The 57,059-nt window shown below is 64.0% G+C and carries 44 protein-coding genes, 1 tRNA gene and 5 pseudogenes; 24 read left to right on the forward strand and 26 right to left on the reverse strand.

The features are described from left to right. Positions 1-38 precede the first annotated feature (38 nt). The 6 genes from F0Q45_RS02725 to F0Q45_RS02750 form a co-directional block, all read right to left on the reverse strand. Entirely contained in the window at positions 39-479 is a 441-nt protein-coding gene (locus F0Q45_RS02725) for a thioredoxin family protein (RefSeq protein WP_149652442.1), read from the reverse strand. Positions 480-509: 30 nt separating this feature from the next. Continuing rightward, positions 510-1,196 (reverse strand): serine O-acetyltransferase, encoded by a 687-nt coding sequence (gene cysE / locus F0Q45_RS02730; protein WP_149652443.1) that lies wholly within the window; start codon positions 1,194-1,196, stop codon positions 510-512. Positions 1,197-1,198: 2 nt separating this feature from the next. Continuing rightward, positions 1,199-2,131 carry a cysteine synthase A gene (cysK, locus tag F0Q45_RS02735; RefSeq protein WP_149652444.1) on the reverse strand — a complete coding sequence of 311 codons (933 nt, stop codon included), beginning with the start codon at positions 2,129-2,131 and terminating at the stop codon, positions 1,199-1,201. A gap of 368 nt (positions 2,132-2,499) precedes the next feature. Beyond that, on the reverse strand, positions 2,500-4,146 hold the full coding sequence (locus F0Q45_RS02740; RefSeq protein ID WP_149652445.1) for an NAD-dependent malic enzyme: 1,647 nt from the start codon (positions 4,144-4,146) through the stop codon (positions 2,500-2,502). Between the two features lie 63 nt (positions 4,147-4,209). After that, a complete protein-coding gene (locus F0Q45_RS02745; protein ID WP_262490839.1) occupies positions 4,210-4,464 on the reverse strand; it encodes a hypothetical protein in 255 nt (84 codons plus the stop codon). A 123-nt stretch (positions 4,465-4,587) separates the two neighbouring features. Further along, on the reverse strand, positions 4,588-8,691 hold the full coding sequence (locus tag F0Q45_RS02750) for a bifunctional nitrate reductase/sulfite reductase flavoprotein subunit alpha (protein WP_149652480.1): 4,104 nt from the start codon (positions 8,689-8,691) through the stop codon (positions 4,588-4,590). Between the two features lie 403 nt (positions 8,692-9,094). Between F0Q45_RS02750 and F0Q45_RS02755 the strand changes: the two genes are divergently transcribed. Together F0Q45_RS02755 and F0Q45_RS02760 are read left to right on the forward strand one after the other, a co-directional pair. Beyond that, positions 9,095-9,580, forward strand: coding sequence for an LppP/LprE family lipoprotein (locus tag F0Q45_RS02755; RefSeq protein WP_149652481.1), 486 nt, complete (start codon positions 9,095-9,097; stop codon positions 9,578-9,580). A 214-nt stretch (positions 9,581-9,794) separates the two neighbouring features. Further along, positions 9,795-11,312 (forward strand): nitrate/nitrite transporter, encoded by a 1,518-nt coding sequence (locus tag F0Q45_RS02760; RefSeq protein ID WP_149652446.1) that lies wholly within the window; start codon positions 9,795-9,797, stop codon positions 11,310-11,312. Between the two features lie 2 nt (positions 11,313-11,314). On the opposite strand, the pseudogene F0Q45_RS02765 reads toward F0Q45_RS02760, so the two are convergent. Further along, a pseudogene (locus F0Q45_RS02765) lies at positions 11,315-12,105 on the reverse strand (acyl-CoA dehydrogenase family protein); the annotation flags it as partial. A 47-nt stretch (positions 12,106-12,152) separates the two neighbouring features. Here F0Q45_RS02765 and F0Q45_RS02770 point away from each other — a divergent pair. Then, positions 12,153-12,899, forward strand: coding sequence for a VIT1/CCC1 transporter family protein (locus F0Q45_RS02770; protein WP_149652447.1), 747 nt, complete (start codon positions 12,153-12,155; stop codon positions 12,897-12,899). 40 nt (positions 12,900-12,939) lie between these two features. Here the strand turns inward: F0Q45_RS02770 and F0Q45_RS02775 are convergent, their stop codons facing one another. Together F0Q45_RS02775 and F0Q45_RS02780 are read right to left on the reverse strand one after the other, a co-directional pair. Further along, positions 12,940-15,171, reverse strand: coding sequence for an ABC transporter permease (locus F0Q45_RS02775; RefSeq protein ID WP_149652482.1), 2,232 nt, complete (start codon positions 15,169-15,171; stop codon positions 12,940-12,942). 144 nt (positions 15,172-15,315) lie between these two features. Continuing rightward, complete coding sequence (locus tag F0Q45_RS02780; protein WP_149652448.1) at positions 15,316-15,792, reverse strand: MarR family winged helix-turn-helix transcriptional regulator; 477 nt, start codon at positions 15,790-15,792, stop codon at positions 15,316-15,318. A gap of 117 nt (positions 15,793-15,909) precedes the next feature. Here F0Q45_RS02780 and F0Q45_RS02785 point away from each other — a divergent pair, with 117 nt between their 5' ends. The 4 genes from F0Q45_RS02785 (at position 15,910) to F0Q45_RS02800 (ending at position 21,271) form a co-directional block, all read left to right on the forward strand. Next, positions 15,910-17,964 carry an ATP-binding cassette domain-containing protein gene (locus F0Q45_RS02785; protein WP_373424907.1) on the forward strand — a complete coding sequence of 685 codons (2,055 nt, stop codon included), beginning with the start codon at positions 15,910-15,912 and terminating at the stop codon, positions 17,962-17,964. After that, a complete protein-coding gene (locus F0Q45_RS02790) occupies positions 17,964-18,815 on the forward strand; it encodes an energy-coupling factor transporter transmembrane component T family protein (protein WP_149652450.1) in 852 nt (283 codons plus the stop codon). Before F0Q45_RS02785 ends, F0Q45_RS02790 begins: the two co-directional genes overlap by 1 nt. A gap of 117 nt (positions 18,816-18,932) precedes the next feature. Beyond that, positions 18,933-20,402 (forward strand): amino acid permease, encoded by a 1,470-nt coding sequence (locus tag F0Q45_RS02795; protein WP_149652451.1) that lies wholly within the window; start codon positions 18,933-18,935, stop codon positions 20,400-20,402. Next, a complete protein-coding gene (locus tag F0Q45_RS02800; RefSeq protein WP_149652452.1) occupies positions 20,399-21,271 on the forward strand; it encodes a universal stress protein in 873 nt (290 codons plus the stop codon). Before F0Q45_RS02795 ends, F0Q45_RS02800 begins: the two co-directional genes overlap by 4 nt. Positions 21,272-21,911: 640 nt before the next feature. Here F0Q45_RS02800 and F0Q45_RS02805 read toward each other — a convergent pair. The 4 genes from F0Q45_RS02805 to F0Q45_RS02820 form a co-directional block, all read right to left on the reverse strand. After that, positions 21,912-23,519, reverse strand: a complete 1,608-nt coding sequence (locus F0Q45_RS02805) for an adenylate/guanylate cyclase domain-containing protein (protein ID WP_149652483.1) — start codon at positions 23,517-23,519, stop codon at positions 21,912-21,914. A gap of 688 nt (positions 23,520-24,207) precedes the next feature. Then, positions 24,208-25,536: an ABC transporter substrate-binding protein gene (locus tag F0Q45_RS02810; RefSeq protein ID WP_149652453.1), complete on the reverse strand. Its 1,329-nt coding sequence runs from the start codon at positions 25,534-25,536 to the stop codon at positions 24,208-24,210. Positions 25,537-25,615: 79 nt separating this feature from the next. Then, on the reverse strand, positions 25,616-26,437 hold the full coding sequence (locus F0Q45_RS02815) for a carbohydrate ABC transporter permease (protein ID WP_149652454.1): 822 nt from the start codon (positions 26,435-26,437) through the stop codon (positions 25,616-25,618). Beyond that, positions 26,424-27,296 (reverse strand): carbohydrate ABC transporter permease, encoded by an 873-nt coding sequence (locus tag F0Q45_RS02820; protein ID WP_149652455.1) that lies wholly within the window; start codon positions 27,294-27,296, stop codon positions 26,424-26,426. Before F0Q45_RS02820 ends, F0Q45_RS02815 begins: the two co-directional genes overlap by 14 nt. A 34-nt stretch (positions 27,297-27,330) precedes the next feature. Here F0Q45_RS02820 and F0Q45_RS02825 point away from each other — a divergent pair, with 34 nt between their 5' ends. From F0Q45_RS02825 to F0Q45_RS02840, 4 genes are read left to right on the forward strand one after another with little or no spacing between them, the layout of a single operon-like run. Continuing rightward, positions 27,331-28,848, forward strand: a complete 1,518-nt coding sequence (locus tag F0Q45_RS02825) for a TldD/PmbA family protein (RefSeq protein ID WP_149652456.1) — start codon at positions 27,331-27,333, stop codon at positions 28,846-28,848. Next, a complete protein-coding gene (locus F0Q45_RS02830) occupies positions 28,845-30,218 on the forward strand; it encodes a metallopeptidase TldD-related protein (protein WP_149652457.1) in 1,374 nt (457 codons plus the stop codon). The genes F0Q45_RS02825 and F0Q45_RS02830 overlap by 4 nt, the downstream gene beginning before the upstream one ends. A 41-nt stretch (positions 30,219-30,259) precedes the next feature. Continuing rightward, positions 30,260-31,108, forward strand: a complete 849-nt coding sequence (locus F0Q45_RS02835; RefSeq protein WP_149652458.1) for a carboxymuconolactone decarboxylase family protein — start codon at positions 30,260-30,262, stop codon at positions 31,106-31,108. 2 nt (positions 31,109-31,110) lie between these two features. After that, positions 31,111-31,848, forward strand: coding sequence for a hypothetical protein (locus F0Q45_RS02840; RefSeq protein WP_262490840.1), 738 nt, complete (start codon positions 31,111-31,113; stop codon positions 31,846-31,848). Between the two features lie 362 nt (positions 31,849-32,210). Here the strand turns inward: F0Q45_RS02840 and F0Q45_RS02845 are convergent, their stop codons facing one another. Then, on the reverse strand, positions 32,211-34,817 hold the full coding sequence (locus F0Q45_RS02845) for a cation-translocating P-type ATPase (protein ID WP_149652459.1): 2,607 nt from the start codon (positions 34,815-34,817) through the stop codon (positions 32,211-32,213). 358 nt (positions 34,818-35,175) lie between these two features. Here F0Q45_RS02845 and F0Q45_RS02850 point away from each other — a divergent pair, with 358 nt between their 5' ends. The 3 genes and pseudogenes from F0Q45_RS02850 to F0Q45_RS02860 form a co-directional block, all read left to right on the forward strand. Then, positions 35,176-35,481: a hypothetical protein gene (locus F0Q45_RS02850; RefSeq protein ID WP_149652460.1), complete on the forward strand. Its 306-nt coding sequence runs from the start codon at positions 35,176-35,178 to the stop codon at positions 35,479-35,481. A 209-nt stretch (positions 35,482-35,690) separates the two neighbouring features. Then, positions 35,691-36,863, forward strand: coding sequence for a Fic family protein (locus tag F0Q45_RS02855; protein WP_149652461.1), 1,173 nt, complete (start codon positions 35,691-35,693; stop codon positions 36,861-36,863). A 1,156-nt stretch (positions 36,864-38,019) separates the two neighbouring features. Beyond that, positions 38,020-38,279: pseudogene (locus tag F0Q45_RS02860) on the forward strand (tyrosine-type recombinase/integrase); the annotation flags it as partial. Between the two features lie 519 nt (positions 38,280-38,798). Here the strand turns inward: F0Q45_RS02860 and F0Q45_RS02865 are convergent. The 3 genes from F0Q45_RS02865 to F0Q45_RS02875 are packed head-to-tail and all read right to left on the reverse strand — an operon-like array spanning position 38,799 to position 40,122. After that, positions 38,799-39,371 (reverse strand): PIN domain-containing protein, encoded by a 573-nt coding sequence (locus F0Q45_RS02865; protein WP_149652462.1) that lies wholly within the window; start codon positions 39,369-39,371, stop codon positions 38,799-38,801. Between the two features lie 12 nt (positions 39,372-39,383). Further along, entirely contained in the window at positions 39,384-39,920 is a 537-nt protein-coding gene (locus tag F0Q45_RS28960) for a helix-turn-helix domain-containing protein (protein ID WP_262490841.1), read from the reverse strand. Beyond that, complete coding sequence (locus tag F0Q45_RS02875) at positions 39,832-40,122, reverse strand: hypothetical protein (protein ID WP_149652463.1); 291 nt, start codon at positions 40,120-40,122, stop codon at positions 39,832-39,834. Before F0Q45_RS02875 ends, F0Q45_RS28960 begins: the two co-directional genes overlap by 89 nt. A 73-nt stretch (positions 40,123-40,195) precedes the next feature. Between F0Q45_RS02875 and F0Q45_RS02880 the strand changes: the two genes are divergently transcribed. The 7 genes and pseudogenes from F0Q45_RS02880 (at position 40,196) to F0Q45_RS27465 (ending at position 43,572) form a co-directional block, all read left to right on the forward strand. Next, positions 40,196-40,408 (forward strand): helix-turn-helix transcriptional regulator, encoded by a 213-nt coding sequence (locus F0Q45_RS02880; protein WP_262490842.1) that lies wholly within the window; start codon positions 40,196-40,198, stop codon positions 40,406-40,408. Positions 40,409-40,597: 189 nt separating this feature from the next. Then, positions 40,598-40,807, forward strand: coding sequence for a helix-turn-helix transcriptional regulator (locus tag F0Q45_RS02885; RefSeq protein WP_149652464.1), 210 nt, complete (start codon positions 40,598-40,600; stop codon positions 40,805-40,807). Between the two features lie 43 nt (positions 40,808-40,850). Then, complete coding sequence (locus tag F0Q45_RS02890; RefSeq protein ID WP_149652465.1) at positions 40,851-42,077, forward strand: tyrosine-type recombinase/integrase; 1,227 nt, start codon at positions 40,851-40,853, stop codon at positions 42,075-42,077. A gap of 5 nt (positions 42,078-42,082) precedes the next feature. After that, positions 42,083-42,156, forward strand: a tRNA-Ile gene (locus tag F0Q45_RS02895). A 120-nt stretch (positions 42,157-42,276) separates the two neighbouring features. Then, positions 42,277-42,462: pseudogene (locus F0Q45_RS02900) on the forward strand (helix-turn-helix domain-containing protein); the annotation flags it as partial. A gap of 508 nt (positions 42,463-42,970) precedes the next feature. After that, positions 42,971-43,132, forward strand: a pseudogene (locus F0Q45_RS28965) (DUF222 domain-containing protein); the annotation flags it as partial. A 281-nt stretch (positions 43,133-43,413) separates the two neighbouring features. Beyond that, positions 43,414-43,572, forward strand: a complete 159-nt coding sequence (locus tag F0Q45_RS27465; protein WP_188112762.1) for a hypothetical protein — start codon at positions 43,414-43,416, stop codon at positions 43,570-43,572. A 574-nt stretch (positions 43,573-44,146) separates the two neighbouring features. On the opposite strand, the gene F0Q45_RS29870 is transcribed toward F0Q45_RS27465, so the two are convergent. The 3 genes and pseudogenes from F0Q45_RS29870 to F0Q45_RS02920 form a co-directional block, all read right to left on the reverse strand. Continuing rightward, positions 44,147-44,863 carry a GH12 family glycosyl hydrolase domain-containing protein gene (locus F0Q45_RS29870; protein ID WP_306439419.1) on the reverse strand — a complete coding sequence of 239 codons (717 nt, stop codon included), beginning with the start codon at positions 44,861-44,863 and terminating at the stop codon, positions 44,147-44,149. A gap of 39 nt (positions 44,864-44,902) precedes the next feature. Continuing rightward, a pseudogene (locus F0Q45_RS29875) lies at positions 44,903-46,243 on the reverse strand (cellulose binding domain-containing protein); the annotation flags it as partial. A gap of 503 nt (positions 46,244-46,746) precedes the next feature. After that, positions 46,747-47,448, reverse strand: a complete 702-nt coding sequence (locus F0Q45_RS02920; protein ID WP_149652469.1) for a DUF4190 domain-containing protein — start codon at positions 47,446-47,448, stop codon at positions 46,747-46,749. A 116-nt stretch (positions 47,449-47,564) separates the two neighbouring features. On the opposite strand from F0Q45_RS02920, the gene F0Q45_RS02925 reads away from it, so the two are divergent. Beyond that, the gene (locus F0Q45_RS02925; protein ID WP_149652470.1) at positions 47,565-48,578 is read left to right on the forward strand and encodes a TIGR03617 family F420-dependent LLM class oxidoreductase; all 1,014 of its coding nucleotides are present in this window, start codon (positions 47,565-47,567) and stop codon (positions 48,576-48,578) included. A 79-nt stretch (positions 48,579-48,657) separates the two neighbouring features. After that, positions 48,658-50,595 (forward strand): molecular chaperone HtpG, encoded by a 1,938-nt coding sequence (htpG, locus tag F0Q45_RS02930; protein WP_149652471.1) that lies wholly within the window; start codon positions 48,658-48,660, stop codon positions 50,593-50,595. Positions 50,596-50,698: 103 nt separating this feature from the next. Here the strand turns inward: htpG and F0Q45_RS02935 are convergent, their stop codons facing one another. From F0Q45_RS02935 to F0Q45_RS02955, 5 genes are all read right to left on the reverse strand, one after another. Next, entirely contained in the window at positions 50,699-51,670 is a 972-nt protein-coding gene (locus F0Q45_RS02935) for an aldo/keto reductase (protein ID WP_149652472.1), read from the reverse strand. Between the two features lie 27 nt (positions 51,671-51,697). After that, positions 51,698-52,312 carry a TetR/AcrR family transcriptional regulator gene (locus F0Q45_RS02940; RefSeq protein WP_262490843.1) on the reverse strand — a complete coding sequence of 205 codons (615 nt, stop codon included), beginning with the start codon at positions 52,310-52,312 and terminating at the stop codon, positions 51,698-51,700. Positions 52,313-52,484: 172 nt separating this feature from the next. After that, entirely contained in the window at positions 52,485-52,670 is a 186-nt protein-coding gene (locus F0Q45_RS02945) for a rubredoxin (RefSeq protein ID WP_149652474.1), read from the reverse strand. Position 52,671: 1 nt separating this feature from the next. Next, on the reverse strand, positions 52,672-52,839 hold the full coding sequence (locus F0Q45_RS02950) for a rubredoxin (RefSeq protein WP_149652475.1): 168 nt from the start codon (positions 52,837-52,839) through the stop codon (positions 52,672-52,674). After that, positions 52,839-54,068: an alkane 1-monooxygenase gene (locus F0Q45_RS02955; protein ID WP_149652476.1), complete on the reverse strand. Its 1,230-nt coding sequence runs from the start codon at positions 54,066-54,068 to the stop codon at positions 52,839-52,841. Before F0Q45_RS02955 ends, F0Q45_RS02950 begins: the two co-directional genes overlap by 1 nt. Positions 54,069-54,336: 268 nt before the next feature. Between F0Q45_RS02955 and glgX the strand changes: the two genes are divergently transcribed. Further along, positions 54,337-56,508 carry a glycogen debranching protein GlgX gene (gene glgX, locus F0Q45_RS02960; protein ID WP_149652477.1) on the forward strand — a complete coding sequence of 724 codons (2,172 nt, stop codon included), beginning with the start codon at positions 54,337-54,339 and terminating at the stop codon, positions 56,506-56,508. Positions 56,509-56,516: 8 nt separating this feature from the next. Here glgX and F0Q45_RS02965 read toward each other — a convergent pair whose 3' ends face one another. Beyond that, entirely contained in the window at positions 56,517-56,828 is a 312-nt protein-coding gene (locus F0Q45_RS02965) for a hypothetical protein (RefSeq protein WP_149652478.1), read from the reverse strand. Positions 56,829-57,059 lie beyond the last annotated feature (231 nt).

A 57,059-nucleotide genomic window follows, 5' to 3' on the forward strand; every position in this document is an offset into this window, starting at 1 on the left:
CCCCACGGTGGCGAACACCAAGCGATCCAGGGAGCCGGTTATGGTAGATGGGCGAGCAGAGGGGCCAACGCCGCGCGCAGATCGGCCGCTTGGGGCACACCCGCGGTGCGATACCGTTGCCGCCCGTCCGCGTCGAAGATGAGCGTGGTGGGCAGCGAGAGCACCGACATCCGTTTAGCAGCAACCGGACTGGCATCGATGTCGATCTCGACGTGTGCCACATCGGACAGGTCGGCGCACACCTGATCGACGACGCGGCGCACGGTGGCGCACGGACCGCACCATGCGGCGCTGAAGTGCACGACGGTGGGCCCGGTCTTGGATAAGGCAAGCTCCGATGTGTCTTGCAAGACTACTGTGCTGGTTGTCGACTTGGGCACGCGCAATACACCCGATCGGCGATTGATCGCCACGCCGATCACCGACGTACCTGTGATCGCGCCGATGACCGCAGTCGCGGCGAGTACTACCGAGCTCACCAGTGCACCGGGCGTTCCGCGCCGTCTTGCTCAGATGGAGAAGTCTTCGCCATGCCATACACCGGCCTCCGGCGGCCGGATGACGCGTTCCATCGGTGGACGGTCGTCGGATTTGGCCTCCAGCCTGGCCACTCGGGTGAGCAGCGATTGGAGGCTGACGCCCACCAGATCGGGCAGCAGCGAGTCGTCGTCCTTGGACGAACCGTTGCGGCTGATGACTTGCCCGGGCACCCCGACGACCACAGCACCAGACGGAACCTCCTTGACCACGACGGAGTTGGCGCCTACCCGGCTGTCGGCGCCGATCTTGATCGGGCCGAGGATCTTGGCGCCGGCGCCGATCGTCACCCGGTCACCGATGGTGGGGTGGCGTTTGCCAATGTCTGTACCGGTGCCGCCGAGGGTGACGCCGTGGTACAGCGTGACGTCGTCGCCCACCTCAGCGGTTTCACCGATTACCACCCCGGTTGCGTGATCGATGAACAGACCGGAGCCGATTACGGCCCCGGGATGGATGTCGACACCGGTGAGTATGCGGGTGAGCTCGGCTAACGCTCGGGCGACCAGCCGTGCATTACGTAGCCATAACCAGTGGCTGATTCGGTGACCCCACACGGCGTGGACGCCCGGGTAGCTGAAGATGACTTCCAGGACGGTGGGGCGGGCCGGGTCGCGGTGCCGGGCGGCCTGGATGTCGCGTCGTATCTCGGCCAGCATGACTAATCGGCTAGATCGGCAAACAGCGGCGTGCTCAAGTATCGCTCGCCAAAGGAGGGCAGCACCACCACCCCCAGCCTTCCGGTGTTCTCTGGCCGCGTAGCCACCTGCAGCGCGGCCACCACCGCGGCTCCCGAGGAAATACCCACCAATAATCCCTCTTCCCGGGCGAGCCGCCGGGCCATGGTGAACGATTCTTCGTTGCCAACGGTAATGATCTCGTCGACCAAGCCCAGATCCAGCACCGGCGGGACGAAACCGGCGCCGATCCCCTGAATGGGGTGCGGTCCCTTCTGGCCGCCGGACAGCACCGGCGACGCGGCGGGTTCCACGGCGATGAACTGCGCCGACGGCTTGCGTTCCTTGATGACTTGGGCAACCCCGGTGATGGTGCCGCCGGTGCCGACGCCGGAGACGAAGAAATCGATCTTGCCGTCGGTGTCCTTCCATACCTCCTCAGCGGTTGTCACGGCGTGGATCGCAGGATTGGCCGGATTCTCGAATTGCTGAGGTATGAAATACCGCTCATCGGTTTTTGCCAATTCTTCGGCTTTGGCGATAGCGCCCGCCATGCCTTCGGCGCCGGGAGTGAGCACCAGCTCAGCACCGTAAGCGCGCAGCAGCATTCGCCGCTCCATGCTCATGGTTTCTGGCATGGTCAGCACACACTTGTAGCCACGCGCGGCGGCGACCATCGCCAACGCGATTCCGGTGTTCCCGCTCGTGGGCTCGAGGATTATCGTGTCCGGCTTGATCAGGCCCGCCTTCTCGGCCGCGTCGATCATGGCTACCCCGATGCGGTCCTTCACGCTGCCCGCCGGGTTGAAGGATTCCAGCTTGGCGACCAGCTCGGCCCCTGCACCATCGGTGACCCGTCGCAGCCGGACCAGGGGGGTGCCCCCGATCAGTTGTGTGATGTTCTCGGCGATGGTCATTGGCAATCTCCAACGATGTCGGCGGTGTACCCAGTGGCTAGTGGGTAGTTGTCTGCCGCCCAGCTGCGCCGACGGATCGCCTCCGGTGGCGGGGCATTAGTGGACGTGGGCAAGACACTCATAGGGCGGTTTGTCTTCCTGAAGACTTTGGTAGTGCACGTCACGGTGCCGAGAGGCGACTGAGGACGGCGATTACCGGACGGTCAGAAGGCGCCAGGAATCAACAGCAACAACAACAGTCCACGCCGCGGCAGCGGGTAAGGACGAAGCACAGCTTTACAGCCTGTTGCATGGGTCCACTATAGGGCATTAGCGCATATCCCCTGTTCGGCTTGACCGCGATATTGGTCCGCGCCCCCGGCGCTCCCTTAGTCGTACACCGGCAGCCACATGGTGTCGAGGATGGCCTGCTGGACGTCCTCGTGGGTCTTCGTAGCCACCCCGTCTGCTACGGCGGCCTGATAAACGGCCTCGGCCACCGTCGTCGAGATACCACGCAGGTCCTGCACATCGGGCAGCAGCGAATCTCCGGTCTGGGTCGGATTAGCCTTACACGCAAGTGCTTTGGCCGCTGCGCGCAGCATGCCCTGGGTCAGCAGCCGGGCCCCGGACACGATGACGCCCAGTCCGATGCCGGGAAACACCAGCACATTGTTAGCCTGGCCGATGGTGTAGGTGTTTCCGTCGTATTCGACCGGCGGGACCGGGCTGCCGGTGGCGACCAGTGCTTTACGGCTCGACCACGCCAGCACGTCGGCCGGCATCGCTTCCATGCGCGAGGTCGGGTTAGACAGCGGGAAGATCATCGGACGTTCGCAGCACGCCGTCATCGCTTGGACCACTTCTTGGGTGAACGCGCCGGAGACGGTCGAGGCGCCGAGCACGATGGTGGGAGACGCCATCCTGATCGCCTCGACCAGTCCGACCCGCGCCCCGGACTTGACACCTAGCCGCTGACGGTTCTTCGCATACGGCAGCTGAAAATCCCGCAGCCCCTCCATGTCGTCGAAGAGCAGCCCCTGTTTGTCGATGGGCCAGATCTGCGATGTCGCCTGCTCACGGCTGGCGCCGTCGGCGACCATGGCATCCCGGATCTGATCGGCGACACCCATGCCGGCGGTTCCAGCCCCGAAAGCAATCACCACCTGGTCGCGCACCGGGATACCGGTGACGCGACACCCGCCGTCAATCGCTGCGACAACCACCGCGCCGGTTCCCTGTACGTCGTCGTTGAACACGCAGTAATCCGCACTGTACGTCTGCAGAATCATGCGGGCGTTCTCCGGCCCGAAGTCCTCGAAGTGCAGCAGCGCGTGCGGAAACATCCGGTGGGCGGTCTCGATGTAGCGCCGGACGAAGTCGTGGTACTCGGCGCCGCGGCGTCGGGCGTGGCGATTGCCCAAGTAGAACGGGTCCTGCAGCAGCTGTTCGTTGTCGGTGCCGACATCAAGTGACACCGCGAGGCTGCGCCGCGGGTCGATGCCGCCGCCGGCGGTGTACAGCGCCAATTTGCCTACCGCGATCTGGATGCCGCCCACGCCCCAGTCACCAATACCCAAGATCGCCTCGGCGTCGGTGCATACGATCAGGTCGACGTCGTCGGGCTCGAGTCCCAACGTTTCGAAGGCTGCCCCGATCTCGTTGGGCTCGTCGATGCTGAGAAACAATCCGCGTTGCCCACGGTATTCATCCGAGAACCGTTGAATCGCTTCACCGACCGTGGGCGTGTACACCACCGGCATCAGCTCGGGCAAATGGTCGATCAACACCTTGTAGTAGAGCAGTTCGTGGCGGTAGTGCAGCTGCTCCAGCAGCAGATTGCGGCCCAGATCGGTCGCCAGGCTCTGCAACTGATGCCAGACCCGGTCGGCTTGTTGTTCGAGGGTGAGCACCGCCGACGGCAGCCGGCCGGTGAGCCCCAGCCGTCGCCGCTGCTCGTGGGTAAACCCGACCCCGCGGTTGAGGCTCGGGGTGGACAGCGCGGCGGGGAACCTTGGTACGCAGGCGTCACCCATCACGACCTCCGTCCGGGAGTTGGCGTGTCAAGTCACGGTAGCGCGGACCGAGGTGAACGCGAATTAGCGCGTGGACTCAGACGCATTGGCGTCGGGGTCAACGGGTTCGATTTGGCAGACGCACACTTGGGCAAGGCCGCAGTTCCACCGCCGCAACTGGGTCGCACGCTTGCGTATCAGGTGCTGCGAGTAGACCTTGTCGCGCTGCTCCCGGGAGAACGCAAGGTCGAGGTTGACCGGCAACCCCGCCCAATCGACCTGGTCAGGCGGCGCCGCGCCACGCCGAAGCCGGCACTGCAAGGGACATATAGCGGTCACGGCCGACATCCCTCCCTCGAGCGTGCAGTCTCTTGGGTGAATGGTGCGCCGACGATGTTTCGGCCGCGGATGTGCTGTGTTTCCGCTCCATTACCGGCTTTCCCACGGTGTGCGTTCCAGGTCTCAGTAGACGTCGCGGTGGTAGCGCTTGTCGGCGGCGAGCGACCGCACGTAGGCGGCGGCCGCTTCTACATCGAGGTGTCCGTGTTCGGCTGCAATGTTGCATAGCGTGTGGTCCACCTCTTTGGCCATGGGGTCGGCGTTGCCGCACACGTACAGTTGTGCCCCATCCTGCAACCACTGCCACAGCTGCGCCCCGCGCTTGCGCATCAGGTGCTGCACGTAGACCTTATGCCGCTGGTCTCGGGAGAATGCCAGGTCGAGTTCGGTGAGGAACCCGTCGGTATGCATCGCCTGGATCTCGTCGCGGTAGTAGAAGTCGGTGGCCGCGTGCTGTTCACCGAAGAACAGCCAGTTGGGTCCGGTGTGGCTGAGTGCCCGCCGTTCTTGCAGAAAGGCCCGGAAGGGCGCGATGCCCGTTCCGGGACCGATCATGATCATCGCCGTGTGCGGATCGGCCGGAGGCCGGAAATTGCTTGACTTCTTCAGGTAAACCGCGATCTCATCGCTGGGACAGCGGTCGGCGAGATAGGTCGAGCACACGCCGCGACGTGGCACGCCCTGGAAGTTGTAGCGCACCGGCGACACGGTCAGATGCACCTCGTCAGGGTGCTCTTTAGGGCTCGACGAGATCGAATATAGGCGCGGCTGAAGCGGTTTCAGCACTTTCAGCCAGTCGTCGATCGATGCGGTGACCGGTGCCGCAGCGAGCACATCGACCGACTGTCTACCCCATGACCAATTAGCCAGCACCGCTTTGTTTTCCGGCCTCATCAAGTCGGCGAGTTGGTTGGCGCAGTCACGGTTTTCGCTGCGCTGCTGAACGAACCGCAGCAGGTCCGGGCTGATGTGGGCGATCTCGAGGTGCTCGGTCAGCGCCGCGCGCAGCGACATCGATCCGCGGTTGGCGATCTCCACTTCGGTGCGCGGGTCGAGCCTGGTCGCGGTGAGCCATTCGTCGACTAGCTGTTTGCAGTTGCGCGGCCACACCCCCAGAGCGTCGCCGGCCGCATAGCTGACGGTCTGCTCGGGCAGGCTAAACACCAGATGCCGCACGTCTTTTGCTGATCTCGGCTTGCTCAGCGTGGTGTTGCGGACCACGTTGGTGACCAGTGGGTTCTGCTTGGTGTGTGTCCGTGGCGTCCGCGTGGGCAACGATGTGCCGCACAACTTGTGCAGAATCTGGTCAAGCCAGCTGGCGGCGGCGGCTTCGTAATCGGGTTCGCAATCAACGCGGTCGATGATGCGGGTGGCTCCCAGTTCGGCCAGGCGCTGGTCCACAGCGCGCCCATGACCGCAGAAATTATGGTAGTTGGAGTCGCCGAGCGCCAGAACGGCGTAGCGGATATCCGCTAGTCGCGGAGCGGTGTCTGCCGACAGCGCTTGCCAGAAAGCGGCGCCGTTGTCTGGTGGCTCGCCGTCCCCGGTGGTGCTGGTGATGAGTAGCAGCTGGTGAGCTTTCGGCAGCTTGGCCACTGCGAACTCGTCCATGCTGTGCAACGCGACCGGCTGTTGGGCGGCGCGGAGTTGGGTGGCGACGTCGACGGCGAGCTCTTCGGCAGTCCCGGTTTGCGAAGCCCATAGCACCACGATCGGTGCTCGTTCGGCGGTTTCGGGTACCGACTTCGCTTGGGGTGTCTGGGTGCGCGCGAACATCCCGGCGAGTAAGCCGTCCAACCACAGCCGGGTAGGGGTATCGAACGGAGCGCTGACGGGTACCGTGGGCACCCCAGGCATAAGTTGACCGGTTTCCGAACGCAGCCCGGCCATCAAGCCCGCCAGGTACGAGCGGCCGATCGGACCGAACTGCGGCGTGGGTTCGTTTGCCACTCCGAGGAATTCGGCTAGAGCGTCGATCTGACCTACACCGCTGTGCGGTGTATCGGTCCGTGGTTTGGCTTGAGGTGTCGAATTTTTCCGCGACACCGGCTGGGCGACCTTGGTCAAGGTGACCGCGCACGCCTTGTATTCCGGTTGTCGCGATATCGGGTCGACGGCGTCGTTGGTGACCGCGTTGATGGACAGGTATTCGCCGAACGCGTCGTTCCAGTGGAAGGGCGCAAAGCAGTTGCCGGGCCGCACCCGGTCGGTGACTACCGCGGGCAGCACCGCCCGGCCACGGCGAGAAGCGATCTCGACGGGGTCACCGTCACAGATCTGCAGCTCGGTGGCGTCATCGGGGTGGATCTCGACGAACGGACCCGGGTTGAGTTTGTTGAGTGTGGCGATCTTGCCGGTCTTGGTCAGCGTGTGCCAGTGGTGCGGCAAGCGTCCGGTGTTGAGCACGAACGGATAGTCGGCGTCCGGCATCTCGTCAGGCAGCAGATGGGGGCGGGCGAAGAACACCGCACGGCCAGTCGCGGTCGGGAACGCCAACCGCGGCACGGTGCCGTCGTCGCGAACCAATTGTGTCTGGCTGACACCGTCGTTGCGGTAACGGACCGGGCTGCGGCTGCTGGCGCCATCGGGCGGGCACGGCCACTGCAACGGTGTCGTGCGTAGTCTGTCGTAGCTGACACCGCGCAGGTCGTATCCGGTTGCCGGGTTGGAGAATCGTTTGATCTCCTCGAAAACGTCGGCGGCCGACTCATAGCTGAAGTACTCCGAAAAGCCCATCTCGCAAGCGATCCGGGCGATGATCCGCCAGTCTGGCAGGGCCTGCCCGACCGGCTCGACGGCCTGTTGGAACAAGGTCAAGTTGCGCTCGGAGTTGACCATCACCCCCTCGGATTCCGTCCATAGAGCGCCGGGCAACAGCATTGTCGCGTATTCGTTGGTCTCGGTTTCCAGGTACGCGTCTTGGCTGATCACCAATTGGGCCTGCTCCAGGCCAGCCAGCACAGTTTTTCGGTTGGCTACCGTGGCAACGGGATTGGTGCAGATGATCCAACACGCCTTGATGTCGCCGTCAGCCATGCGGGAGAACATGTCGACCACCCCGGCGCTGACTTCGCTACGCAGCGACCCGCGCGGAATACCCCACTGTTCTTCCACAAACTCGCGGTCCTCAGCCGACAGCACCGATCGCTGGCCCGGCAGTCCCGGCCCCATGTAACCCATTTCGCGTCCGCCCATGGCGTTGGGCTGCCCGGTCAGCGAGAACGGCCCGCTGCCAGGTTTGCAGATCGCTCCGGTGGCCAGGTGCAGGTTGCACAGCGCATTGGTGTTCCAAGTACCGTGGGTGCTCTGGTTGAGTCCCATCGTCCAGCAGCTCAGCCAATTGCCGGCTGCGCCGATCCAGCGTGCCGCAGTGCGAATGTCTTCGACAGGCAGGCAGGTGATTTCGCCGACCTTGTCCGGCGGGAACTGCGCGAGGAAGCTCGGCATCACCTCCCAACCCTCGGTGAATTCGGCGATGAAACGCGGATCGGTGTGCCCGTTCTGGATGATCAGGTTCAGCAAACCGTTGAGCAGCGCCAAGTCGGTGCCGGGCGCGATCTGCAGGAAGAGGTCAGCCTTGTCCGCGGTCGCGGTGCGGCGTGGGTCGACGACGATCAACTTGGCTCCGGCTTTGACGCGTTCCATCATGCGTAGGAACAGGATCGGGTGGCAGTCAGCCATGTTGGAGCCGATGACGAAGAAGACGTCGGCATGGTCGAAGTCTTCATAGGAACCAGGAGGTCCGTCCGCTCCCAACGACAGCTTGTAGCCCGAACTGGCACCGGCCATGCACAGCCGGGAGTTCGACTCGATCTGGTTGGTGCCGATAAACCCTTTGGTTAGTTTGTTGGCCAGGTACTGGGCTTCGATGGACATTTGCCCTGACACATACACGGCGACAGCATCGGGGCCGTGCTCGTCAATGATGGCCCGTAACCGCTTGGCGCACTGGGTGATGGCAGTGTCGATGTGGATGGGCTCCAGGGGCTGGCCTCGGGTGGCCCGCAAGTACGCCGACTCCATGCGGCCTGGCGCGGTCAGCAAGTCGGCGGTGGTGGTGCCTTTGGTGCACAACCGCCCAAAGTTGGCCGGATGCGACTTTCGTCCAATTGACTTGGCAATGTGACGCTTTCCCGTATGTGGCTGCGTTGTGAGGTGCAGCACAAGGCCGCAGCCCACGCCGCAATAGGCGCACATAGTGTCCACAGTGTCCTTGTCGGACGCCATGCGCTCCCTAGCCACGCCTACGTCCTTTCCGCACCCACCGTGCAAAGGGGTACGCATTCAATCCTGCGAGAAGGATGTTTCGGGACGGGATGTTCGAGGTTTCGGCCGCTTTACGGTTTCCTCGCGGCAGGTCAGCGCGGCAGTGCGTTGCCGGAAACGCCCCGAAAACGTAGGGCAGGCCAACGAGCTAGTCCTGGGCATCCCAGTCGAGGCCTAGACTACCTGCGAACTGGCCACAATTAGCCCGGATGCCTGCGGCTTCGATCAAATCGGAGGAACATTCACAGTTCTCGCTCAGCTCCGGGCATGGGCCGCGAGCGTTACTTTGTGCACAGCGGGTTACCGGGCGGTTCACAGACCTCGCTAAGCTCGCGACGTGCCTCATCGGACAAATGTGATTCTGATGATGGCGGTGCTGGCCTTGGGATCAGGACTGGACGGTTGCGGCTGGAAGGCGCCGCCTCGGCCACCACTTGCAGCTCAGCCACCGGAGAGCTGCAAGCAGGGTGACGGGCCGACGGCCGATACTGTACAGCAGGCAATTGCCACCGTTCCGATAGCGGTGCCGGGTTCGGCCTGGGTCGAAATTGGTCGGGGACACACCAGGAAGTGCCGCTTGCACTGGGTGCAAATCATCCCCACCATTGCCTCCGAGTCGACTCCTCAGCAGCTGTTGTTCTTTGACCGAAACACTGCGCTTGGCTCGCCAACCCCGAATCCGAGGCCCTATATCACGGTGCTGCCGCCAGGCGATGACACCGTCACAGTGCAGTACCGGTGGCGGGTTGGGAGTGATCCCGAGTGCTGCCCTACCGGTAGCGGCACGGTGGGATTCCAAATCGGGCCCGACGGCAGGCTCATAGCGCTCGGCCCCATACCACGCCAGTAGCGCTATCGGTAGCGTTGGCGCACAATCGTTTCCATTAACCTTTGGCATCGGTTGCGGCGCGACCCGACGCTACCGCCCGGCTAAAGCACTTTTAAGCACTTTTACAGCAGTTACTCAGCGTTTTCAGGCTGCTCACCGCGTGCCGCCCGGGTGGAAGTTTGGCACTCTGAGGTTTCAATTGTGGCTTCGCAGGAGTCCGGGTCTAAGGAGTGTGATGGAACAGCAGATGCTGCTGCAACGCGAGGAGTCGCTGAGCAGGGCCGGCCGCTTAGGAGCTGCATCGCACCTTGATACCGGCGCGTGTGTCCGGCGCCGGGGTGGCTCACGTCATATATCGCATTGGGACGCCGAGGATGTGGCGGCATGGGAAGCCGGCAACAAGATCATCGCCCGACGAAATCTGATCTGGTCGATAGTGACTGTGCACCTGGGTTACTCGGTGTGGACGCTGTGGCCGGTGCTGGTTTTGTTCATGCCGCAGCATGCTTACGGCTTTTCCGCGGGCGACAAGTTTTTGCTGGACATGGTTGCCACCATGGTCGGGGCTTGCCTGCGGATGCCCTATTCGTTGGCCACGATCATTTTCGGCGGTCGCAACTGGGCGATCTTCTCCGCCGCCGTGTTGCTGGTACCCACCATCGGCGCCATGGTCCTACTGGCTCATCCGGGGCTGCCGTTATGGCCGTATCTGGTGTGTGCGGCGTTAACTGGTTTGGGCGGCGGAAATTTCGCTGCTTCAATGAGTAACGCCAATGCCTTCTACCCGCATCGGCTCAAGGGTTCGGCGCTTGGGATCGCCGGCGGTGTAGGCAATCTCGGGGTGCCGATGATCCAGTTGGTAGCACTACTGGTCATTGCCGTGTGGGGTGGGGGCAAGCCGTGTCTGGTTTGCGGATTCTATGCGGTGCTGCTCACGGGCTCCGTAATCGGCGTAACGCTGTCCATGAACAACGTCGAGCAGCATCGGGTGGGGGCGAGTCGACTCAGCCCGATCGTCCGCTCGGTCTTGTCCCTTGGCGACACCTGGATGCTATCGCTGCTCTACCTCGGTACTTTCGGCTCGTTCATCGGCTTTTCGTTTGCCTTTGGGCAAGTGCTGCAGACCGACTTCGTCGCCACCGGACAAAGCACGGCGCGCGCCGCTGTGCATGCTGCCGAGCTCGCTTTTGTTGGACCCTTACTGGCCGCGCTGGCCCGGGTATATGGTGGCCGGCTGGCTGACCGTATCGGCGGGAGCCGTCTCACCCTGATGGTCTTCGTCGCTATGACTGTGGTTGCCGGGGTGCTGATCAGCGCGGGCATGCTGGAACAACGACACAGCGGTCCGATGACAGGTACCACTATGTCGGGCTATTTCGTCTGCTTCATCGCGCTGTTCATCCTGTCCGGGCTGGGCAACGGATCCGTTTACAAGATGATCCCGACGATCTTCGAGTCGGCGAGTCGCTCGTTGGACCTCAACGATGCGGAGCGCCGTGACTGGTCGCGGGCGATCTCCGGGGTTGCTATCGGGTTGGTAGCGTCCATAGGGGCGTTCGGGGGGGTCGGCATCAACCTGGCGCTGCGCGAGTCCTATGTGGCCACCGGCACGGCGACTGACGCGTTCTGGATCTTCATGCTGTTCTACGCTGCTGCGGCGGCTTTGACATGGAAGGTGTACCTGCGCCGCTCGGTCGGGCACATCGCGGCCGTGCCGCCGACACGGGCCGCCGCAGAGATTGTCGGCCACTGAACTTAGTCGGGCAGATTCTCTGGGTGCAGCATCTGTGCGTAGCGCAGGGGCTCGGGGATTCCGAAGCCGTCCACTAACGTCTTGGCGTGCGGCCGCAGCACCCGGCATCGGTCAATAATGGCCCGGGTCACTGCCTTGGACCCGTTCGGTAGACAGGAACCGGTGCGCGACGTAGCAGGCTTTGTCTTCCTCGATCACCGACAACGCATACCGGTCGCACACGGCCTCGAGCAGCTCGCGGGCCGCACGGTCCGGGCAGGACTCGATCCCGGCGACGAAGGCTTCGAGCACCACCCGATCGATGTGCGCCTGCGCCGCGTGCAGGACGTGGTCCTGCACCGCATTGAACGCGTCGAATGCTGACATCTCGTTGGACCTCGCCTGCAGGCGGCGCGCGACCGAGGACAGCAATAGTCCTGTTGAACAGGCTGCCGCCTTCCTCATTGTCCACCCGGGTATCCACGATCGTCTGCAAGATCGTCTCGGCAGCAGTGCGTTTCATCACGCGCTCACCGACGGCGTTGGCGGCGAAGCGCACCCATTCGACCGGGCTCATGCCGCGTATGTCGTCGGCGTAGGCGGTCAACAGCTCCTTGGCTACCAGTTGGGTCAGCACGTGGTTGTCGCCCTCGAACGTGGTGAACACGTCGGTGTCGGCGCGAAGTTCGATCAGCCTGGTCTCGGCCATATAGCCGGCTCCGCCGCAGGCCTCACGCGCTTCCTGGATGGCCCGGCTGGCGTGCCAGGTGTCGGCCGCCTTGAGCCCGGCAGCCCCGGCCTCCAGCTCACGTTGTCGTCCGCGCCTACGTTGCCGGTACCGGGGTGGGTTTAGATAGCGCAATGTCCAAGCGTGAACCTGGGATCGAACACGACAACGTGGGTCCATTTACCGAACCGGCCCCCGACGTGGGGCACTTCCATTCCGACGTCAGCGGCGGCTGGTTGCGCGCAGCTGCCTTCGGCGCCATGGACGGCCTGGTCAGCAATACCGGGCTGATCGCCGGGGTGGCTGCCGCCGAAAGTGTCCACGCCACCATCGTCAGCGGTATCGCCGGGCTACTGGCCGGTGCGTTCTCTATGGCGTTGGGTGAGTACTCGTCGGTGACCACAGCCAACGAGCAGATCGACTCCGAAGTGCATCTCGAACGACGTGCCCTGCGTACCCGTCCGCACGCCGAGCGGGCCGAATTGGTGACAATGCTGCGCGAGCTCGGCATGAGTGAGAAGACCGCGCAGGTTGCCACCGACGAAATCCACCAGGATGAGAACCGCGCGGTCAACTTCCATCTAGTGCGCGAAATCGGTGTGGATCCGGCCGCCAAACCGTCGGCGCGGGTGGCAGCCGGATCGTCATTCGTGATGTTCGCTATTGGCGCGCTGATCCCCTTGATCCCTTACCTGCTCGGCTTTGGATCGTTGCTGGCCGGTCTGGCGTCAGGTGGGGCCGGCCTGCTGGTCGCCGGCGGGCTGACTGCTCGGTTCACCAGCAAGCCAGCGTGGTGGGCAGCGTCTCGGCAGTTGATCTTCGGCGCGGTCGCTGTCGCTGCCACCTATCTGGTGGGGTTGCTGATCGCGGCGGTGCTGTGACGCGTACGCGACGCCCAACCGTGGTCAGCGCTGGGTCTGGTTATTCGCGTGCTGCCGACGGCGATGTGGTGGGCGCGCGCAGTCGGTACCGGGCGAATGCCGCCCACAGCGCGCCCAAGACGATAAGAATGGCCATGTCGAATAGCCACCAACCCGGGTAGTGTGCCCACACCGCGTTATGGGCGGCGAGGGCGTCAACCCTGCGCAGTTCGACGGTGGAAGCCGTTGCCGCAAACCCCCACTGGCCCGGAACAAACCAGGAGATCTGGTCGAAACCCCACGTGCCTGCCAGTGTTACGAGGCCGCCGGCGAACAGGGCCGATGCCAGGATCACCGGCACCACCAGCGGCAGGACCTCTCGTCGATGCCTGCCGAGCGTGGACAGCGCCAGCCCGATGATCGCCGAGACGATGGCCGTGGCTGCCACACCCACATACAGCTCCGCGGTGGGACTGTGGAGCAGCACTGCGCCGTGGGCGGGCCGGCCTTTGGTGGTGACCACGATGGCGGTGAGAATGGCGGCCTGGATGGCTGCAACCAATCCGAACACCATAATCTTGGCGATCAGGTAGGCCGACGCAGACAGTCCGACGGACTGCTCTCGCCGGAAAATCCGGCGCTCGCTGACCAGGTCACCAGCCGTCAGCACGGTGCCCATCAGCACCGCGGCAACGTTGAGCGCAGCGAGGATTGCGATGGCTTCGTGAGGGTTACCGGCCGACCGGTCGGGCCGGTCCAGTCCGGAATCCCCGGGAATCAGCAGGGTGAGGGCGCCCAATGCGAACGGCAGCAGGCTTAGAAACGCCAAGTACGCGCGGTTGGCGGCCAGGAGGCGGACCTGACGGCGAGCCACCAACGCGACCTGCCGCCCGAAAGCGAGCACAGCGGGCGGCCGCTCCGACGCTGTCATCGCTGGCGGTACCGAAACAGATGCCGGCTGCCGGTTCAGAAACGCTTGATGGGCACCGCCGGGATTGGCGCTGACCCGTGCCGAAGCCTCGGACCAATCACTGGTGCCTAGCACCGATTCGATCTGCGCAGGCGGTCCGGCGAAGGCCAAGGTGCCGGCCGGGGTGAGTAGCAGCACCTGGTCGCACAGGTGCACATGCGCAAGTGACATCGTCGCTACCACGACGCATCCGAGGTCTGCCTGTCGGCGCAGCATCGCCATAACGTGGCTCTGCTGAGCCGGATTCGGCCCGGCGGCCGGTTCGTCGACCACCAGCAACGACGGTCTGGTGATGAGTTCGATCGCCACTGACAGGCATCGGCGCAGCTCGGGCGCCAGATTGGCTACCCGGGTCCTACGATGCGGCGTCAATTCGAGTTCGTCGAGAACCTGGTTGACCACCCGGTGGCGATTCTCGGGCGAGGTATCGGGCGGCAACCGCATTTCGGCGGCGTAACCCAAAGCCTGTTCGACGGTAAGCAAGCGGTGTACTCGGTTGTCGCGCGGAACTACACCGATGCGCGATCGCATCAATTCCGGCTCAGCGTCCACGTCGTGGCCATCCACGGTCAGCACGCCGGAACTGAGTGGGCGGGTGCCGGCTAGCAGCCCGATCAATGCGGCGTTGCGGGGTCGAGACGGCCCGATGATTGCGATCAACGAACCCGGGCGTGCCGAGAACGAGATTTCGGAAAGCAGATCGTGCCCAGCGGCGGCGAAGCCCAGTCGAAAGGCCGCGACTCCGATCGTGCGCGCACCGGGTTTTAGTGGGAGTCGGTTGGTTGACGGCAGCCGTTCGGCGGTCGGCTGCTTAGGTGTCACTGCCGCCTGCGCGGATCCAGGCGCCGGTGGCCGGTCCGATGGCGTCAGCCGGATGGGCGTGGTGGTCCGGCCGGAAGCCAGGTGTGAGTGCGCGGGGGCGGAGATTCGACGGCTGGCTGGCTCTGCCGGCACCCGCTGCGTGACTTGTTCGGTCGGGGGCGTGGGGTTGGGTCGATGGCCGGTCGCGGACGGGCACTTCTGGCCGCGAGGCGGATCCGGGCGCCCGCTGGCAGCGGCGATCTGGAAGGTGAGCCGGGGACCGTGCTGGGGATCACCAATCGCTATCGTCTGGCCGTCGAGAATGTCGATTGCCGACAACCGAGCACCGCCAACAAAGATGCCGTTTCCGCTTCCGTCGATGGCGACCCAGTGCGTACCCATGGACCGCAGCACCACATCCGGGGTCGGCTGGTCCGCCGGGCCCGGGTGGCTCAAGTGGATATCGAACTGATTGCTGCGTCCCACCAGCACGTCGCGGCCAGGCGCAAAGACATACCGCATCGATCCGACCCAAACGGCCAGCGGGGATGCGTTCGGGATCAAGATGCGGTCGCCACCTTCCGTCACCTCGTACAGCTGTTACATCGACCGACTTACTACGTACCCGCCGGGGCGGGTCTATTTATCCAGGATGCACCGCACAGGTCACAATGTGTTGCGGCCCGGCGTGGCTGCCGCATTGTCGAGAAGTCGGCGCAACACCTCGACCGCATCCGTCAGCACTTGGCGGTCCGTCGGATCGAGTCGGGCCAGTTGCGGTTCGATCGCGGCGGCACGGTCGGCTCGCACCGCCGTCAGCGTGCGGATGCCCGCAGGCGTGATGCGAATGCGTACCGCGCGGGCGTCGCCTGGATCGACGGTCCGGGTCACCAGTCCGGCCTCTTCGAGTCGTCGCACTTGCGTGGTCATCGTTGGTTGAGAGCAATGGTCGACGGCAGCCAGGTCGCCGATGCGGGCTTCGCCTTGGGCTTCGATTGTTGCCAGCAGCCGGGCCTGGGCCGATGGCAGCGGCATTTGGATGCGCTGGGTCGCCAGCCGGTTGAGCCGTGCAACCACGCTCAGTAACTCCGCGCCGAGGCCGTCAGCGACTTCGGCGCGGTCGGCGGCTGTGGATGAAGTCATGTGCCCATCTTGCATGGGTTTGCTATGCCAGACCAATCGTGCGCAGCGTCAGGGCGAACCAGCTTCGCATGGTGTGCTGCGCCGCCCTAGGTATCTGGACCTGGCAGAATCGGTGAAGTGACCGTGCCGGGCCCTGCGACTTCGCGACATCGAGGTGGGCCGCTGCAACCGGTTGAATTGGCGCAGGCATCGGTGATGGCTGCATTGTGTGCGGTGACCGCAATCGTCTCAGTGGTCGTTCCGTTCGCCGCGGGACTGGCGCTGCTGGGTACGGTGCCCACCGGACTGCTGGCCTACCGCTACCGGATGCGCGTGCTGCTGACCGCGACAGTCGCCGCGGGAGTGATCGCCTTTCTGATTGCCGGAATGGGCGGCTTCATGGGTGTCGCGCACAGCGCCTACATCGGTGGGCTAACCGGGGTCGTCAAACGTAAGGGCCGCGGCACGCCGACGGTGATCGTGTCGTCGCTGATCGCCGGGTTGGTTTTCGGTGGGGCTATGGTCGCCATGTTGGCCGTGCTCACTCGACTGCGGCACCTGATTTTCGACGTGATGACGGCAAACGTGGCCGGACTGGCTTCCTTCCTGGCCCGGATCCATCTGGAAGGCGCTGGGGCGGGTCTCAAACGGATTTTCGCCGAAGGGTTGCACTACTGGCCGTGGGTGCTGCTCGGGTATTTCACTGTCGGAATCCTGGTTGTGTCGCTGATTGGGTGGTGGGCGTTGTCTCGGCTGTTGGAGCGGATGCGCGGTATTCCCGACGTCCACAAGCTGGATGCGCCGGTTGGTCCGATTGACGATGAAGCGGGTCCCATCGGTCCGGTCCCGGTGCGTTTCGACAAGGTGCGTTTCCGCTATCCGGGTGCCGGCCAAGACGCGTTACGCGAGGTCAGCTTGGACATCGAGGTCGGCGAACACGTGGCGATTACTGGCGCCAACGGCTCGGGCAAGACGACATTGATGCTGGTCCTGGCGGGCCGGGAGCCGACGTCAGGAACGGTGCGGCGTCCAGGTGCGGTCGGTCTGGGCAAGCTGGGCGGCACGGCGGTGGTCTTGCAGCACCCGGAAAGCCAAGTCTTGGGCAGCAGAGTTGCCGATGACGTGGTATGGGGTCTGCCTCCGGGCGCCAGCATCGATGTTCCTCGACTGCTCAGCGAGGTCGGCTTGGAGGGACTTGCTGAACGCGATACCGGGAGCTTGTCCGGCGGTGAACTGCAGCGCCTAGCGCTGGCGGCGGCGTTGGCCAGGGAGCCGGCGCTACTGATCGCCGACGAGGTCACCACGATGGTCGACCAGCAGGGCCGCGACACCCTACTGCGCGTATTGTCGGGTCTGACACAACGCCATCGGACCGCGCTGGTGCACATCACCCATTACAACAACGAGGCCGAGTCCGCGGACCGCGCGATCAATCTCAGCGATTCCCCCGACAACGCCGACATGGTCGAGACGGCCGAGGCTCCGGCGCCGGCCGTTGCGGTGGGCCACACCGGCCACCGGCCCGCGCTGGAACTCATCGGAGTCGGACACGAATACGGCGTAGGCACTCCGTGGGCCAAAACCGCGTTGCGAGACATCAACCTGGTGGTGGAGCAGGGCGACGGCATTCTCATCCACGGCGGCAATGGCTCGGGCAAGTCGACGCTGGCGTGGATCATGGCTGGGCTGACGGTTCCCACCACGGGGGTGTGCCTGCTTGATGGTCGACCCACCCATGAACAGGTTGGTGCGGTGGCGTTGTCATTCCAGGCGGCCCGGCTGCAGCTGATGCGCAGCCGCGTCGATCTGGAAGTTGCCTCTGCGGCCGGGTTTTCGCCCAGCGATGCAGATCGGGTGGCAGCAGCGCTGAGCGTGGTCGGCTTGGATCCCGCGCTCGGCAAGCGCAGCATTGATCAGCTCAGCGGTGGCCAGATGCGACGTGTGGTGCTGGCCGGCTTACTCGCCTGCTCGCCGCGTGCGTTGATCCTCGACGAGCCGCTGGCAGGTCTGGATGCGGCCAGCCAGCGCGGGCTGCTGCGACTGCTGGAAGATTTGCGCCGAGAACATGGGCTGACAGTGGCGGTCATCTCTCATGATTTCGTTGGGATGGAAGAGCTGTGCCCAAGCACCCTGCATTTGTGCGGCGGTGCAATGGAGCCGGTGTCGACCACGGTGGCTCGAGGGAGCATGTGATGACTTCCACCGCGACACCGGCAGGCCGGGGGGCTAAGCGCCCCTCCCGGCCGGTCGTGCTGCTGGTTCCCGTGCCGGGAAGTTCGGCCATCCACGAGTTGTGGGCCGGCACGAAACTTTTCGTGGTATTTGGTATTTCGGTGCTGCTGACGTTCTATCCGGGTTGGGTGACCATCGGGCTGATGGCGGCCCTGGTGCTAGCCGCGGCGCGGATTGCGCACATTCCACGGGGTGCGGTGCCGTCAGTACCCCGCTGGCTGTGGATCGTTCTCGCCTTTGGCGGTGTAACGGCCGCGCTGGCCGGCGGCGCTCCGTCGATCTCGATCGGCGCAGTAGAGCTCCAACTGGGCGGAGCGTTGCACTTCCTGCGGATCACCGCGCTGTCCATCGTGCTCCTCGCGCTGGGGGCGATGGTCTCCTGGACCACCAATGTCGCTGAGATAGGGCCTGCGTTGGCCACTTTGGGCCGGCCGCTGCGAGTCTTACGCATCCCGGTCGACGAATGGGCCGTCGCCTTGGCGCTCGCGCTTCGCGCCTTCCCGATGTTGATCGACGAATTTCAGGTGCTCTACGCGGCTCGTCGGCTGCGGCCCAAACCGAGTCCCCGCGGCCGCAAGGCTCGGCGGCAGCGGCGGGCCACCGAGGTGATCGACCTGCTCGCTGCTGCCATTACCGTGACGCTGCGACGCGCAGACGAAATGGGGGATGCGATCACCGCCCGCGGCGGCACCGGTCAGCTCGCCGCGAACCCCGCACGACCCAAATTCGCCGACGCCGTGACGATTGCCATCACCGTTGTGGTTAGCGGCGCAGCGGTAGCAATCGAGACTCTGGTGTTGCACACCGCTTAGGCTCCAGGTGGCACATGTCGCGGGGCGAGCGGGAAATCGACTGGGCTCTTGCGCTGTTCGCTGCGGCATTGCGGGAAGTAGGTTCATAATCAGCCTGATCCCGCACCAGGAGGGCACTTGCCGGCTACTTCGCTCAGCTTGAGACAACAGATGCTGCGGCGCCGTCCGGTCGGTGGCGCTCCTGTTGCACAGGGGGCGTCGGGCAGTCTCAAGCGGAGCTTCGGCACCTTTGAGCTGACGATGTTCGGCGTCGGCTCGACGATCGGCACCGGGATATTCTTCGTGCTGTCCGTGGCAGTGCCCCAAGCCGGGCCCGGCGTGATCGTCTCGTTCGTCATTGCCGGTATCGCCGCCGGTCTTGCGGCGATCTGCTACGCCGAATTGGCCTCGGCCGTACCAGTTTCGGGCTCGTCGTACTCGTATGCCTATGCCACGCTGGGGGAGGGGGTCGCGGTGTGCGTGGCGGCGTGTCTGCTGCTGGAATACGGCGTGGCCACCGCCGCGGTCGCGGTCGGATGGAGCGGTTACGTCAACAAGCTGATGAGCACTGTGTTCGGAGTGGAATTGCCCACCGCGCTGTCGATGTCGCCATGGGATGTACAGCCGGGTCAACCGCAGGGCTACGTGAACCTGCCCGCGGTCGTCCTGATCGGACTGTGCGCGTTGCTGCTGATTCGAGGCGTCAGCGAGTCGGCCAAGGTCAACGCGATAATGGTGCTGATCAAGCTCGGTGTGCTGGGCGTGTTCGCGATCCTGGCGCTGAGCGCCTACAACACCGATCACTTCAGGGACTTCGCCCCCTTCGGTGTTGCTGGTATCGGCGCGGCCGCCGGCACCATCTTCTTCTCGTTCATCGGCCTGGACGCAGTCTCGACTGCCGGTGAGGAGGTCAACAACCCACAACAGAGCGTGCCGCGGGCATTGCTGGCGGCGTTGTTCGTCGTCACCGGCGTTTACGTGCTGGTCGCGTTCGCCGCGCTGGGCACTCAGCCGTGGCAAGCTTTCCAGCGGCAAGAAGAGGCCGGGCTGGCCACGATCCTCGACAACGTCACGCACGGCAGGTGGGCCGGCAGCATTCTCGCGGCGGGCGCGGTAATCTCGATTTTCACCGTCACGCTGGTCACCCTGTACGGGCAGACCCGCATCCTGTTCGCCATGGGCCGCGACGGATTGCTGCCGGCGCGGTTCTCGGTGGTGAATCCGCGTACCCAGACACCGGTGAGCAACACCGTGATCGTCGCGATCGTTGCATCGATTTTGGCCGCTGTGGTACCGCTGAGTCACCTGGCGGACATGGTGTCCATCGGCACGCTGACAGCGTTCATCGTGGTCTCGGTCGGCGTGATCATCCTGAGAGTGCGCGAGCCCGACCTGCCGCGCGGCTTCTGGGTGCCCGGATACCCGGTCACACCGGTGCTATCCGTGCTGGCCTGTGGGTATCTGCTGTACAGCCTGCATTGGTACACCTGGATCGCATTTACCGCCTGGGTTGGCGCCGCCCTGCTGTTCTACCTGCTATGGGGGCGTCATCACAGCGCGCTCAATAACTCAGCACCCGATACCGATCACTGCGCGGAGAAGCGGTGAGTGTCGTCGTAGGCTACCTGGCCGGCCGAGTTGGCTCGGCGGCGTTGCATCTGGCTGTGCGGGCGGCGCGGACACTTCAGACGGCGCTGGCGGTGGCGACCATCGTGCCAAAGCCGTGGCTGACACCATCGCTGTCCGGCGCTGACTACGAGCAGTGGGCGGATCAGCTGGCCGCCGACTCGGCAACGGAGGCGCAGCGTTATCTGCGCAGTGCGGCCGGCGGGATCGAGGTCAACTATCTGCAGCGCAGACACCGCTCGGTATCGGGTGGACTGCTTGAGGTGGTTGAGGAGGTCGACGCCGAAATGCTGGTGCTGGGCTCCTTCCCGAGCGGTCGGCGTGCCCGGGTGCTAATCGGTTCCACCGCTGACTGGCTGTTGCATTCGTCGCCGGTACCGGTGGCGGTAAGCCCGCGCCAGTACGATTGCCGCGACGACCGATTGACCCGGCTGACCTGTGGCTACGCGGCGACGCCGGACTCAGTTGACGTGGTGAGGCGATGCTCGGCGCTGGCCAGCGACTACGGTCTGCCGTTGCGGGTGATCACCTTTGCGGTCCGGGGGCGAACGATGTACCCACCGGAGGTGGGCTTGCATGCCGAGTCATCGGTCTTGGCGGCTTGGGCGGCACAGGCACGAGAAATGTTGGAACACCTCAAGACAGACGGTGTGGTCGGCAAAGATGTTGCGCTGCAGGTGGTTACCGGCAATGGGTGGCAACAGGCGCTGGCACTGACCGACTGGCACGATGGTGAGATCTTGGTATTGGGCACTTCATCGCGTGGCGATATCGCCAGTGTCTTTCTTGGCTCCCGCAGTGGCAAGATCATCCGCCACAGCCCGGTACCGGTGCTCGTGTTGCCCGGTTAGCCCCTAGCCCAACCGTTAGGGCTGGGCATTACAGCGCCAATCGCTGTGGTCGACGTTCGAACGCTGACGGGGGCTCTTAACCTCTGCTGCCAATCAATTCGAGGCTACCAAGACCATCAATCCGGCGGGCGGACAAAGGGAGTCGCTGCCGAGGGCCCGGCAAGTACCATCATCCCAGCGCCGTTTTCAGCGGCGAAGACGGCCATTGGAGAGGTATGCGGCACGAAGCGCCGTGTCTTCCAACTTCAGGTTGACTTCAATACTTTCCCGGTCCATAGCCGACAGGTCGGCGAGACCTGGGGCAACGGTGAGCGGCAACGCAGTCGGCAATGCGGTCGGCAATGCGGGCGTGGTTTCCTCTGCTAAAGGTTCTTATCAGCACCCGAGGGGCAGTAGTTGCCAGCGTTGACGTTGACGCGCAAGTGGTGTCGGCGTCAGCGGCTTGCCGATACCCGGATCGCGGGCTGCGCCAGCGTTGCTCACAGCACTAAGCTATGCGAGACGCTGCAGCCACTGCTGTCGAGGAACCGTACGTTGCGGCGAACGGCGGCCAGACGGAGCAATCGCCCTGGCAGTCAACGCGCGTGGTGATAGCCGCGACGTCGGACCAGCAGTCGAACCGTCCGGCTGGGGGAACACCTCACTGCGGTGGGCTGGCGTGTGCCAAGGGAGACTCGGCCGGCCCATACAGCGCGATCGGGGTGGCCAGTCGGGTTGGCTTGTCGTGCCCCCGAAGGGTCACGGCCTCGCACAGATGCCAATGCGTGCGCTCGTTTTCGGTTGCACCATCGACGGTTTGCGCCGAAGCCAGCAATCTGACATGGCGCGATTTGGCCAGTTCGCAAAGTCGGGCCGCCTCGTTGACCGGCTCGCCTATCACGGTGTATTCGAATCGCTCCTTGGCGCCGACATTGCCGGCAATGACCGGGCCGGCTGACACCCCAATCCCGGCAAGGCACTCGGGCATTTCAGTTGCGAGCCGTTCAGCAATGGCTCGTGCGGCCGCCAGCGCTTCTGCTTCCGGAGGGTCGAGGCGATTCGGGGCGCCGAAGATCGCCAGCGACGCATCACCCTGGAACTTGTTGACTAGACCGCGATGGCGATCGACCTCTTCGACAACTATTGCGAAGAATCGGTTGAGCAATGCAACGACGTCGGCCGGCGCTTCGCTGGTCACCAATTTCGTAGAGCCGACGATGTCGACGAATACGACGCTGACGTGGCGCTCTTCGCCGCCCAGTGTTGGCCGTTCTCGCTCAGCGGCAGCGGCGACTTCTCGCCCGACGTGGCGGCCGAATAGGTCGCGGACGTGTTCACGTTCTCGCAGGCCCTCGACCATTGCGTTGAAGCCGCGCTGCAGTTCACCAAGTTCGGTTCTGTCGAAGACTGCGAGATCGCCCGGCAGATCGCCTTGCTCGACGCGTTTGAGCGCCGCACGCACTACGCGTACCGGGCCTGCAGTCAACCATGCCAGCAGGCACGTCAAGATGAAACCGAAAATCAACGCCTGTATCGATGCAATGAGTACCGCAACCGCTAACTGATTCTCGGTAAGGTCTTGCAGCATCATGTCGAAGACTGCCAGGAGGGTGATGCCGGCGATGGGCAAGCCTGAAGCGAGTAGCCACACCATCATGGTGCGGCCCATGATGGTCGTCGCGATGCCTGGTCGTTCCAGTGACCCTGCCTGAAGTACCTGAGAGGTCGCAGGGCGTAAGGCGAATTCCGTGATCAGATAGGCGCCTGTCGTAACCATAATGCCGCAGAAGCTCACCGAGACCAGGAACCTCGGGATGAAGGAGATGTTCGCCAGACCATACAGAGTTGTCGACAAAGCGGTCCAGCATCCCCACAAGATGAGATGGGCGATCGCGACTCGCGACGGAGCGAGAAGCGTGTTGCGCTCGTCAACCCGGCTCGGTTGCTGCCCATCTATCGCCCAGCGCAGCGCGAGTACCAGCCGCCGCGTAAGCCAAACGGCACCCAACGAAAGCCCGATCAAGATGCCAGCCGGCACGACGCCCGTGGTCACCCACGACGGCGCGTCGGAAAACACGCTTGGGGTTGGAATCGCGACTGTTACCAACAGCATGGCGACGCAGATTCCGGCAAGATTCATGGCCGCGATGGCGAGAGTCAAGATGAGCTGGACGCGAATCCGCTGTCGGCGCTGAGATTCGGCAGCATGTCCAAGCAGCCAGGAACCATACGCGTAGGCCGCAGAGGGACGGTCGCTTTCCTCGATCACTTCAACACCGCCGTTACTCCCGTCTACTTGCCAGCGTCGCGTGGCAGAACCTAGTACCGCCAGTCCGGTTGGTTCAACGACCTCCAAGCCCGCAATCCGCTGACCAGTGGGCGATCTAGCAAGAGAATTGGGGTGAAATACCGTCTGAGCTGTGGCAATGTGGTCGGCTGCGTGACGAATGTCAGAAAACTGTGATTTACCTTGGGATGGTCGCAGCTTCCCGGGTGGTCAATGAAGTTTGTAAGTAGGTTTCCCGCGGTCAGGCTCGCCTGCGATCGCCCGTGCACCGACAATCAGTAAGCCGAGGGCGGAGATCGTTGACCCTGCATATAGTGAGGTCTTCTCAGTATTTTGCGCGGCGGAGGGCGGATTGAACGATTGCTGCGGCGACAATGGCGCATTCGTAGGAGGCACAGTCGGATTCGTTGTAAGCATACCAGCGGCCAATTAATTCGGCATTCGCGCGTTCGCTGAGGGCTCGTACTGCGGTCAACAGTAGGCTGTAGCTCTGAGGTTGGCCACATCGAGGGCTGACTTCTGCAACGCGCCCAGGCAGTGCGTTCGGTGGGGCGGTACCAACATCAAGCGCTATGCGAGAAAAACCCTACTGGCTCAACGTGGCGTTGGCTTTTCGGTGGCCGCGAAAGCCCGAGTCAATCAACGGATAATATCGACTGGACGATGCCCACTAGCGCTGCGCGGCGGCATTGGCTGCGGCCTGAGCCCGGTGCAAAATCTCGGCGACATCGCCCCGGCCCAGGAACATTTCGTCGAAATATGGCTTGAGGGCATCGTTTCCGGCGGCGAACCCGCTACCTCCGGGGGCCGGGATGCGTGGTCCGCTGAGCACGGCGAAAAACGGTGTGACGTCCACACCCTTGGCTTTCCAGTAGTCGAGGTAGACGGGCTGGGCTGACAGCACCGCGGGGATGGCCGCGCCAGCTCGGCCTAGACACACGTTGCCTTCGCTGCTACCCATCCAGGCCAGCACTTGCCGCACTGCGTCTGGGTGCCTGGATGCCGAATTACCTGCCGCAGCAATACCGTTGGTGACACTTACCCGGCCCACGGGACCGATCGGCATCATCGCCACACCCCAGTGGAAGGTGGCGTCGCGGGCCACCGGCGCAAGGCTATAGGTGCCAGATTGAAACAGCGCCATTTTGCCGGCCAGAAACTGGTTGCGGGAGAAATCGCCGTTGTCGTTGGTGTCGGAGGCCGGCGGGGCGACGTGGTCGTCGTTGATCAACCTGACCAGATAGCGGAAAGCTTCGATCGCCTGCGGGTTGTCGAACGCGAACTCATTGCCGCGCTGGAACACACCGCCGGCTGAGCCGATGTAGTTCAGGTAGATCCCCTGCGGTTCGTTAGCGGCGTTATACCCCCACTGTCGGACCCGCCTGGCCTCGAAACCTGGGGTGCCCGCCGGGTGTCCGTCGGCGTCGACGGTGAGCCGAGCCAGCAGCGGACGCAGCGTGTCGTCGCGATTGGGACTCCACCGCACCCGGTTCAGCTGGGCCGGATCGATATCGGCCGCGCCCAGCAGGTCGGCGTTGTAGAACACCGCGACCCCGGCGTCGGTCAGCTGTGGCACCGCCCACAGCACGCCGTTGCGGGTGAACTGATCGACTACCGCAGGCTCCCAATCGCTCTGATCGGTCGTGGTGTCGATCTTCATCAGCCGGCCACTGTCAGCATAGGCGGCCAGGTAGGCGCTGGAGAGCCAGAAGATGTCGTCGGCGCTACCGCCGGCCACGTCGGTGCGCAGGGTGTCGAAGTAGTTCGAATAAGAGACCAGGTTCGTGCGCACTTCGATGGTGGGGTGCGTGCGGGTGAAGGCGTCAAACGACTGCCGATATGCCGAAGCAATGGGTTGGGACCAAAGCCGGATCGTTACCACGATCTTGCCGCCCGGGGGGGCCCCGGTCCGGTCCAACACCACGGCCGTGACACCCAGCAGCACCGCGGTGAGGATGAGCGCGGTGGCTACCAGAGTGGAAAAACGGGGTCTGGTCACGATGTGCGCCCAGATTGCCGTGACGGTCGAGGATTGGCCAAGACAATTGCCCTGAGGGCAAACTGGCCGCGGCGCATGTTCACTTGAGCCCCGACACCACGATAGAGGAGACAATATGACGCTGAGCCGCCACGAATAGACCGACCAGCGGAGCGATCGCGACCGTTGTGGCCGCCATCACCAGCGTCCACTGGGAGTTGAACCGCGACTGCAGGTCGGCCGTAGCCACCGTCAGCACCCGCCACTTGGGCCCGCTGGTGATTACCAACGGCCACATAAAGTTGTTCCACTGCGAGACCACCGTGATCAGCGTCAAGGCCGCCAGCACTGGACGGCTGGACGGAAGCACCACATGCACGAGCACGTCCAAGGTGTTGGCGCCGTCCAGATGCGCGGCGTTGATCAAGTCGTTCGGAATGATGCGAAAGTGCTCGCGCAGCAAGAAGATCGCGTACGGCGACCCGAACAGGAACGGCAACACCAGCGCCCAAAACGTGTTGCGCAGGCCCAGTTGGGCCATCATCAGATACAACGGCACCACCGTGACCGTCGCTGGCACCATCAAGGTCGCGAGGTAGACCCAGAACAACGCGTCGCGTCCGGGAAACTCCAATCGGGCAAAAGCGTAGGCGGCCAGCACTGAAAAGGTCAGTTGACCCAGCAGGATCATCGCCGTCATCAGCGCAGTAACCACCGCGGCCCGGCCGAAACCGGTGCCGGCCAGCTCGGTGTAGTTCGACACGGTCGGTGGTCGCGGCAGTTGCAGCGGCGTGCCCGTGGCGAACTGGTGCGCGCTGGTGAACGAAGTCAACAATCCCAGCAAGAACGGGAGCAGCGTGATCACCGCACCGACCACCAGGCCGGTATAAATCGCGGTGTTTGGGAGCCTACGTGAGGTCATAACTGATCCGCCGCCGAAAGTACATGTGCTGAACGAACGTGACACCGACCAGGATCGCGAACAGCACCACGGCCATCACCGATGCCCGGCCGATCGCCGCCGACCCAAATGCCTCGTCATAGATTTGGTGGGCCACCAGGTCGGTGCTGCCCTCTGGTCCGCCGCCGGTCAGCGCGTAGACGATATCGAAAATTTGTGCGGTGCTGACGAGTCCGGTGACCAGGACAAAAAAGGTTGTCGGTCGCAGCATGGGCAGGGTGATCCGCCAGAACCGCTGCCAGGCATTGGCGCCGTCGGTGCGCGCGGCCGCGTAGATGTCTTCGGGGATAGCCAGCAAGCCGGCCAGGAAAGACAACGAAACATAGCCCACGTTGGTCCAGACCACCACAGCCGCCACCAACGGCAGGGCTAAGTCGGGATTGGTCAGCCACTCGACCCGGCGCCCCAGCACGGCGCTCACGGCGCCGTCGGTGGGCGCCAGGATCCAACGCCACATCACCGCGATCGCAAGCGGGGCACAGATCCAGGGCAGTACGTAGAGCGTCCGGAAGAAGTTGGTGCCCGGCAGCCCATGGGCCAGCATCATGGCCGCCAGCAAGCCAAGTACTGTCTGTGCGGGCACCACGATCGCCACGAAGGTGGCGGTGACCAGCAGCGAGTCGCCGAAGTCGGAGTCGGCCAGTACCGATCTCCAGTTGGTCAGCCCGACGTAGTGCAGCGGGCCCAGCAGGTCCCACCGGTACAGGCTCAGCCAGACCACCACCAGAATGGGCAGCAACAAGAAGGCGACGACGCCGAACAGGCTGGGCGCCAGCAGGGCATAGCCCAGCGCTGGGGTTCGGCGGGGCGTGGCGCGCATGGGTGTATTAAAGCGTGATCGTTACGGTGTAGGCGTGACACCGAAGCGCGGAATCGATTCCGACTTCTTGGACCTGCCGCGCCATGCGCTGGCCGACGCTGCATTGTCAGCCGCCGCGGCGGCCGGAGCCAGCTACGCCGACCTGCGGATTCAGCGCCTCTGCACCGAGATCATCCAACTGCGCGACGGTGAACTGCAGACCGCGATCGTCAGCCGCGACCTAGGCCTCGCGGTCCGGGTGATCGTCAACGGTACCTGGGGGTTCGCCTCACACGCCGAACTGGCGCCGTCGGTGGCGGCCGATACCGCGCGTCGCGCGGTGCTGGTGGCTACCACGTTGTCCGCGTTGAACAGCGAGCGCGTCGAGCTGGCGCCCGAGCCGGTCTACACCGACGTCACCTGGGTGTCGGAGTACCGGATCGACCCGTTTAACTTGCCGGCAGCGGAGAAGATCGCGGTGCTGCAGGACTACTCCGGGCGACTGTTGAGCGCCGCCGGCGTCGATCACGCGACGGCCAGTTTGAATGCCGTCAAGGAGCAGACGTTCTACGCCGACACCTTTGGATCGTCGATCACCCAGCAGCGGGTGCGGCTGCATCCGTCGTTGGAGGCGGTGGCCGTCGACGCGGCGGCGGGCACCTTCGATTCGATGCGCACCCTTGCGCCGCCGATGGCTCGGGGATGGGAACTGGTAGCCGGCGACGATATCTGGAACTGGGCCGACGAGCTCGCGCAGCTGCCGTTGTTGCTTGCTGAGAAGACCAAGGCTCCCAGCGTGACCGCGGGCCGCACTGACCTAGTAATCGACCCGACCAATCTATGGCTGACGATCCACGAATCCATCGGTCACGCAACCGAATACGACCGTGCTATCGGCTACGAGGCCGCCTACGCCGGCACCTCGTTCGCCACCCCCGACAAGCTGGGCACCATGCGCTACGGCGCACCGGCCATGAACGTGACCGCCGACCGCACCGTCCAATTCGGTTTGGCCAGTATCGGTTACGACGACGAAGGCGTGGCCGCTCAAAGCTGGGATCTGGTGCGCGACGGAATGTTCGTCGGCTATCAACTCGACCGGGTATTCGCGGTTCGGCTCGGCCAACCGCGCTCCAACGGGTGCTCGTACTCCGACTCGGCCCACCATGTGCCGATCCAGCGGATGGCCAACGTGTCGTTGCAGCCCGGGCCCGCGGATTTCAGCACCGCGGACCTGATCAGCCGGGTCGAGAACGGCATCTACGTCGTCGGCGACAAGTCCTGGTCGATCGACATGCAGCGCTACAACTTTCAGTTCACCGGGCAGCGGTTCTTCCGCATCCGGGACGGCCACCTGGACGGTCAATTGCGCGACGTCGCCTATCAGGCCACCACCACCGATTTCTGGAATTCGCTGGAGGTTGTGGGCGGCCCTTCGACCTGGCGACTCGGCGGCGCGCTCAACTGCGGCAAGGCGCAGCCCGGCCAGCTCGCCCCAGTCAGTCACGGTTGCCCGTCGGCGTTGTTCCGTTGTGTCAACGTACTCAACACCCGTACCGAGGGCGGCCGATGATCACTGCGCAGCACGTCGTCAACATCGTCTTGAAAGAGGCGGCACAGCGGGGCCGTGCTGACGAAACCATGGTGTTGGTTGTTGACCGAACCGAGGCGACGTTGCGCTGGGCCGGCAACTCCATGACCACTAACGGGCTCTCCACCAGCCGCCGCGTGACGGTTATTTCCATTGTGCGCCACGGTGATGGCGCCTTCGTCGGTGCGATGACCTCCGGTGAGACCGATCCGGCCGAGTTGCCAGGATTAGTCGCGGCATCCCAGGACGCGGCCCGTTCGGCACCCGAAGCCGGCGATGTGGCACCGCTGCTGGCTGATGCCGGCGTGCCCGTCAATTGGGACGCGCCGGTACCCGGCACCGGAGTGGAGGTGTTCGCCGATGTCGCGGCTTCGTTGAGCCGGCAATTCCGTGGCAGCGACCGGCTGTACGGCTATGCGCACCATAGTCTTTCAACGACATTCCTGGCGTCGTCGACGGGCTTGCGGCGGCGCTACACCCAGCCTGCGGGCGCGATGGAGATCAACGCCAAACGTGGCGCCGCCAGCGCGTGGGCGGGCGTCGGCGCTCCCGATTTTGTCGATGTGCCCATCGATGCGCTGCTTGATCAGCTGTCAACTCAACTGGGGTGGGCGCGGCGCAGGGTTGAGCTACCGCCGGGGCGATACGAGACGATCATGCCACCGTCGACGGTCGCCGACCTGATGCTGAACATGGCGTGGTCGATGGCCGGCCGCGGTGCCCAGGAGGGGCGCACCGCTTTTGCGGCGCCCGGCGGCGGGACCCGAGTGGGGGAGCGGCTCACCGATCTACCGCTGACCATGTTCTCCGATCCGATGGCTCCGGGCCTGGTGTGTACCCCCTTCGTCGCAGTGAGCAACTCCTCGGATTCAGTGTCGGTGTTCGACAACGGGATGGACATCGGCCATGTGGACTGGATCCACAACGGGGTGATCAACGTGTTGGCCTATCCACGGGCCACGGCCGCCAAGTTCAACGCCCCGGTGGCATTGGCAGCCGACAACCTGTTGATGACCGGCGGGTCGGCCGCTCTCGCCGACATGATCGCGGCCACCGAGCGTGGGCTGTTGCTGACCACGCTGTGGTACATCCGCGACGTCGACCCCACTGCGTTGCTGGTCACTGGGCTGACCCGAGACGGCGTCTACCTCATCGAAGACGGCGAGGTAACCGCGGCGGTCAACAACTTCCGGTTCAATGAGAGCCCGCTGGACCTGCTGCGGCGGGCCACCCAGGCGGGCGTCAGCGAAATCACACTGCCACGGGAGTGGGGGGACTGGGCCACCCGGGCGGCGATGCCCTCGTTACGGATCCCGGACTTTCACATGTCGTCGGTCAGCCAGGCGCAATAGCCAATTGATGCAGGGTGCTGACTCGCTCTAGCGTGTGAAAGATGACCGCTGCGGTCGGTGACGATCTCACGCGATTGGTGGCGTTGTCCCCTGGCGACGGTCGTGTTGCCGGCCTGGTTCGGCGGGTGTGTGCCCGGGCGCTGTCGCTGCCCGCTTTGCCGTCCGAAGTAGCGGTCGAAGAACCGGGGTCAGCGGCTGAATCGGCCATCGCCGAGTTCGCCGAACAATTCAGCGTCGACGTCTCGATGATCACCGTCGAGCAGCGATCACGCGTGTTGGAGCACTTGGGCGACAGCACATTTGGCGCCGTCGTCGCGATATTTGTGGCCGACTTCGGGCCACGGGTGCGGGCGGGATTGCAGGCCCTCGGCGTCGGCTCGCAGTACCTGGGGTGGGTGCGGGGCCCGATCGGGTGGGATCACACGAGTGACCCGGCCGCAGTGTTGTTCAACGCCTTCCTGCCCGCGGTGGCCCGGATGCGCGCCCTGGACCCCGTCACTTCCGAGCTGGTGCGGTTGCGCGGCGCGGCTGCCCACCACTGCCGGCTGTGCAAGTCGTTGCGGGAGGGCACCGCCCTTGATACCGGGGGCTCGGAAGCGTTGTACGACGAGATCGAGCGCTTCCAGACCTCGGGATTGCTCGAAGATCGCGCAAAAGCAGCGCTGCGGTATACGGATGCGTTAATTTGGAGCCCTGCGCACCTCGCCGTCGACGCTGCCGCCGAGGTGCGCTCCCGATTCTCCGCCGCTGAGGCCATCGAGCTGACGTTCGACATGATGCGCAACGCCAGCAACAAGATTGCTGTGTCTCTGGGCGCCGATGCGCCGAGGGTGCAACAGGGCACCGAGCGGTACCTCATCGGGGCCGACGGTCAAACGGTGTTCAGTTGAGCATGGCTGGAGTAGTCAAGGCGGTTGTCGCTGTGGCCGTGGCCGCGGCATCGGCGTGGATTCTGGCCGGCTGTTTCGGGTCAGGCGGCAAATCCGCCAGACCGGCCGTGCGGATTCACGACCATGGGGAATCGCGGCTCCCGCCGATCTACCCTGGAACGACGGTGTCGATCCCGTCCACCACCACGCCCGCGGGTTTGGCGAGCACCATGACCGGCGACGGCACCTACCGCGTTGGAGTCGACATCCGGCCCGGCGCCTATCGAACTTCAGGCAGCGATAGCTGCTCTTGGGCGCGGCTGCGGGGACTCGGCGGAACGGCCGCAGACATCATTGCCACCAGTTCTGCTGCCGGGCCGCAGGTCGTGCAGATTGCGCCGACGGATGCCGCGTTCCAGACGCAAGGCTGCCCCACCTGGATGCTGGATTCCGGCGCTGCTACGACGGGTCCGACGCTGATCACCCCGGTGACGCTGCCTGCGGGCGCTCAGCCGTGTCCTACTGTCGGCGGCCCCGCAGGTGGCTTCGGCCGGTCCGCGGCCGGATCACCCGCCACGTCGTGTCAGTTCGCCGAACAGGTTCGCCAGGCCTACGGAGCCAGCGGACCGGCTGGCAGGGAGGCCCGGAAGGTCGTTGCGGTGAGCCCGGTGACCGGCCAGTCCTACACCATGAGCTGCGCGGCCAATGGCGGGTTGGTGACATGCGTTGGTGGCGACGACGCGGTGGTGTACGTCTATTAGTTGACGTTCATCTGCTCGCTAGGCTTGGATTGCCTTGTAGCGCAGCAACGTTCACTTGTGACCCGCAGTCGCGTGAACGTACCGTTTGGGGCGCTACTGACGACATCGCAGGAGAGAGTACGGCCATGACCGGCACAAGGTCGCCGGGGGGAACGGCGATGGCCAACAGTGGACTGTCGAAAAGCGCTAACGAGGGTCACGACTCACCGTGGGTATCCAGGGCATCCAAGACGCAGACGGCCGGGTCGTTTGTAGGGTGGCGGTCGGCGGGTTGCACCCGGACTGGCCGACTACTGCCAACCGTGCTCGCGAGCTGGCCAGGGCTTTGATCGCTGCCGCCGATGCGGCTGACAGCCCCCAAGTCATCCGGTCGCACGAGTCGGCCCAGGGTCAACACGCTGCCGTAGGTGAATAAGTGCCCGAACGCGCTTGTCGAGTGCATCGACGGCCAGCAGAATCGGCGCGGACGCGATTGCGACGACCCACCCCCACAGCGGCGGGTTGCACTGGCCGAGCAGCCGTGCGATGGGTGACACCCATAGCACGACGAAGGAGAATGCCAGCTCAATGAGCACCGCCGCCACCAAGAGCGGGTTGGTGCCCCAGCCCACTGCCCCGGGCCAACGCGACGAGGACCGGCAGGCAAAGACGTTCGCCGATTGGGCGAAGACGACTGTCATGAACGCCGCGCCCGACGCCGCGGCCAGGTCCTGCCCGGTAGGGAAAGGATCGCCGGGGCGCCAGCCGAGCGCTATCAATGACACCAAGAAGGCGACCAACGACAGGACTGCCTCAAGCGGCCCTAATAACCCGAAGGCTCGGCGCAGCACGGTGTGGTTCATCAGCCGGCCGTGTACTGGCGGTCCTTCGAGCAGGTGCGGGGCGGGCGGCTCAGCGCCGAGTGCGACCGCGGATAAGGTGTCGGTGCCGATGTCCAGGGCGATGATCTGCAAGACGCCGAGCGCTAGCGGAAACAACCCGCCCGAGAGCGCCCAGACCAGAAACGGTGCCAGCTCGGCGACGTTATCGGTCAGGTGATAGGTCAAGAACCGGCGGATATTGACGAAAGTCGCGCGGCCCTGCTCGACACCGGCCACGATGCCGGCAAAGGAGTCGTCGAGCAGCACCAGGTCGGCGGCCTCGCGGGCGACGTCGGTGCCGGATTCGCCCATGGCCACGCCGATATCGGCCTCGTGCAGCGCGGGGGCGTCGTTGACGCCATCGCCGGTCATTGCCACCACATGGCCGCGTGAACGCACGGCACGGGCGATGCGGAGTTTGTCCTCCGGGGAGACCCGGGCGATCACGATGCCGTCGCGGTCGAGCAGTGCGGCCAGGTGCTGCTCGTCCTCCGGTAGATCGGCACCCACCAGCACGGGTGAGTTCGGGAAACGTAGCCCCACCTGGTCGGCGATGGCGGTGGCGGTGGCCGGATGGTCACCGGTCACCATCGCCACTTTGACTCCCGCCCTCCGGCAGGCCTGGAGTGACTCGGAGACCTCGGCTCGCGGCGGATCCTGCAGCGCCACGACGCCGAGCAGGCGCAATCCCAGATCGCACTCCTGTTGGTTGCGCGGTGTACGGCCTTTGCGCGCGCTCGAGGCGACCGCGAGCACCCGCAGCCCACGGTCGGTGAGGGCTTCCACCGCCTGGTGGGCCCCTGGGACGTCTCCGCACAGGGGAAGCACTGCGTCCGGCGCACCCTTCACCAGGACTTGGTCGGCCAGCACCACGGCCATGCGGCGCAGTCGGGGATCGAAGGGGAAGCGCAGCTCGGGGGCGCTGGTGCGACGGTCCTGAACCGTGTCGATGCCCAGGCGCCGAGCGAGGGTGTCCAGGGCCGCCTCCATAGGATCGCCGTGGGCCCGCCAATGCCCTTCGACCTCTTCGGCGTATCCAGTGGAGCAGCGCTCGGCGGCCAGGGCAAGTTCGCGGACCGAGTCGGTTGCGGTGGGCGAGGACCACGCCAGCGTGGCTGCCGGCCCGTAGCCTGCGCCGTCGACGCTGAGTGAGCCGGCGGGTGTCCAGGCCTCGACGACGGTCATCTGGTTGCGGGTCAGCGTGCCGGTCTTGTCGGTGCAGATGAATGTCGTCGAGCCCAGCGTCTCGACGGCTTCGAGGTTGCGGACCAGAATTTGGCGCTTTGCCATCTGCTCCGAACCCCAGGCCAGCGACAGCGTCACCGTCGGCAGCAACGCTTCGGGGACCAGGGCGACCGTGACGCCGATTGCGAACACGAACGCCTGCTGGACGGGGTTGCCCACCAGTACCGAGGTGAGCAGGAAGACCGCACCCACGCTGACCGCGATCGCCGCGGTGAGCCGGACCACACCGTGCAGTCCGCGGGTTAGCGGGGTGTCGGGCTTGGTGGTCGAGATCGTCAGCTGGGCGATGCCGGCTAGCCGCGTGTGTTGGCCGATCGCGGTGGCCCGGGCGCACGTATCGCCCTCGACCACGAAGGTGCCCGCGAACAGCGCGTCGCCCTGGGCCACTGCGCCGGCCACGCTCTCGCCGGTAAGCATGGAGGAGTCGACGAGTAACCGGTTCTCGCTGAGCACCAACGCATCAGCGGGCACCCGGTCGCCGCTTTCGAGCAAGAGTATGTCGTCGACCACTACGTCTTGGGCCTCGATCACCTGGCGGCGTCCGTCACGCCAGACCGTAATGCGCGTCGGCAGCAGCTGCTGCAGTCGGTCGGCGGCCCGGTCCGCTCGTGCTTGCTGAATCAAGGCGAAGACCCCATTGAGCACGATCACCGCGATGATGGCGATGCTGAGTTGGGGCAGCTTGGCGAAGAAGGCGAGTACCGCGGCCGCCCATAGTAGGAGGGCGAAAAAGTGCGTCAGCTCACCGAGTAGGCGGCGCACGACTGACGGTCGTCTGGCGGGGGGAAGTCGGTTGGCACCGCCCTTGGCGCGCCGCTGGGTGGCCTCGGCCGTTGTTAGCCCTGGGGGTAGGACGTCGGCCATGGCCCTCCTGTCGGCTCGGCTTGCCAGACTCTGTGCCGGGTAGGTGAGAGCGTTCTTGCCGCAACGTTATCCGCGAACCATGGTTGGCGGTCGGGTGGAGCGGGGGCGTAATGACCTTGTGCTATCGAGCCGACTCCGACGTTGGTCTACCGTGTCCTAGGCGCGGTGGTCGTTGGCGACCGGGGTGCGCGTTGGCGTTGTTGCAGAAGGCGGAAGATAGTAGGCGAGAAGATTCACCAGGGGCGGTAGCTCAGTTGGTTAGAGCCGCGGACTCATAATCGGTGTTCCTGGGCGTTTGCTGCGTTGGCTAGCGTTGGCGCGTTCGGGATATACCAGCTTCTAGCTGCGGCGATAGGGCTTGTCGCGTTGGCCTGAGCTGGCCGGGTCTGGAAGTGTTGCGGTATCGACTGCGGTATCGGCTGGACAGCTCTCGATAAGCGACAGCGGCACCATAGTCGACACCGCTGCCGCCCTGAACGCGCTGCGCTCCTGTCGCGACGGACGGAAGGAGCTGCGCCTCGATGCCAGCACGGCGGCCGCGGCGCTGACCGGCGCTCGGGGCGCCGGGGTCAGCGAGCTGGCCAAGATGATCGCTGACGGATTAGCCACTGCAACCGCCTGGCGGTCGTTGTCGAGGGCGACCTTCGCGCGACCGAGGCGGTAGATGCGGCGATCTCGCGGCGTCCGGCACAGGCACGGCTGCGCTAAGTGAAGTCGACCAACACCGTTAACTTCACTTAGTCACATTAGCGAGTCTAAGCCGGAGCAATGACTTCACTTCGCCCCCCTCGGCCCTGTACGCGGCCGTACTAGATGAAGTCAACCGACGCTATTAACTTCACTTAGCCATATAAATGAGGTTAAACTTGAGCAATGACTTCACTTCGCCCCATCACCTACGAGGATGCACGTTGGGAACCACAGGGGATGCGGTACGCGAGCCCCGTGCTGCCGAAGTACGGCACCTACCACCCCGCCGTGCCGGTCGACATTGCCGAGCTGGTCTTGGACCTGCCGCCGTCCGTGCTCGCAGAAGCCGAATCCGCCAGCCACCAGATCACGCGCTTCGATGTCGAACTCGGAGGCGAAATCGCACCGTTTGCCGCTGTGTTGCTGCGATCAGAGTCCGCCGCCAGCTCGCAGATCGAGAACCTGACCGCATCAGCCCGCGCTATCGCCGAGGCCGAGCTGCCTGGTGGCAGGGCCAAGCGCAACGCTGAGATGATCGTCGCCAACACCGCTGCGATGCAAGCAGCGGTCGCCCTGTCCGACACTGTTGACGCCGACGCCATCCTGGTGATGCACCGCGCGTTGATGGCCAACGAGCCACGCCATTCGCCAGGCGAATTCCGTACCGAGCCAGTGTGGATCGGCGGTGGCTCCACCCCCATCGGCGCGACATTCGTCGGGCCGCGCCACGAGCTGGTCCCCGGCGCGATTGACGACTTGATCGCCTTCGCGCAGCGCGCCGACGTTCCCGCACTGCCGCAGATCGCGGTGGCCCATGCACAGTTCGAGACCATTCACCCTTTCACCGACGGGAATGGACGCGCGGGCCGCGCACTGGTGCAAGCCATGCTGCGCAACAAAGGCTTGACCGGCCAGGTGACGGTGCCGGTCTCGGCCGGGCTGCTGGCCGACACGGGCGCATACTTCGCCGCGCTGACTGCCTACCGCGACGGTGAAGCCGCGCCGATTGTCGAGCGCTTCTCAGAGGCCAGCGTCCTGGCTATCGCGAACGGGCGTCAGCTGGTCGCCGATATTCGTGGTATCCGCGAGAATTGGAACGACGTGATCACCGCGCGGTCCGACTCGGCGGTGTGGAAGGTCGCTGATCTGTTGACCCGCCGTCCCGTCGTCAACGCTGCGCTACTCGCGCAGGAGCTGGGCATCGAGTCCACCAACGCTCACCGCTACCTCAACCCGCTCACCGAGGCGGGAATCCTCGTCGAGACGACCAGCGGGCCCCGCAACCGCGTGTGGCGTTCTCCTGAAGTGCTCGCCGCGCTCGACGCGTTCGCCGAACGGGCCGGACGGCGGGGCTGACCGCCGTGTGTGAAAAGTCCATTGCGTTGCGACCCAACACTATTGCCCGGACGTCGAAGCATGATCGCCCACTTCATCTCCAATCGCGAATGATCTGGCTCCACTTCAGTGTCGGCAGCGACTCAGGAAGGGGGTGTGGGCCAAAAGCCAATCTTCGGCGATGCGGCCGTGTATTCGGGCTGCCGGCGCGGCGGCGGTCGCCGTCACCGTGACGGTTGGCGGCTCCGACGTCGGCGCGGGGATGGCCGGTGCCGCAACGGGCAGAGGAACACGACACGAACCGGAGGCGCGATTGTGTAGACCGCAGAGCATCCGCGACGATAGTGAGTTCACTCCGACAGGCTTCCCGGCGTCCGAAGGCAACCATGCTCCCCGCGAACCAATGCGGCCGTTCCGTCCTGTGTCCGAGGGGGGGGACTTGGCCACCTACGAGCCCACCTACGACAGGGGTTGTGATCTTGCAATTGAGGCGGTGAACGCATCGCACGCTGGCGCCGGATACCTTTCGAGGGTCGATCACCAGAACATTGCCGTTTGCGAGGGAGCGGTTTGCAGCAGTCCAGTAGGGGGTTAAGCGAGCGGCGAGCCTCCGCAGACCCCCACACTGCCAGGAGTGGGCAAGATCCGTGAACAGGCACGATTAGTGCTTTTCTGGGCTGTAGCGGTGGTGGTTTGGAGAAGCTACTGTCGTCACGGTTGTCGTCAGAGCTGTCGTCAAGACCCGACCTTTGCCAGCCGCGCAAGTCGTCCATCACGGTGATGCCTCCCCGAGCCTCATCTCGTGGGTGGGCACTGACTGACAGAGCCGACCCATACGAACCGTGCGGACCTTTGGTCCGTACGGCGCCCTGGGTCGAGATTCGACAGGACACATACCAGGCGTGAATCACAAGGCGACCACTTGACCCCCAGGCTTAACGGCGGTATCCGCAGGCATCCGTATATATGTTCTACACCCTTGTGGTGCAATGGATTACCACACGTAGACACAGCCACGAACATTCGCGGAAAGGCACGGTCATCGACCAAATGGCGGTATTTATGGCGGTACGGATTGAGGCGGCCGCCGATGATCGAGCATGGCGCGGTCACCGCGACATATGCGCGCGGCGCGACATATGCCGTATGGCCGCATTTGCGCTGGTTACGACACGGCGCCGACGGGTACCTGTTCCCGGCGACGAAGACGGGCACCGATCGCCGCGGTGGGTCGGCAAGCTGATGGCCGGCGCGCTGCCCGAACACTGGACCGCGCACACCTTGCGTCACAGGTTCACAACGCGGGCTTATCGCGGCTCACGCAATCTGCGGGCGGTGCAGACGCTGCTCGGGCATTCGAGCGTGGCGACGACGGAGCGGTATACGGCCGTCGACGACGACGAGATCCGCGCCGCGATGATGGCTGCCTGTGACTAGATTCGTACGCACGCCGTTGATGCCTGCGCGTCGTCTTGTCCCCTAAGGTCGGAGGGCGATGGGGGTAACGAGGGCGGACATCGAGCGTGCTCTAGGTCTATGCCAAGAGGCGGCGCGTGTTGGCTCGCCAAGCGGTATGGGCGAATGCTGGCGGGTCGTTCAGAACGGGGCGGTCAGCGCGACAATTTCGCGATCGTCAACATTCGCCACCACCCGCCGAACCGTAGGCCGCCCAGTCTGGGTGGCCGCTGCTGGCACACCCCGTGTGCCAGCAGCAATCTCGCACATCCTTGTGCAAATGTGCCACCACGAGAAGCTAATTCGCTGGGAAAATTGCTGGCGGGCTTGACGTAGGGTGCCGCGGTGGTAGCAAAGGGTAGACGAACTGGACCAACTGGATGAATGTTACTGAATCACAGGGCGTTTTGGAAACGTGGGAGTGGCGGTGCAGATGGCCAACGGAACTGAACTCAGATTGCCGTCTTGAGCGGGTCGTGCTCGGCGCGTCCGGGCGGGCGCTCACATGACGGCCCGAATGGTCTCGACAGCCTCATCCATCGCGTGGCGAGTCGCCAGCTCGTCCAGGACTTCATCGACGGATCGTTCCGGGGAGCGATAGCGTGCCGCCATCGCGGTCACGGCGCGCAGCGCCAGATCTGGTGAGACCGATACGATGTCGGCCGCGAACACGGTCGGTGAAACCACGTCGATGTGGGCCGGGACCTTCGCGCGTGGAAAGTCCCTGAGGTTGTGCGTGACGATAGCGGCGGCGCCGCCGAGGACTGCAGCCGCCACCACATGCTCGTCATCGGGATCCGGAAGGTTGAAACTGCCCTCCAACGACTCCCAGCCCACCACCATGGCGTCGTTGAACACCAGCCGCATTTGGTCGATCAGCCGGCGGGCTTGCTGCGCGGCGACATCCCCGGCTACGCCGCGGCGGCGAAGCTTCCGCGTTTGGTGGTACTCGAGCTCCTCCATGATCACCGTCGACCACAGCGGTCGGTACAAACCCTCCACCGCCAACGACAACAAAAAGTCGCGCTGCCGGCTTGGCCACAGCACCGACGTGTCGAGCATCGCTGCGAGCATGCAGCGATGGTCTCAGGCGCGCCGCCGCTCAGTTCTACGGCGCGCGGCGACAACACGCCGCGCCTCACGCAACCGCTCGTAAATCACCTCGGGATCCTCGTCGGCGTCGATGTCCATCGCGGTCTCGGCAAGCGCGTCGTACTGGCGCTGCCGGCGGGCCTCCCGGTAGGCCAACACGTCGTCGAGCACGAGCCGGTGGCGATTCCCGATGCGCTCGGCGGCCAGCTCGCCGCTCTTGATCAGACGCACCACGGTGGGACGACTCACCCCGAGAAGGTCGGCGGCCTGCTGGGTGGTCAGCGTCATGCTCTGCGGCGCGATGGTCACCGCCTTGCCGGCGTGCAGCGCTGTCACCACCTGCATTAGCGCTTGATGAACCTCTCGCGGCAGCTCGACGCGGTCGTGCTCGTCGGCGCCCACCAGCGCGTAGCTGGGGGCCACCATGCGGCCGCGCTGCCGCTCATGGGCCGACAGGAAGCTCAGCACCGGCGCCAGGTCCACTGTCCGCTCGGGCACAAACGTCGTCGACTCGATGCCCTGAGCACCCATACCGCACCTCCTCGATACATCCGAATGAATCAAACTGACTTTCGTAACGTTCGAATAATACCCCTGCCTGCCTTCTCTCCTCCAGGCCGTTGGCGAGTGGGCCCCGGCGCAACGGAGACCGTCGGATTTCGCCGTGGCGATCTACGGCGCAATTCAACGGCGGGTGTCGATTTATGGTGAAGTCGCCGCTACTGGTGGCCAAAGCACCGCGCTGTAGTTGATGATCCGCTCATCGAGTTTTTCGAGCCCCGGGAGATGGGGAGAAGGATCCGATCATGACGGAAGACAACGAAAACCACGCGGAGATCCTTACCGCCATCCAGGTGCGGGAGATCACCGGTGTGCCAGTGTCGACCCTGCACGACTGGGCTGCAAAGCGAGAGCGCGGAATTGACGCACCGGGACCCCATCATGTGCGCCTCAGCGGACGGCATCGGCGCTGGACGCGGCGCGACGTGAACGACTGGCTCGAATCAGCCCGCGTGTGACCGCCGTTCTACTTTCCTTCTACGGCAAACATTGGGATCCGGGCGTCGACTTCTCGGCGTTCTTCGGTTGTTGGATGCCATCGGGCAAATGGTTATCGGGCTGTCAATGGGGAGGATTTTGCGGTTGGCTCTGGGACTGCCAAAGCGATTGGGCCATAAGCGCATTGAGCGACGACAGGAAGTAGAGCGATGACCGCAACATCTGTGGTTCGGCTGGGCACCAAGGCCGCAGCCGAGTACCTGGGTGGCTTACCTGAGTCGACGCTGAGGTACTGGCGTTACCTGGGCACGGGTCCGCGCAGCTATCGCCTTGGCCGACACACGTTTTACGATATCGCCGACCTGGATGCGTGGTTAGAGGCGGAAGCCGCCAAGACCGAGCGCGGGGGAGTGGGGTGAGTAACGGATTCGTACCACGGATTGTTGCGGTACTATCGTGCCCGTGACGACCAGGCACCAGCGAGCCGGCATTGACGACCGGTGGCACAAGAAGGTCAAGAGCTCTGATGGACGGGTTCGCAAGGAACGCTCCGCCGTCTACGGAAAGGTCACGCGGTGGCGCGTGCGCTGGGTTGATGACAGCGGCAGGGAACACACAAGAGTCTTCGAGCGCAGACCGGACGCTCAGGCTTATCTGGACGGTCTGACGGCGGACATTCAGCGGGGGGAGTACGTCGACCCCCGCAAGAGCGCTGAGACGTTTGGATCAGTCGCTGAACAGTGGTTTGCCACTAAGGGTCATCGAAAGCCCAAGACTGTCGCGGGATACCGGTCCATCTTGGATACGCTCGTGCTGCCAAAGTGGGGTGAGGTCCCGCTCAAACAGATTGACTACCAAGCGTACTCAACGCGGCTCGGCGGTTTGGCTGTGGACGGCTCACAGCGCGGTACCGCATTGTCGGCCAGTCGTATCACTCAGGCCCACCAGCTCGTGGGCGCAGTGCTCAAGTACGCGCAACGCACGGGCAAGATCGCCAAGAATGTGGCTGGCGAGATCAAGCGGACCGAAGACTTGCCGACCGCGACCGAGCGGGAGCGGCGCTACCTGACCCATGCCGAGCTTCTCCAGCTCGCCAGGGCTACGGAGCGATTCGAGACGCTGGCCCTGGTTCTCGGCTACTGCGGACTCCGCTTCGGTGAGGCAGCGGCGCTGCGTCGCGAGCACGTGGGGGACCTGCAGTTGACGATCCGTTCATCGGCTGCGTATGTGACCGGCAGCGGGATTGTCGAGACGACGACGAAGACGAACCGGGCGCGCCACGTGCCTATCCCTGAGCCGGTATGGGAGCGGCTGCGGGATGAGCTATCAATCGAGCCCAATGCCCTCGTGTTCCCGAGCCATCGCGGCGAACACCTGCCCATCGAGGAGTACCGGAGAGCCTTCGACAAGGGATGCAAGGCGGTTGGCATCACCGACTTGGTCCCGCACGGGCTGAGGCACACCACGGCATCGCTCGCGATCAGCGCGGGCGCTAATGTCAAGGTCGTGCAGAGGCTTCTCGGACACGCGACAGCGGCCATGACCTTGGACCGTTATGGCCACCTGCTCAGCGACGACTTGGCGGGCGCGGCAGCTGCGCTCGGGCAGGCCATCAAGAGTGCTGCGGTATCACTGCGGTATTCCGACGCTGATTCAGTCACGGTGGAGAACATATCTGCAGCTAGTTAGTACAAGGGGCGGTAGCTCAGTTGGTTAGAGCCGCGGACTCATAATCCGTTGGTCGCGGGTTCGAGCCCCGCCCGCCCCACACATAACAAGAGAGGTGTATGAGCTCGGGTGATGCTTGACATTTCTACGTCGGGTGATGCCTGACAGTGTTTCGGCTAATGCTTGACAGTTGTTTCGGTTGATCCTTGACACTCCCTAAATGAGGGAGTTAACCGTGATGTTAGTTATTGCCGATGGGTTGTCGATTAGCCAGGCGGCCGAGAAGACGGGGGTGTCGCGGCAAACGCTGCCGGCCTGGTTGGCTCGGTATGAGGTCGAGCGCCTGGAGGGGTCGGTGGATCGGTCGCATCGGCCGGTGTCGTGTCCGCATCAGATGCCGGCGGTGGGAATGTCGCCTCAGCCGCCTCAGAGTAGGGCTGCGTCAGCTGCCACATGATGTAAACCGGGCGGGCTCATGCGGTTCGACCGGCATGCAGTGTCCTGTGCCGCCGCAACATGAACGGCAAAGACGTTGACAGAGGTGCGGGAAATCGGTGATCTCCCGCGTGCCGCGCCGCCGTCGCCGTGCCGGAGCAGAGGGCCAGCATGGCGGCTTGGCTGTGGTGTGACGATTGGTCGATGGTGACCGGGACCATGCAGATCGCTCGCGAAATCGCACTCGCGGATCGGTGGCCGCCGAAACTACATGCTTACAGTGACCTTGGCTCGGCCCCCGTGCTGAGGACTCGCAGCGCTGGGCCGCTAGGTCGCTGTAATCTCTTGTGCCACTGTGGCTTCAGTGGTCACAGCGCGGGGATTCTTGTCGGTGGCCCTTCGTAGAATTTCAGGTATGGGTTCGAGCAGTCGCGAGGAGATCGTCGAGGTCTTCGCTGCGCTGGATGCCGACCTGGACCTACCTGGCATTGTTTGATGACGGCAAACCCCTGGCGTTGTACCACGCCAAGCGGCTGGCCTGCCCAGCCCAGCGCATCATGCTCTACGCCAAAGATCGCGGGTGCACGAAGCCGGGCTGTGACGCGCCGGCCTACCACAGCCAAGTCCACCACGTGACACCCCAGCATCGTCAGGCGACAACGACGGTTAAGTCATCTCCGAGCTAACCCCGCACCAACCCGTACCATCACCCGGAACGATTCCGCCACCACAACAACGACGACGACGAACCCGGTTGACGTGACCACAGTACAGGCGTATTCGCCTGACGAGCAACACTTCCCGGACACACGCGCCTGTTCGACGCCCATGCTGACGCAATCGTTGCGCGCTATCTCAACACTGTCAGACATGCTCGCATCCGCCCATCTGCTGCTGTCGAGGAACCGCAGCTAGTTTGCGCATGACGGTCGCGGCAACGCCGCCCGGCCCGGGGCCAGTCGACAACCGACTCGTCGAGAAAGGCTGGACCACCCGCAAAAACGCCCACGGTGACACCGAATGGCTACCCCCGGCCCACCTGGATCGCGGGCACCCCGCAGGCCCCCAAAAGGCGGAGTGAGGTCGTTGATGTCGGTGCGGTGTGTGCTGGCCCAGGCTAGCCCCTGTCCGTCCTCATCCGGGGGTAGCGGGCAGGGGCGCTCAATCCCTTGGAGGCGCTGCCTTGTCTCGTACCGATGCCCATAGTCCCTTCTGGGTTCAGCTCACTCGTGGCGATGTCGCCGCCGAGGCGCAGCACTCAGCCGATCACGCTGAGTGCGATCTCCCTGACCTACCGCCGGCGAAACGGGAGGGCTGGTTGCCGGCTACCAGGTGTCACTGGGGCTCCGCTTCACCGGCATCAACGTCTGCTCCTGTTGGGTATGCCACTGTGGCCCACAGCATCGTCAGGAGAACCGCAGTCAGCGGCATCGCGACCGTCAGGACCTCCGCGTTGCGCTTGGTCGTTGGTGCAACGGCGACACGACCGCTTTCGATGATCTGGCTCCGCCGTCGCGCGTGCACTACTGGTAGCGCGACGCACAACTCCCGACGGTCTTGAACCCTACGGGCGCGTCGTCTGCGCGAAATAGCCTGGCGCACAGAGGTGGAACGCACAGGGTGCCCGACCCGAAACGAGCGCGCAGTGGACGTGACTACTTGACGTTGGCCGAGAAGGAGTTGACTCCCGCGCCGACGCTGCCGCTCCACGGTTCGAAACCGGCTTGGATGCTGGTGAGGTACCACGAGTCGGATATCGGCTCCAGGGTTTGAGTGTTGTCAATGAAACTCATGACATTGAAATTGTCCCAAGAGGTTATCGGCGTGGGCGCAACATAGGAGACCACGTTGTTTAAGCCGTTGCTGCCTTTCCACACCGCAAAGTTCTGACCGTCGATGGTGGTGTTGCCGATCATCGTGCCCACCGGCTGGATCGGGCCCTGGTGGTTGAACCAGATCATGATCTCTTGCTGGTTGACACCGGTGGTGATGGGTGTCGGGTTGAGCCAGATGTCATAGGAGGCGTTGTAAACGCCGCTGCTGGGATAGTTGTAGCTGATGCTGCTGGTCGCGGTCTGGATCTGGCCGAGCTGCAGTGGCAGGTTGGTGCCGATGGAGCCGGTGCCGTAATGCCAGCCCGTGTAGACCGAGGGATAGCCCAGCGGGGCGCCGTTGGTGGGGGCCGATCCGTTCGAGGTGGTGATGGTAAACCCATTAGGGGTGGCGGTAATAGCCTGCCCACCAGGGTTATTCCAGGCGTTGTTTTGCACGACATATCCACCGTTGATCGTTGTCGTTCCGTATTGGGCCGTGATCAGCGTGCCGGTCGGAGGAGTCGTTGGCGGTGGGGTGGAAACCGCCGGGGTGGTCACTGGTGGGGTCGGGCCGCCGGTGACGGGTTGCCCGTTGATCAGCAGGTTGGTCGGTGGCGAGTAGGTACCGGTCTGGGCGCCCTGGAAGCCGACGGTGACCGAGCTGCCGGGGGCAATCGTGCTGTTATAGCTCGCCGGGGTCACGGTGTACTGGGTGCCGGAGTGGGTAACCTGCCCGTTCCACAGATTCGTGATGGATTGGCTTGCCGGCAAGTCAAATTGGAGCTGCCAGTTGCTCACCGGAGTTGCGCCGGAATTGGTGATTGTGTAATTGCCGGTGAAGCCGCTGTTCCATTGCGACGTCGGAGCGAAGCTCGCCGCCAAGCCGCCGCCGGTACTGACGGGTGGTGTCGTGACCGGCGGGGTGGTCACCGGCGGTGTCGGGACCGGTGGGGTGGTCACGGGTGGAGTTGTGACGGGTGGGGTCGTGCTCCCAGTGACTGGTTGTCCGTTGACGAGCACATTGGTCGGTGGGGCGTAAGCGCCGGCTTGAGCGGCCTGGAAGCCGACGGTCACCGAACTGCCCGGTGCAATCGTGCTGTTATAGCTAGCCGGAGTCACGGTGTACTGGGTGCCGGAGTGGGCAACTTGTCCGTTCCACAGATTCGTGATGGACTCGTTTGCCGGCAGATCAAATTGGAGCTGCCAGTTGCTCAGCGGAGTCAGGCCGGTATTCGTGATTGTGTAATTGGCAACGAAGCCGTTATTCCACTGCGAGGTGGTCGCATACGTCGCCGAAAGTTGGCTGCCGCCCGCACCGGCAGCGGATGTTGCCGCATTGAGAGCGGGCGCTGCGAGCGAAGTCGCGGCGGTGGCGGTGTCGCTAGCCAGTGTGGTTGCCGCGGTGCCGGAAGTCGAGTTGACGGCCGCCGCGCTGGTAGCGACCGGTGCAGTGCTGGCGGCGGGCGCTGCCGCTTCGGCGGTAGGCGCGGCGGATTTTGCGCTGGCTGATGTTGCGGCGGCGGAGGTGCTAGTGCCGGCCGTACCCGCCGGGTCCGTTGAATTCGAGGTGGTTCTCGAGACGCCAGTGCCGTTGCGTCCGCTGGCCGCATCAACAAGACCAAGCGCATTCTGTACGACGCCCCGCAACGGCAGGATGTTTGCTGCTTCGGTGCTCGCATACCACTGCGCACCCGCCGTCAAGGCCTGCGTAAACCGAGCTTGAAACGCCGCCGCTTCAGCGGTCAGTACTTGATACTCCCGAGCGTGGGCATTGAACAGGGCGGTGATAGCCGCCGAGACCTCATCGGCTGCGGCCGCCAAGATCCGAGTCGTTGGGGCGGCCGCCGCGCTGTTCGCGGCGCTGAGCGTCGAGCCAGTCCTGACGACCTCTGTCGCCGCCGCGGCCAGCGCTTCCGGTGTTGCAATCAGATATGACATGACGAATCACTCCTCCGATCACGAACTTATTTAGTTCTTATTACTGTCTTATAACAGACTTAATTACACTCCTATCTCGCTGATATAACGATCTAATCACGGCAGGCTGCCATAAAGTGTCCCGACTTTCAATCACCCGCGTTGAGCTTTGATCGATTGCACAATGCGCGTGGTGCACTATCGACGTGGTGTACGAGGAGCGCGCTGGGGGGATAGACCTCCGCCTGCCACAGGCAGCGCGGACACCAGTCCATCGGGTGCCGGATTGCACCTCGCCCGGGGCGGCCAGCAACGCAACGCTGCTGGCAGTACCCTGCGTCGCCGATTAGTGCTGCGTGCCAATGGTATCAACCGAGCTAACCTGGCACACCGCGATGAGTGTTTCGAGTGCTGATCGCTATTGCCTTGCCGCGCAATGACTTTAGTCTGTGCGCTAGTCGTCGCCAATAAGCACAGCTTGAGGCACAGCGATAGCTCCTGGTCGCATGTCGACGGCGAGGCACTTACCCCTTAATCGACCCCGTCCGCTGCTGCTTGGTGGTGGCGATGCACACCACCTCCCGGTCGCCCTGGTCCCAGGTCTCCTGGGTCGGGTACAGCACGTAGCTCTCGTAGCCTTCGTCGTCCGCGGCCTTGGGAGCATAGGCGGCGAACGCCGCCAGACACCTCTCCCGATAGTCGCTTTCCAGGGTCGACTGCCCCGGGAAATTACTTGTGGTCACCCGGAACTGCGCGTACACCTCACCTTCGTGTGGTTTGGCGCAGGCCACCTTGGGAAGCGTGAGCACCCGCGCGTTGTCACCCGGAATCGATTCGATGCAGTCACCGACACTGAGGCTGGTCGCGCGCACCGAGCCATCGTCGGCTACCACGGCCACGACAATCGCCGCCACGATAACTAGCGTCCACGCCGCGGATAGCACCAGACCTGCGATAGCCATGCCGCGTCCACTTTGGCCCCGCCGCTTGATTTGGGTGAGCGCAATGATGCCGAAGATCACGCTCAACAGCACGCCACCGAGAACTCCAAAGATCAGCGACGCGATCGCAAAGCCATTGGTGCCCAGCGACGCCGGAGGCGGAGGATGGGCCTGACCGTACGGACTGGGCGGCGGCGGGTAGCCGCCGGGGTAGCCGGGTGGACCGTAAGGTCCCTGCTCGGGCGGCTGGGCGGGCGGGGGGTACGGCGGTTGCTGGAACGTCATGGGAGCACGGTAATGCCACCCGCGCCCGCGCATGGGGAGTCGACAATATTTTCCGCTGGCACCGCGCGCACTGGCTCCTGCCAGCCAGTCATTGTCGAAACGTAGGCTCCTGTCTCATGCACATCGACGCGATGACTTTTCCCGCACCGCTAGGTGAAATCGGTGCCATCGCCCGGCAGGCTCAGTCGGCCGGGTTTTCCGGCCTGTTGTTCACGGAAGCGGGCCGAACCGCCTATCTCAACGCCGCCGTGGCTTCGCAAGCAGCTCCCGGTCTCGACTTGTCCACTGGCGTTGCGGTGGCCTTCCCACGCAGTCCATTCGTCACGGCGGTCACTGCCTGGGAGCTTCAGGAAGCAACCGGCGGCAGGTTCCGGCTGGGGCTGGGAACGCAGGTGCGCACTCACGTCGTGCGGCGCTATGGGGTGACGTTCGAACGGCCTGGCCCGCGGTTGCGCGACTATGTGCTCGCGGTCAAGGCATGTTTCTCGGCCTTCCGCACCGGGACCCTTGATCACCATGGCGAGTTCTATAACCTCGACTTCATCACTCCGCAGTGGAGCCCGGGCCCCATCGACGTCCCTGATCCCAAAGTCGATATTTCAGCGGTGAATCCCTGGATGCTGCGGATGGCCGGCGAAGTGGCCGACGGCGTCCACATCCATCCGATCGGCGAGCCCGGCTACATCGCCCGGCACGTGTTACCGAACGTCGCCGCGGGCGCGGAAAAAGCGGGCCGCTCATCCTCGGACATCGCCTTGATCGTGCCGGTGATGACCATCGTGGGCGATAGCGACGAAGAACGGGCCAAGGAACGTGAAAGCGTGCGGGCCAGCATCGCGTTCTACAGCAGCACGCCCAACTACGCCTTTATCTTGGACGAGGCCGGGTTTGAGGGTACGACGGCCCGCGTTCGGCAGCAGCAGAAGGCCGGCGACTTCGCCGGCATGGCGGCCCAGATCACCGACGAGCACGTCGCCGCCTTCGCCACCGAGTCGACCTGGGACGGGTTGGCTGACGCGTTGGCCAAGAAGTACGACGCAATCACCGAGCGCCTTGTCTTCTACAACGCCCGAACCGACCCGGAGCGTCTCGAGCGGTACGGCGAGGTAGCTCGCCGGATGCGGCGCTAACGACTGGGGGACCACCCCCAGCTCACCGGCGATTCGGCGCTCGCTAGATTCGAGACGCGATCTCGTCGGAAGGAATGTCATGAACGCGCATGTCGAGCAGCTGGAGTTCCAGGCGGAGGCCCGGCAGCTGTTGGATCTGATGATCCACTCCGTCTATTCCAACAAGGATTCGTTTCTGCGGGAGTTGATCTCCAACGCCTCCGACGCACTGGACAAGGTGCGACTTGAGGCGCTCCGCAATAAGGACCTCCATGTTGATACCTCTGATCTGCACATCCAGATCGACGCAGACAAAGGTGCAAGGACTCTCACCGTTCGGGACAACGGCATCGGTATGACCCGCGAGGAGGTCGTCGATCTGATCGGCACGCTGGCCAAGTCTGGTACCGCGGAGCTGCGGGCGCAGCTGCGGGAGGCCAAGAACGAAGCGGCCTCCGATGAGCTGATCGGCCAATTCGGGATCGGGTTCTACTCGTCGTTCATGGTGGCTGACAAAGTCGAGCTGCTTACCCGCAAGGCCGGTGAAAGCGAGGCCACGAGATGGGAGTCGAGCGGCGAGGGCACCTACACCATCGAATCCGTGGAGGGCGCGCCACAGGGTACGTCGGTGACGCTGCACCTCAAGCCGGAAGACGCCGAAAACGAGCTCTATGACTACACCTCGGAGTGGAAGATCAGGAGCCTGGTCAAGAAGTACTCCGACTTCATTGCCTGGCCGATCCGCATGGAGGTCGAGAAACGCACCCCGGCGGCCGCGGAGGAGGGAGAGGAAGGTGGCGAAGAGACCGTCACCATCGAAACCGAGACCCTCAACTCCATGAAGGCGCTATGGGCTAAGCCCAAAGACGAGGTCTCTGAGGAGGAGTATAAGGAGTTCTACAAGCACATCGCGCATGCCTGGGACGACCCATTAGAGGTCATTGCGATGAAGGCCGAGGGCACCTTCGAGTACCAAGCTTTGCTTTTCATCCCGAAGCACGCCCCGTTCGACCTGTTCAACCGGGACGCCAGTATCGGGATCCAGCTATATGTCAAGCGCGTGTTCATCATGGGTGACTGCGACCAGCTGATGCCCGAGTACCTGCGCTTCGTCAAGGGCGTTGTCGACGCACAGGATATGTCGCTCAACGTATCTCGCGAGATCCTGCAGCAAGATCGCCAGATCAACGCCATCCGTCGCCGCTTGACCAAGAAGGTCCTGTCCACCATCAAGGACCTGCAAACCGAGCGCCCGGAGGACTACCGCACTTTCTGGACCCAATTCGGCAAGGTCGTCAAGGAGGGCCTGCTGTCGGACTTCGACAACCGGGAAACGTTGCTGCAAATATCATCGTTCGCCTCAACCCGCAGCGAAGAAGAGGCCACCACACTGGACGAGTATGTGCAGCGCATGAAGGAGGGGCAGAAGCAGATTTTCTACGCCACGGGGGAGTCGCGTCAGCAGATCCTGAAGTCGCCGCACCTCGAGGCATTCAAAGCCAAGGGCTACGAGGTGCTGCTGCTCACCGACCCGGTCGACGAAGTGTGGGTGGGAGCAGTCCACGAGTTCGACGGCAAACCGCTGCAGTCGGTCGCCAAGGGCGAGGTGGATCTGGACTCCGACGAGGACACGAGCGAGGCCGAGCGCGAAGAGCAGCAGAAGGAGTTCGCCGACCTACTGGCCTGGCTGAAGGAGACGTTGAGCGACCACGTCAAGGAAGTGCGGCTGTCCACCCGCTTGACCGAGTCGCCGGCCTGTCTGATCACCGACGCTTTCGGGATGACGCCGGCGCTGGCCCGCATCTACCGGGCGTCTGGGCAGGAGGTCCCGGTGGGCAAGCGGATTCTGGAACTCAACCCCAATCACCCGCTGGTAATCGGTCTGCGCCAAGCACACCACGACCGCGGCGACGATCCTTCCGTGCCGGAGACCGCCGAATTGCTCTACGGCACTGCGCTTCTGGCTGAAGGCGGAACACCGGAGGACCCGGCGCGGTTCGCTGAGCTGCTGGCCGATCGCCTGACGCGCACGATATAGCCGTACAGGGGACGCCACACTCTGCCGGTTCGATCCAGAAACTGCTGTGACAGAAGCGATTTCGCAGCCCAGGGGCGCTGCTGATGTCGGTGACGAAACCGCCTTAACGGCGTTCCAGCCGCTCGCGCACCATATCGCTGAGGAAGCGCCTTACCGACGTCGGGTGAAATGCCCGGGCCGCGTTGGTCAGTGCATCGCGGGACTCCGCGCTGAGATCGAGATCAGCTGCTGCGACGTTGAATTCGAGCTGCTCGACACTGGACGCTCCCGGTATCGCGACCACGCCGGGCAGGCTGATTAGCCAGGCCAGCGCTACCTGCGCCGGCTTGGCGTCGACTGCTGCGGCGACGGTGCGAAGCGTCTGCAGCAGCGGCTCGATCCGGCGCAAATTCTCGGTGCCAAACAGCGGATTGGCGGCGCGGACTCCACCGGGTCGGTTGTCGACGCCGTACTTGCCGCCCAGCAGCCCCTGCGCGAGCGGGCTGTAGGCGATGACGATGCGGTTTTCCCGTTCAGCGAAGGGAACCAAGTAATCCAGCGCGCCAGGGTGGGCGAGAGAGAAATGCACCTGGTTGCTGATCACCGGGCGCCCCAGCGCAGCGTCGGCCTTGCGCCATCTCGCCAGCGAGTAGTTGGAGACGCCGGCCGCACCGATCTTGCCGTTGTCGAGGAGCTGCCGCATGCCCGGCATGATCACCGAGTCTGGGACCACCGGATTGGGCTGATGGACCTGGTAGAGGGGGATACGGTCCAACTGCAGCCGCCGGGCACTGGCCCGTTCGCGCTGCTTGATCACGGCCGGAAACGGCGCGACCGGGAAAATCTTGCTGGCCACCACCACCTGGTCGCGCTGGTCGCCGAGCGCCTCGCCGAGGATCCGCTCGCTCTTGCCGAGCCCATACACCTCAGCGGTATCGAAGAGGGTGACCCCCAAGGCGAGGGCACGCTGCACGATGTCGCGGGCGGCGCCGGCGGCGTAGCGGTCCCCGTACCCCCATTCGCGCGAGCCGAACTGCCAGGTACCCAGGCCGATCCGGCTGACTTTTCCGATGCGCTCGACGTCGAGATATTTCATGTCTCACACGGTAGCGGGGACTGGGCGTTATCTTCCGATCGATTCGATGAACGGCGCGAGCAGACGTGCCATGCCTTTTGCGGCTTGGTCGGCGTCGCGGGGAGGCAGGGCGAGAAAGCTCAACGCGGCCCGGACAACAGCCCTGCCCATGACTTCCGCGTCGTATTCGTCGGCGTTCACCCAGCTGTTCTGGAAGGTCTGCGACAGGTGTTGGGAGGCATGGTCGACCAAAAACTGACTTTCGACCGTGATCAACCGGAGAATGTCGTTGGGAGCGTCCTCGGTGCGCAATACCTGGGCGAGTGGGTCGTGTTGGACGCGGTCGAAGAAGTCGCGGAATACCGTGCGCATGGCAGCGTAGCCATCGCCGTGGTGTTCGTTGATGGCCGTGCGCATTCCGGTGACGATGGTGTCGGTCAGGCGCAGGGCGTAGCTGCGAGCGAGACCGCTTCGCGACTGGAACTCGTTGTAGATGGTGCCCCGGCTGACGCCGGCCGCCGATGCGACGTCGGCCATCGTGATGGACGTCCATTTGCGGGTGAGCAGCAAGCCGTGCAGTGCGTCCAGCACCCCGTTGTGCATCAGACTCACAGCGGTGTTCTGATACGGGTTGCGGCTTCGCGAGGGCTCGGGCTCGGCCATGTAGCTGAGGTTAGTGGGCATTGACAGTGCTTCCGGTGATGGTGCGGCAAAGGACCGGTTGGCCCCGCCCCCCGTTGGGCGAGGTGGTCGACGAGGTGCGCCATGGTGGCTCGAATATCGTTGCGCGCAATGAAGCTCTGACGATCCAGCCGTCCGCTGTTAGGTGAAGGCGTTAGGCTCGGCTGACTTCGACCATTTCGAAGTCGGACTTGGCGGCCCCGCAATCCGGGCAACTCCAGTCGTCGGGAATGTCGTCCCACCGGGTTCCCGGAGCTATGCCGTCTTCCGGCCACCCTTGTGCCTCGTCGTACTCGAATCCGCACTGTATGCAGCGATACAGCTTGAAATCGGTTGACATCTCAAGCCTCCTTTGGGTTGAAATCGACCTTCTCGCGGACCCCGCAGTCCGGGCAGTTCCAGTCGTCGTCGATGTCGTCCCACTTGGTTCCCCCAGGGTACCCCTCGCGAGAGGCCCCTATGACTTCGTCATAGACATAGTCGCACACCGGGCACTGGTAGGCGGCCATCATTGCGCCCCATAGCGGGCGAGGACCTTTGCGCGCTTGCGCGGGTCGATGTTCACCTTGGTGATGTCACCGCCGTAGTGCTCGATCACGCGGCGGTCCATCACCTTTCGCCACAGCGGGGGGAGGTAGGTCAGGGTGATCAGGGTGGCGTATCCGCTGGGCAGGTTGGGAGCGCCAGCCATGCTGCGCAGGGTCTGGTAGCGGCGTAGCGGGTTGGCGTGGTGGTCGCTGTGCCGCTGTAGGTGGTAGAGGAAGATATTGGTCATGATGTGGTCGGAGTTCCAGCTGTGCACCGGGGCGCAACGCTCATAGCGTCCGGAAGCATTCCGTTGCCGCAGTAGACCGTAGTGTTCGAGGTAGTTGACCGACTCCAACAGCGAGGCGCCATACAGCGCTTGGATCACCAGGAATGGCAGCACCTGCCACCCGAAGACGGCGGTGAGCGCGCCGAACAGAACGACCGACATGACCCAAGCGTTGAGCACGTCGTTGTGAATGCTGCAGGTGGGCTTGTTGATCCGCTGCATGCGGGCTTTCTCCAGCTCCCAGGCCGACTTGAGCGAGCCGAACATGCTACGCGGCAAGAACATCCAGAAGCTCTCGCCAAAGCGTGCGCTAGCCGGGTCTTCTGGAGTTGAGACGCGGACGTGGTGGCCACGGTTGTGCTCGATGTAGAAGTGCCCGTAGAGGGTCTGGGCCAGTGTGATCTTGGATAGCCAGCGCTCCAGGTTCTCGCGCTTATGGCCCAACTCGTGCGCGGTGTTGATGCCCACTCCACCGACGACGCCGATAGTCATCGTCAGGCCGATCTTGGAAATCAGGCCCAGCCCTCCGTCGAGGCCAAGCCAGCTCAGGTCGCTGGCCGTCCACAGGTAGCAGGCCGCCACCAGGCTGATCATCTGAGACGGGATGAACGCGTAGGTGCAGTAGCGGTAGTACTTGTCGTTTTCGAGGCGCTCCATCACCTCTTCGGGAGGGTTTTGGCCGTCGGGGCCCAAGAGCATGTCCAGGATCGGCAACAGCACATACAGCAAGATGGGGCCGATCCACCACAGCACCGGCGTGGCAGCGGTCCAGTCGAGCCTGCCGAACACCCAGGCCAGCGCAAGGCTTGCTGGTAAAGCCGTCGGCAAGACCAAGCCCACCAGCCAGAGGTACCGCTTCCGGTCACGCCATCGCTCGACCGGAATGTGAGGCTTCGTCGTTACATCCAATGCTCTGGTCGCCATGGTGCTCCCTTCTCGACTAGCGCACCGCCACTCCATAGACGGACGGGGTTGAACATAACAGATAATTTGTACAATGACTAGATAAATCAGTGAATTTGTTCAACAGCCGGCTTGCGCTCGCCCGGGCGATTGCCGGCCGCCTCCTCGGCCAAGATGTCGGCTGCTGCGCTAACTGCCTGTCTCCCAACATGTCTCGACTGCAGCGCGCGTAGTGGGCGGCGAACGCGAGTGGGTTTGACCGCTGCGCCGATCGGGTATCCCCAGCGCCATGACCAGCGCCCCCGCCCTCGCCCCGCCGCCCCGACCCGAAGTTTGGCCGGGCCGTTCCTATCCGCTGGGCGCGACGTACGACGGCGCGGGAACCAACTTCGCCCTGTTCAGCGAAGTCGCCGAGCGCGTCGAGCTCTGCTTGTTCGACGCCGACGGCGCCGAGACCCGGATCACGCCGCCCGAGGTCGACGCCTATGTCTGGCACGCTTACGTACCGACCATCGGACCCGGTCAGCGCTACGGTTATCGCGTTCACGGTCCCTACGAGCCCCACACCGGCCACCGTTGCAACCCGAACAAGCTGCTGTTGGATCCCTATTCAAAAGCCATCGACGGCACATTCGCGTGGAACCAGTCCCTGTTTGGCTACGCCTTCGGTGACCCCGACAGCCGCAACGACGACGATTCGGCGGCCAGCATGCCCAAGGCGGTGGTGATCAATCCCTACTTCGACTGGGGCAATGACCGCCCGCCGAAGCACCAATACGCCGACACGGTTATCTACGAGGCGCACGTCAAAGGCCTGACCCGAACCCACCCCGGGATACCGGAACATCTCCGCGGTACCTATGCCGGCGTGGCGCACCCGGCGATGATCGAGCACCTCACCAGCATCGGTATTACCGCGATCGAATTGATGCCGGTGCACCACTTCGCCAACGACTCCAATCTGATCGACAAGGGCCTCTCCAACTACTGGGGTTACCACACAATCTCGTTTTTTGCGCCCGACCCAAAATATTCCAGCGCCCCGTCAGCGGGGGGTCAGGTGCAGGAGTTCAAGGCGATGGTGCGCTCGCTACACGAGGCGGGCATTGAGGTGATCCTCGATGTGGTCTACAACCACACCGCCGAGGGCAATCACCTGGGCCCGACGCTATCGATGCGCGGCATCGACAACGCTGCCTATTACCGGTTGGTCGATGACGACAAGCGCTACTACCTGGATCACACCGGCACCGGCAACAGCCTCAACGTCGGTCATCCGCACTCGCTGCAGTTGATCATGGACTCGCTGCGCTACTGGGTGACCGAGCTGCACATCGACGGCTTCCGGTTCGACTTGGCCGCGACGTTGGCCCGCGAATTTTACGAAGTTGACCGGCTCGCAACATTTTTCGAGCTGGTGCAACAGGATCCGACCGTCAGCCAGGTGAAGCTCATCGCTGAGCCCTGGGACGTCGGGCCCGGCGGTTATCAGGTGGGCAATTTCCCACCGCAGTGGACGGAGTGGAACGGGAAGTACCGCGACACCGTCCGCGATTTCTGGCGTGGGGAGCCCGCCACCCTGGACGAGTTCGCTTACCGACTGTCTGGATCGGCAGATCTTTATGAGAGCACGTCGCGGCGGCCGGTAGCTTCGATTAACTTCGTCACCGCCCACGACGGATTCACGCTGCGCGACTTGGTGTCCTACAACGACAAGCACAACGAGGCCAACGGTGAGGACAACAACGACGGCGAAAGTCACAACCGGTCATGGAACTGCGGCGCAGAGGGGCCGACCGACGACCCGGGCGTCACCGAGCTGCGTGGCCGCCAGCAGCGCAACTTCCTCACGACCTTACTTGTCTCGCAGGGCGTTCCGATGATCTGCCATGGCGATGAGCTCGGACGCACCCAAAACGGCAACAACAACGGCTACTGCCAGGACAACGAGCTCACCTGGATCAATTGGGCCAACGCCGACACCGGCCTGCTGGAGTTCACCCGCGCGGTGGCGGCGCTGCGCGCCAACCACCCGGTGTTTCGCCGACGCCGGTTCTTCAGCGGCAAGCCGGTAGGCCGGCGCGATGAGCATGGCCTGCCTGACATCGCCTGGTTCGCGCCCGATGGCTCCGAGATGACCGAGGAAGACTGGGGAGCGAGGTTCGCGAAGTCGGTAGCCGTCTTCCTCAACGGCCAAGGCATTCCGGATCGGGACCTACGTGGCCAGCAGGTGCTCGACGACTCGTTTTTTCTCTGCTTCAACGCCCATCACGAGCCGATCGAGTTCACCCTGCCGCCAGCCACATTCGGAAGTGGGTGGCGCACAGCCGTCTATACCGGAGCCGGCCAGCTCACCCCGGCCCAGGCGAAGGAGGTGCCCGCAGCGGCGCGGCTTAGCATCGATGCGCGCAGCGTTGTGGTGCTGCAAGCTGTCGCCGTGATCGGCATTGCTGACCAATAAGCGCCGGTTCAGCTGCTTGGTGGCGGTGCTGGCTTGCCGGAGTGCTCCGAGTGCCATTCCAGTTCCGCATCGCGGACGCGCCGGTGAGTGTGGTTCAGCCAAGCCAAACCAGCGGTACCCGCGGCGACCGCCACGATCACGGCGATCCAGCCGGCCGTCGTTTGGTCGGTCGCCAGCGCAAACAGGCCGATGACCAGTGCCACCACTGCGACCGCGACGCCTGCCATGCCGGGCGCATTGGCGCCCTTGTTCAGTGACTCGCCAGCATGCTGACGAAAAGTGCGTTCATGGTCTACCGGGTCGCTTTCCGGATCCTTCACAATCGCTCCTTTGCAGAACTACCTGGCCAAGGCTCCCTAGTCCGGGTTCGGCGTCGGCTCGCGAGGCCTGCGATTGGCCGGGCGCCGGAAGCACCGTCAGGAATACCCTCTTTTCGGGGCGCCAAACGCGCAGCGCCCGGCGCGCAAGGGTGTCACACGGCCACGTATTGCTCCGTCACCCGGTGATGAGGCGCCACAAGCCGGCCGAACCTGCGCGCAGCGCCGCGCTCG

Origin of the sequence: Mycobacterium simiae, assembly GCF_008370645.1 — a bacterium.
Taxonomy (GTDB): domain Bacteria; phylum Actinomycetota; class Actinomycetes; order Mycobacteriales; family Mycobacteriaceae; genus Mycobacterium; species Mycobacterium simiae_A.

Coding starts and splice junctions, on each gene's coding strand:
- cysE (WP_149652443.1), bottom strand. CDS start 1,196: ATGCTGGCCGAGATACGACGCGACATCCAGGCCGCCCGGCACCGCGAC.
- cysK (WP_149652444.1), bottom strand. CDS start 2,131: ATGACCATCGCCGAGAACATCACACAACTGATCGGGGGCACCCCCCTG.
- F0Q45_RS02740 (WP_149652445.1), bottom strand. CDS start 4,146: ATGGGTGACGCCTGCGTACCAAGGTTCCCCGCCGCGCTGTCCACCCCG.
- F0Q45_RS02750 (WP_149652480.1), bottom strand. CDS start 8,691: ATGGCGTCCGACAAGGACACTGTGGACACTATGTGCGCCTATTGCGGC.
- F0Q45_RS02755 (WP_149652481.1), top strand. CDS start 9,095: ATGATGGCGGTGCTGGCCTTGGGATCAGGACTGGACGGTTGCGGCTGG.
- F0Q45_RS02760 (WP_149652446.1), top strand. CDS start 9,795: ATGGAACAGCAGATGCTGCTGCAACGCGAGGAGTCGCTGAGCAGGGCC.
- F0Q45_RS02770 (WP_149652447.1), top strand. CDS start 12,153: ATGTCCAAGCGTGAACCTGGGATCGAACACGACAACGTGGGTCCATTT.
- F0Q45_RS02775 (WP_149652482.1), bottom strand. CDS start 15,171: ATGCGGTATGTCTTTGCGCCTGGCCGCGACGTGCTGGTGGGACGCAGC.
- F0Q45_RS02780 (WP_149652448.1), bottom strand. CDS start 15,792: ATGACTTCATCCACAGCCGCCGACCGCGCCGAAGTCGCTGACGGCCTC.
- F0Q45_RS02790 (WP_149652450.1), top strand. CDS start 17,964: ATGACTTCCACCGCGACACCGGCAGGCCGGGGGGCTAAGCGCCCCTCC.
- F0Q45_RS02815 (WP_149652454.1), bottom strand. CDS start 26,437: ATGACCTCACGTAGGCTCCCAAACACCGCGATTTATACCGGCCTGGTG.
- F0Q45_RS02820 (WP_149652455.1), bottom strand. CDS start 27,296: ATGCGCGCCACGCCCCGCCGAACCCCAGCGCTGGGCTATGCCCTGCTG.
- F0Q45_RS02830 (WP_149652457.1), top strand. CDS start 28,845: ATGATCACTGCGCAGCACGTCGTCAACATCGTCTTGAAAGAGGCGGCA.
- F0Q45_RS02835 (WP_149652458.1), top strand. CDS start 30,260: ATGACCGCTGCGGTCGGTGACGATCTCACGCGATTGGTGGCGTTGTCC.
- F0Q45_RS02840 (WP_262490840.1), top strand. CDS start 31,111: ATGGCTGGAGTAGTCAAGGCGGTTGTCGCTGTGGCCGTGGCCGCGGCA.
- F0Q45_RS02845 (WP_149652459.1), bottom strand. CDS start 34,817: ATGGCCGACGTCCTACCCCCAGGGCTAACAACGGCCGAGGCCACCCAG.
- F0Q45_RS02855 (WP_149652461.1), top strand. CDS start 35,691: ATGACTTCACTTCGCCCCATCACCTACGAGGATGCACGTTGGGAACCA.
- F0Q45_RS02865 (WP_149652462.1), bottom strand. CDS start 39,371: ATGCTCGCAGCGATGCTCGACACGTCGGTGCTGTGGCCAAGCCGGCAG.
- F0Q45_RS28960 (WP_262490841.1), bottom strand. CDS start 39,920: ATGGGTGCTCAGGGCATCGAGTCGACGACGTTTGTGCCCGAGCGGACA.
- F0Q45_RS02880 (WP_262490842.1), top strand. CDS start 40,196: ATGACGGAAGACAACGAAAACCACGCGGAGATCCTTACCGCCATCCAG.
- F0Q45_RS02885 (WP_149652464.1), top strand. CDS start 40,598: ATGACCGCAACATCTGTGGTTCGGCTGGGCACCAAGGCCGCAGCCGAG.
- F0Q45_RS27465 (WP_188112762.1), top strand. CDS start 43,414: ATGACGGTCGCGGCAACGCCGCCCGGCCCGGGGCCAGTCGACAACCGA.
- F0Q45_RS02920 (WP_149652469.1), bottom strand. CDS start 47,448: ATGACGTTCCAGCAACCGCCGTACCCCCCGCCCGCCCAGCCGCCCGAG.
- F0Q45_RS02925 (WP_149652470.1), top strand. CDS start 47,565: ATGCACATCGACGCGATGACTTTTCCCGCACCGCTAGGTGAAATCGGT.
- htpG (WP_149652471.1), top strand. CDS start 48,658: ATGAACGCGCATGTCGAGCAGCTGGAGTTCCAGGCGGAGGCCCGGCAG.
- F0Q45_RS02935 (WP_149652472.1), bottom strand. CDS start 51,670: ATGAAATATCTCGACGTCGAGCGCATCGGAAAAGTCAGCCGGATCGGC.
- F0Q45_RS02940 (WP_262490843.1), bottom strand. CDS start 52,312: ATGGCCGAGCCCGAGCCCTCGCGAAGCCGCAACCCGTATCAGAACACC.
- F0Q45_RS02945 (WP_149652474.1), bottom strand. CDS start 52,670: ATGTCAACCGATTTCAAGCTGTATCGCTGCATACAGTGCGGATTCGAG.
- F0Q45_RS02950 (WP_149652475.1), bottom strand. CDS start 52,839: ATGGCCGCCTACCAGTGCCCGGTGTGCGACTATGTCTATGACGAAGTC.
- F0Q45_RS02955 (WP_149652476.1), bottom strand. CDS start 54,068: ATGGCGACCAGAGCATTGGATGTAACGACGAAGCCTCACATTCCGGTC.
- glgX (WP_149652477.1), top strand. CDS start 54,337: ATGACCAGCGCCCCCGCCCTCGCCCCGCCGCCCCGACCCGAAGTTTGG.